This is a genomic window from Apibacter adventoris, from assembly GCF_002964965.1.
In the GTDB taxonomy this organism is placed as follows: domain Bacteria; phylum Bacteroidota; class Bacteroidia; order Flavobacteriales; family Weeksellaceae; genus Apibacter; species Apibacter adventoris.
In genome coordinates, this window is sequence record NZ_PSZN01000018.1 from 57,672 (window position 1) to 115,342 (window position 57,671).

The 57,671-nt window shown below is 29.1% G+C and carries 45 protein-coding genes (2 of these 45 cut by a window edge); 23 read left to right on the forward strand and 22 right to left on the reverse strand.

Going from position 1 to position 57,671, the window contains the following annotated elements; genetic code table 11:
* The 4 genes from rpoC to C4S76_RS07185 form a co-directional block, all read left to right on the forward strand.
* Positions 1-1,834, forward strand: the end of a protein-coding gene (gene rpoC, locus C4S76_RS07170; RefSeq protein ID WP_105193790.1) for a DNA-directed RNA polymerase subunit beta'. 2,441 nt of this gene lie to the left of the window's left edge; only the last 1,834 of its 4,275 coding nucleotides appear in the window; the start codon falls outside the window, past its left edge; the stop codon is at positions 1,832-1,834.
* Positions 1,835-1,841: 7 nt separating this feature from the next.
* The gene (locus C4S76_RS07175; RefSeq protein ID WP_105193791.1) at positions 1,842-2,144 is read left to right on the forward strand and encodes a DUF3467 domain-containing protein; all 303 of its coding nucleotides are present in this window, start codon (positions 1,842-1,844) and stop codon (positions 2,142-2,144) included.
* 217 nt (positions 2,145-2,361) lie between these two features.
* Complete coding sequence (locus tag C4S76_RS07180) at positions 2,362-5,643, forward strand: SusC/RagA family TonB-linked outer membrane protein (protein ID WP_105193792.1); 3,282 nt, start codon at positions 2,362-2,364, stop codon at positions 5,641-5,643.
* Positions 5,644-5,655: 12 nt separating this feature from the next.
* Entirely contained in the window at positions 5,656-7,128 is a 1,473-nt protein-coding gene (locus tag C4S76_RS07185) for a SusD/RagB family nutrient-binding outer membrane lipoprotein (protein WP_105193793.1), read from the forward strand.
* Positions 7,129-7,438: 310 nt separating this feature from the next.
* Here the strand turns inward: C4S76_RS07185 and C4S76_RS07190 are convergent, their stop codons facing one another.
* Genes C4S76_RS07190 through C4S76_RS07210 form a run of 5 tightly spaced genes read right to left on the reverse strand, consistent with a single transcriptional unit; the run spans position 7,439 to position 11,239 of the window.
* Entirely contained in the window at positions 7,439-7,972 is a 534-nt protein-coding gene (locus C4S76_RS07190) for an adenine phosphoribosyltransferase (protein ID WP_105193794.1), read from the reverse strand.
* 30 nt (positions 7,973-8,002) lie between these two features.
* Positions 8,003-9,145, reverse strand: a complete 1,143-nt coding sequence (locus tag C4S76_RS07195; protein ID WP_105193795.1) for a hypothetical protein — start codon at positions 9,143-9,145, stop codon at positions 8,003-8,005.
* Positions 9,146-9,177: 32 nt separating this feature from the next.
* Positions 9,178-9,996 (reverse strand): 3'(2'),5'-bisphosphate nucleotidase CysQ family protein, encoded by an 819-nt coding sequence (locus C4S76_RS07200; RefSeq protein ID WP_105193796.1) that lies wholly within the window; start codon positions 9,994-9,996, stop codon positions 9,178-9,180.
* Entirely contained in the window at positions 9,996-10,742 is a 747-nt protein-coding gene (deoC, locus tag C4S76_RS07205) for a deoxyribose-phosphate aldolase (protein WP_105193890.1), read from the reverse strand. Before deoC ends, C4S76_RS07200 begins: the two co-directional genes overlap by 1 nt.
* 23 nt (positions 10,743-10,765) lie before the next feature.
* Positions 10,766-11,239: an Lrp/AsnC ligand binding domain-containing protein gene (locus C4S76_RS07210; protein WP_105193797.1), complete on the reverse strand. Its 474-nt coding sequence runs from the start codon at positions 11,237-11,239 to the stop codon at positions 10,766-10,768.
* Positions 11,240-11,425: 186 nt separating this feature from the next.
* Here C4S76_RS07210 and C4S76_RS07215 point away from each other — a divergent pair, with 186 nt between their 5' ends.
* Complete coding sequence (locus tag C4S76_RS07215; RefSeq protein WP_105193798.1) at positions 11,426-12,496, forward strand: TerC family protein; 1,071 nt, start codon at positions 11,426-11,428, stop codon at positions 12,494-12,496.
* Positions 12,497-12,517: 21 nt separating this feature from the next.
* Positions 12,518-13,489, forward strand: a complete 972-nt coding sequence (locus C4S76_RS07220; protein ID WP_105193799.1) for a deoxyhypusine synthase family protein — start codon at positions 12,518-12,520, stop codon at positions 13,487-13,489.
* A 143-nt stretch (positions 13,490-13,632) separates the two neighbouring features.
* On the opposite strand, the gene C4S76_RS07225 is transcribed toward C4S76_RS07220, so the two are convergent.
* From C4S76_RS07225 to C4S76_RS07240, 4 genes are all read right to left on the reverse strand, one after another.
* Positions 13,633-14,184, reverse strand: coding sequence for an RNA methyltransferase (locus tag C4S76_RS07225; RefSeq protein WP_105193800.1), 552 nt, complete (start codon positions 14,182-14,184; stop codon positions 13,633-13,635).
* A gap of 220 nt (positions 14,185-14,404) precedes the next feature.
* The gene (locus C4S76_RS07230) at positions 14,405-15,172 is read right to left on the reverse strand and encodes a class I SAM-dependent methyltransferase (protein WP_105193801.1); all 768 of its coding nucleotides are present in this window, start codon (positions 15,170-15,172) and stop codon (positions 14,405-14,407) included.
* Between the two features lie 13 nt (positions 15,173-15,185).
* Entirely contained in the window at positions 15,186-16,004 is an 819-nt protein-coding gene (map, locus tag C4S76_RS07235) for a type I methionyl aminopeptidase (protein ID WP_105193802.1), read from the reverse strand.
* Positions 16,001-16,444: a BT0820 family HAD-type phosphatase gene (locus C4S76_RS07240; protein ID WP_105193803.1), complete on the reverse strand. Its 444-nt coding sequence runs from the start codon at positions 16,442-16,444 to the stop codon at positions 16,001-16,003. Before C4S76_RS07240 ends, map begins: the two co-directional genes overlap by 4 nt.
* A 236-nt stretch (positions 16,445-16,680) precedes the next feature.
* Here C4S76_RS07240 and C4S76_RS07245 point away from each other — a divergent pair, with 236 nt between their 5' ends.
* Positions 16,681-17,232 carry a DUF4136 domain-containing protein gene (locus C4S76_RS07245; protein WP_105193804.1) on the forward strand — a complete coding sequence of 184 codons (552 nt, stop codon included), beginning with the start codon at positions 16,681-16,683 and terminating at the stop codon, positions 17,230-17,232.
* A 56-nt stretch (positions 17,233-17,288) separates the two neighbouring features.
* Here C4S76_RS07245 and C4S76_RS07250 read toward each other — a convergent pair whose 3' ends face one another.
* The 3 genes from C4S76_RS07250 to C4S76_RS07260 are packed head-to-tail and all read right to left on the reverse strand — an operon-like array spanning position 17,289 to position 21,881.
* On the reverse strand, positions 17,289-18,422 hold the full coding sequence (locus C4S76_RS07250; RefSeq protein ID WP_105193805.1) for a PepSY-associated TM helix domain-containing protein: 1,134 nt from the start codon (positions 18,420-18,422) through the stop codon (positions 17,289-17,291).
* A 23-nt stretch (positions 18,423-18,445) separates the two neighbouring features.
* The gene (locus C4S76_RS07255) at positions 18,446-19,522 is read right to left on the reverse strand and encodes an alpha/beta hydrolase (protein ID WP_105193806.1); all 1,077 of its coding nucleotides are present in this window, start codon (positions 19,520-19,522) and stop codon (positions 18,446-18,448) included.
* A 28-nt stretch (positions 19,523-19,550) separates the two neighbouring features.
* Complete coding sequence (locus tag C4S76_RS07260; RefSeq protein ID WP_105193807.1) at positions 19,551-21,881, reverse strand: TonB-dependent receptor; 2,331 nt, start codon at positions 21,879-21,881, stop codon at positions 19,551-19,553.
* A gap of 222 nt (positions 21,882-22,103) precedes the next feature.
* Here C4S76_RS07260 and C4S76_RS07265 point away from each other — a divergent pair, with 222 nt between their 5' ends.
* The 5 genes from C4S76_RS07265 to C4S76_RS07285 all read left to right on the forward strand — a co-directional run bounded on the left by C4S76_RS07265 (position 22,104) and on the right by C4S76_RS07285 (position 28,804).
* Positions 22,104-23,768, forward strand: coding sequence for an amino acid permease (locus tag C4S76_RS07265; RefSeq protein WP_105193808.1), 1,665 nt, complete (start codon positions 22,104-22,106; stop codon positions 23,766-23,768).
* A gap of 17 nt (positions 23,769-23,785) precedes the next feature.
* Positions 23,786-25,459, forward strand: a complete 1,674-nt coding sequence (locus tag C4S76_RS07270) for an amino acid permease (RefSeq protein WP_105193809.1) — start codon at positions 23,786-23,788, stop codon at positions 25,457-25,459.
* Between the two features lie 185 nt (positions 25,460-25,644).
* A complete protein-coding gene (locus C4S76_RS07275; RefSeq protein WP_105193810.1) occupies positions 25,645-27,240 on the forward strand; it encodes an aldehyde dehydrogenase family protein in 1,596 nt (531 codons plus the stop codon).
* A 345-nt stretch (positions 27,241-27,585) separates the two neighbouring features.
* Entirely contained in the window at positions 27,586-28,506 is a 921-nt protein-coding gene (locus tag C4S76_RS07280; RefSeq protein WP_105193811.1) for a DnaJ C-terminal domain-containing protein, read from the forward strand.
* A 10-nt stretch (positions 28,507-28,516) separates the two neighbouring features.
* Positions 28,517-28,804: a chaperone modulator CbpM gene (locus tag C4S76_RS07285; RefSeq protein WP_105193812.1), complete on the forward strand. Its 288-nt coding sequence runs from the start codon at positions 28,517-28,519 to the stop codon at positions 28,802-28,804.
* 72 nt (positions 28,805-28,876) lie between these two features.
* Here the strand turns inward: C4S76_RS07285 and C4S76_RS07290 are convergent, their stop codons facing one another.
* A complete protein-coding gene (locus tag C4S76_RS07290) occupies positions 28,877-31,219 on the reverse strand; it encodes a DUF5686 family protein (RefSeq protein WP_105193813.1) in 2,343 nt (780 codons plus the stop codon).
* Positions 31,220-31,428: 209 nt separating this feature from the next.
* Between C4S76_RS07290 and C4S76_RS07295 the strand changes: the two genes are divergently transcribed.
* On the forward strand, positions 31,429-31,953 hold the full coding sequence (locus C4S76_RS07295) for a GNAT family N-acetyltransferase (RefSeq protein WP_105193814.1): 525 nt from the start codon (positions 31,429-31,431) through the stop codon (positions 31,951-31,953).
* Positions 31,954-31,975: 22 nt separating this feature from the next.
* Here the strand turns inward: C4S76_RS07295 and C4S76_RS07300 are convergent, their stop codons facing one another.
* Positions 31,976-33,802 carry a TonB-dependent receptor plug domain-containing protein gene (locus C4S76_RS07300; protein ID WP_105193815.1) on the reverse strand — a complete coding sequence of 609 codons (1,827 nt, stop codon included), beginning with the start codon at positions 33,800-33,802 and terminating at the stop codon, positions 31,976-31,978.
* Between the two features lie 63 nt (positions 33,803-33,865).
* Here C4S76_RS07300 and C4S76_RS07305 point away from each other — a divergent pair, with 63 nt between their 5' ends.
* Positions 33,866-35,350, forward strand: a complete 1,485-nt coding sequence (locus C4S76_RS07305) for an aminotransferase-like domain-containing protein (protein WP_105193816.1) — start codon at positions 33,866-33,868, stop codon at positions 35,348-35,350.
* Positions 35,351-35,493: 143 nt separating this feature from the next.
* Here C4S76_RS07305 and araJ read toward each other — a convergent pair whose 3' ends face one another.
* Entirely contained in the window at positions 35,494-36,648 is a 1,155-nt protein-coding gene (gene araJ, locus C4S76_RS07310; protein WP_105193817.1) for an MFS transporter AraJ, read from the reverse strand.
* A gap of 109 nt (positions 36,649-36,757) precedes the next feature.
* Between araJ and C4S76_RS07315 the strand changes: the two genes are divergently transcribed.
* Both C4S76_RS07315 and C4S76_RS07320 read left to right on the forward strand, forming a co-directional pair.
* Positions 36,758-37,615 (forward strand): aldo/keto reductase, encoded by an 858-nt coding sequence (locus C4S76_RS07315; RefSeq protein ID WP_105193818.1) that lies wholly within the window; start codon positions 36,758-36,760, stop codon positions 37,613-37,615.
* A gap of 104 nt (positions 37,616-37,719) precedes the next feature.
* Positions 37,720-38,856 carry a glycosyltransferase family 4 protein gene (locus tag C4S76_RS07320; RefSeq protein WP_105193819.1) on the forward strand — a complete coding sequence of 379 codons (1,137 nt, stop codon included), beginning with the start codon at positions 37,720-37,722 and terminating at the stop codon, positions 38,854-38,856.
* Here the strand turns inward: C4S76_RS07320 and C4S76_RS07325 are convergent.
* From C4S76_RS07325 to C4S76_RS07355, 7 genes are all read right to left on the reverse strand, one after another.
* Complete coding sequence (locus C4S76_RS07325) at positions 38,853-39,881, reverse strand: FAD:protein FMN transferase (RefSeq protein WP_105193891.1); 1,029 nt, start codon at positions 39,879-39,881, stop codon at positions 38,853-38,855. The two genes, C4S76_RS07320 and C4S76_RS07325, sit on opposite strands and share 4 nt — an antisense overlap.
* 26 nt (positions 39,882-39,907) lie before the next feature.
* Entirely contained in the window at positions 39,908-42,106 is a 2,199-nt protein-coding gene (locus tag C4S76_RS07330; protein WP_105193820.1) for a PepSY domain-containing protein, read from the reverse strand.
* 4 nt (positions 42,107-42,110) lie between these two features.
* Positions 42,111-42,593, reverse strand: a complete 483-nt coding sequence (locus tag C4S76_RS07335; RefSeq protein WP_105193821.1) for a DUF2271 domain-containing protein — start codon at positions 42,591-42,593, stop codon at positions 42,111-42,113.
* A 6-nt stretch (positions 42,594-42,599) separates the two neighbouring features.
* Entirely contained in the window at positions 42,600-44,069 is a 1,470-nt protein-coding gene (locus tag C4S76_RS07340) for an ankyrin repeat domain-containing protein (protein ID WP_105193822.1), read from the reverse strand.
* Between the two features lie 139 nt (positions 44,070-44,208).
* A complete protein-coding gene (locus C4S76_RS07345) occupies positions 44,209-45,438 on the reverse strand; it encodes a DUF4374 domain-containing protein (protein ID WP_105193823.1) in 1,230 nt (409 codons plus the stop codon).
* A gap of 35 nt (positions 45,439-45,473) precedes the next feature.
* The gene (locus tag C4S76_RS07350; protein WP_105193824.1) at positions 45,474-46,700 is read right to left on the reverse strand and encodes a DUF4374 domain-containing protein; all 1,227 of its coding nucleotides are present in this window, start codon (positions 46,698-46,700) and stop codon (positions 45,474-45,476) included.
* A 10-nt stretch (positions 46,701-46,710) separates the two neighbouring features.
* Positions 46,711-49,095 carry a TonB-dependent receptor gene (locus tag C4S76_RS07355; RefSeq protein ID WP_105193825.1) on the reverse strand — a complete coding sequence of 795 codons (2,385 nt, stop codon included), beginning with the start codon at positions 49,093-49,095 and terminating at the stop codon, positions 46,711-46,713.
* A gap of 140 nt (positions 49,096-49,235) precedes the next feature.
* Between C4S76_RS07355 and C4S76_RS07360 the strand changes: the two genes are divergently transcribed.
* From C4S76_RS07360 to C4S76_RS07390, 7 genes are all read left to right on the forward strand, one after another.
* Entirely contained in the window at positions 49,236-50,225 is a 990-nt protein-coding gene (locus tag C4S76_RS07360) for a helix-turn-helix transcriptional regulator (protein WP_105193826.1), read from the forward strand.
* Positions 50,226-50,403: 178 nt separating this feature from the next.
* Positions 50,404-51,672 carry a serine--tRNA ligase gene (gene serS, locus C4S76_RS07365; protein WP_105193827.1) on the forward strand — a complete coding sequence of 423 codons (1,269 nt, stop codon included), beginning with the start codon at positions 50,404-50,406 and terminating at the stop codon, positions 51,670-51,672.
* A 14-nt stretch (positions 51,673-51,686) separates the two neighbouring features.
* Positions 51,687-52,106: a SufE family protein gene (locus C4S76_RS07370; protein WP_105193828.1), complete on the forward strand. Its 420-nt coding sequence runs from the start codon at positions 51,687-51,689 to the stop codon at positions 52,104-52,106.
* Positions 52,107-52,128: 22 nt separating this feature from the next.
* Positions 52,129-53,115 carry a glycosyltransferase family 9 protein gene (locus C4S76_RS07375; RefSeq protein ID WP_105193829.1) on the forward strand — a complete coding sequence of 329 codons (987 nt, stop codon included), beginning with the start codon at positions 52,129-52,131 and terminating at the stop codon, positions 53,113-53,115.
* Positions 53,116-53,380: 265 nt separating this feature from the next.
* On the forward strand, positions 53,381-54,361 hold the full coding sequence (locus tag C4S76_RS07380; RefSeq protein WP_105193830.1) for a pyruvate dehydrogenase complex E1 component subunit beta: 981 nt from the start codon (positions 53,381-53,383) through the stop codon (positions 54,359-54,361).
* Positions 54,362-54,479: 118 nt separating this feature from the next.
* Positions 54,480-55,661: an ATP-dependent Clp protease ATP-binding subunit ClpX gene (gene clpX / locus C4S76_RS07385; RefSeq protein WP_105193892.1), complete on the forward strand. Its 1,182-nt coding sequence runs from the start codon at positions 54,480-54,482 to the stop codon at positions 55,659-55,661.
* Positions 55,662-55,767: 106 nt separating this feature from the next.
* A protein-coding gene (locus tag C4S76_RS07390) for a T9SS type A sorting domain-containing protein (RefSeq protein ID WP_105193831.1) crosses the window boundary here: on the forward strand, positions 55,768-57,671 show its 5' portion. It continues 106 nt past the right edge of the window; only the first 1,904 of its 2,010 coding nucleotides appear in the window; the start codon lies at positions 55,768-55,770; the stop codon falls past the right edge of the window.

Here is a 57,671-nt window from a genome sequence, read left to right on the forward strand (position 1 = left end):
TGTAATTATAAATGAAGAAGATTGTGGGACATTAAGAGGTATTGAGATTACTCCTCTAAGAAAAAATGATGAAATTGTAGAACCTTTATCAGAAAGAATCTTAGGACGTGTTTCATTACATGATGTATACCATCCGGAAACTGATGAAATATTAATAGAAGCCAATCAACTGATAACTTCTGATTTAGCAGCCCTTATAGAACAATCGGGTATTGATTCAGTAGAAGTACGCTCTCCTTTAACTTGTGAATCTAAAAAAGGAATTTGTGCAAAATGTTATGGAGTAAATTTATCTACAAATAAACTAATAAACAAAGGGGAAGCTGTAGGTGTAATTGCAGCTCAATCTATTGGAGAACCAGGTACACAGCTTACTTTGAGAACTTTCCACGTAGGAGGAACCGCAGGAAATATTGCTGAAGTAAATAGTATTATTGCTAAAAGAGATGGAAAAGTTGAATTTGATGACCTTAGAACCGTAGAAACTGAAGATGAAAATGGAAATTCCATTGACACTGTAGTTTCTCGTTCTACTGAATTTAAATTATTAAATTCAGAAGGAAATATACAAATGATTAACAATATTCCTTATGGAGCCACCTTAATGGTAAAAACAGGACAGGATGTTAAAAAAGGAGATGTCATTTGTAAATGGGATCCTTATAATGCGATCATCCTTTCAGAAACTTCTGGAAAAATCGAATACGAACAAATAGAACAAGGATCTACCTATCAGCTTGAAATTGATGAACAAACAGGATTTGAGGAAAAAGTTATTTCTGAATCTAGAAATAAAAAATTAATTCCTACCTTAAGAATCTTAGATACTAAAGGTAATGAACTAAAATCCATAAACTTACCTGTTGGAGCCCACTTAATTGTAAATGATGGTGAAAAAATTAAAGCAGGTCGAATTTTAGTGAAAATACCAAGAAGATCAGCCAAAGCAGGTGATATTACAGGAGGACTTCCTAGAGTTACTGAATTATTTGAAGCAAGAAATCCTTCAAACCCTGCTGTAGTTACAGAAATTGATGGTGTAGTAAGTTACGGAAAAATTAAACGTGGAAATAGAGAAATTGTTGTTGAATCAAAAACTGGAGAAATAAAAAGATATTTAGTAAAATTATCCAATCAGATTATGGTTCAAGAAAATGATTTTGTTCATGCCGGAGATCCTTTATCAGACGGAGCTATTACACCTAACGACATCTTAAATATCAAAGGTCCTACTGCTGTACAAGAATATTTAGTAAATGAAATACAGGAAGTTTATCGTTTACAAGGGGTAAAAATTGATGATAAACATTTTGAAATTATAGTACGCCAAATGATGACTAAGGTAGAAATTATAGATGCAGGTGATACTAAATTCCTTGAAAATAATCTTGAGCATAAAATAGACTTTATTGAAGAAAATGACCGAATTTTTGGAATGAAAGTAATTGTAGACCCTGGAGATAGTGAAGAATATAAAGCTGGACAAATTATTACAGCCCGAGAATTACGGGATGAGAATTCCAAGCTCAAACGAGAAGATAAAAAACTTGTAGAAGCCCGAGAAGCTCTACCTGCAACCGCTAGCCCTGTATTACAGGGTATTACCCGAGCATCTTTACAAACTAAATCTTTCATTTCAGCAGCTTCTTTCCAAGAAACTACTAAGGTTTTAAATGAAGCAGCTGTATCTGGAAAAGTTGATTACTTAAATGGATTGAAAGAAAATGTAATTGTTGGGCATAGAATCCCTGCAGGTACAGGTTTAACTGAATATCAAAATGTAGTTGTAGGATCAAATAAGGAATTTGAAAGATTAATTACCGAAAAAATTTAATTGAATCATGGAAAATCAAGATCAAAACCCTCAAGATCTAAATATTGAATTAACGGATGATATAGCATCAGGAGTTTTTTCTAATTTAGCTTTAATTAATCATTCTTCTACAGAATTTGTATTAGATTTTATACAGATTATGCCTGGGATACCAAAAGCTAAAGTAAAATCAAGAATTATTTTAACTCCTGAACATGCTAAAAGATTGCTATCAGCTTTAACTGATAATATTCAAAAGTATGAACAGCAATTTGGGAATGTAAAAGACGAAACTTATCATTTAAATTTCGGAACTAAAGGACAAGCTTAATAAATCGTAATAACTATTAAATTAATATAAAAACCAGGTAATCACACCTGGTTTTTTATTTTATATATATTTATTGCCAAAATAATTATTAATTCGATTTTATCCTACCTTCTCATTATTAGATACAATATTTATCGATTATACATTTTATTCATTATTTTTATGGATTATTAAAAAAAATAACTTATATTTGAAGCGATAAATTAATGTATTAAATATGAGAATAAACAGAAATGTCTTAGGTTTTTCGTTTATCCTCTTGAGTACTATTTTATGTGCTCAAGTTAAAACGATTACCGGAAAAGTGACTAATAGTAATGGTAAACCTCTAAGTGATGTTTCCTTATCTATTGAGGGTGGTAAAACAGTCTATACCAATGAAGAAGGAGAATTTACTTTGAATGCCGAGACTGGTCAAACTGTGGAAGTTATTTCTTTAGACGATGAAACCACGAGTTTTGTTGTAGGTACTCAAGATTTTTATAATTTAACTCTTAAACCTGTAAATACCTCCACAAAAGAAACAGAAATAGAAGGAGTTGTAATTACTGCTCTAGGTATAAAAAGGGAAAAAAAAGCTCTGACATATTCGACTACAGAGGTAAAGGGTGAGGATATAAATACACTTCCTACAAATAATTTTGCAAATAATTTATCTGGTAAAGTAGCTGGGCTTCAAATCAAAAACTCAGGTAATTTTGGAGGATCCACAAATATTCAATTAAGAGGAACTAGAAGTATTATAGGAAACAATCAGGCTTTAATTGTAGTAGATGGAGTTCCTATTAGCAATGCCAATATTAATAACAGTAATCAAGCTCAAGGAGGGACAGGTTATGACTTTGGTAATGCTGCTTCTGATATTGATCCTAATGATATTGAATCTATAAATGTATTAAAAGGAGCTGCAGCTACAGCCTTATATGGTAGTTTAGCCTCTAATGGAGCCATCATGATTACTACTAAGAAGGGGAAAAAAAATCAGGGATTGGGGATTGAATTAAATACTACAGTATCAACTGGCTTTATAGATAAAAGCACTTTTATTAAATATCAAAAAAAGTATGGTCAAGGGTATGGCCCTTTTTATGGATCTAAATCTAACGAATATTTTAACAGTAATAATGGAAATCCTGAAATTCCTTTTACTGAAGATGCTTCTTATGGTGCTGCTTTTGATCCCAATTTAATGGTATATCATTGGGATTCATGGTTAGATAATCCTGATGGAGTTTTGAAACCCTGGACATCAGCAAAAAATGATCCTATCAAATTCTTCAATAATCCTGTATCTTTTGTGAATAGTATTTCTTTAACAGGAAGTACCGAAAATTCCACATATAAATTTTCTTACACAAATAATAATGAAACAGGTCTATTACCAAATAGTAGTTTAAATCGAAATACTCTAAATGGGAATTTTACTCATAACTTTGCAGATAATTTTGTTGCTACAGCTTTTATAACTTATTCACGTCAAAATACTAAAGGAAGAAATGTTACAGGTTATTCCGGAAATATTATTTCTGGATTCAGACAATGGTGGCCTGTCAATGTAGACATTAAACGTTTAGAATATGCTTACAACAAAACAGGAACTAATTATACTTGGAACTGGAGTGATGGCGTAAATTCCAATCCTGCTTATTGGGATAATCCATATTGGTCAAGATATAAAAATTATGAAACGGATACAAGAGATAGGTTACTAACCGGAATTAATTTATCTTATGATGTTACTAAAGATTTCAACATTTTGGGGAGAGTAGCTATAGATAAAACAAATGATAGAATTGAAGAAAGATTAGCTGAGGGATCAATTGCTACAAGTTTTGGTATAAAGCATAATAGAGAAAAATCTGGATATCAATTATACACCAGAGATTATATGCAACAAACTTATGATTTGATTGCTACTTTACAAAAAGACATATCTGAAAAAGTAAATATAAGAGTTTTAGGAGGTGGCTCATTTCTTCAATATGATACAAAATCATATCAAGGATCTACTTTAGGAGGATTATTAGTTCCAGGATTATATTCTCTCGGAAATAGTGTATCCTATATTGCACCAATAGAATCTGAACTGAAAAAACAAAAATCTGGACTTTATGGGCAAGCAACTATAACTTTATTAAATCAATTGTATTTAGATGGATCTTACAGATATGACCAATCCACAGCCTTGCCTAAACACAATAGAGGGTATGATTATTTTTCTGGAGGATTAAGTTGGACTTTTTCAAGCCTTTTAAAAAGTTCAGTTATAAATTTTGCTAAAATAAGAGGTAGTTACGCAGAAGTAGGTGCAGATCCTGAATCAACTGATGCTAGTCTAGGATATTACTATAATAATGGCAGTTTATATGGTGTGCCTTACTATGGAATTTCTGACAATACTTCTTCCAAACAAGTAGCTTTTAATTTTGATGATTTAAAACCCGAAAGAACCAAAAGTTGGGAAGGTGGATTGGAAATGCAATTTTTAAATAATAGAATCGGATTTGATATATCTCTTTATAAGACTACAACTAAAGACCAATTTAATTACCTTCAAATTCCTACAGCAACTTATTATTATAGAAAATTTATGAATATAGGAAAAGTTGAAAATAAAGGAATTGAATTGGCTTTAAATTTAACCCCTATAAAATTTTCAAATTTTAAATGGGATATTAATATTAACTGGGCCAATAACAAAAATAAACTAGTAGCTTTACAACCCGGAACCGATAAATTAGTTTTAGGTTCTTATCAAAGTGGTGTAACTATAGCTGCTGTTGTAGGAAAATCTTTAGGAGTAATTATTGGATCTGATTACGTATATGATAAAAATGGAAACCCGGTAATTGATAGTAGAGAAAATACCCCAGACGGAAATAAAAATCCAAATTATGGTTATTATTTAAAAAATGAATCACAAGTAATAGGTAATACACAACCCAAGTGGACGGGAGGAATTACGAATAGATTTACATACAAAAATTTTTCTTTAAGTATCTTAATAGATGTGAAACATGGAGGTAGTGTCTATTCCTTAGACCAAGCTTATGGTCAAGAAACCGGGTTAACCAAAAATACAGCTGGAATAAATGATCTTGGAAATCCCGTTAGAAATCCTATATCTGAAGGTGGAGGAATTATATTTGATGGAGTAAAACTTGATGGAACTCGTAATGATATTCGTTTAGATGCTAGCGAATCAGGTAAGGCTTTTGCTCATGATGTAAAACCAAATAAAGCTTATATATATAACGCAGGCTATATTAAATTAAGAGAAGTATCTTTGTCTTATGTAATGCCTAATAAAATATTTGACGGAACTTTTATTAAATCTATGACTTTTGGAATAATAGGGGGAAATTTATGGATCATTCAAAAAAATCTTCCTAATGCAGATCCTGAATCAGGTTTGGGCTCGGGTAATTTACAAGGTTTTCAATCGGGAGTAATGCCTACAACTCGTACAATTTCATTTAATGTTAAAGTTAAATTTTAAACTATAAAATTTATGAAAAAAATAATTCTAATACTATTTGCAATTTGCCTAACAAATAGTTGTGTTAATGATTCTGAAGATTATCATGAAGATCAAAAAAAACCTTATCAAATTCCTTCTCAGTACTTATTTTCTCAAGCTGAAAAAAGCTTAGTTGATAAATTAGTGACTCCTAATTTTAATCGAAATGTTTTCAGGTTTTTACAACAATATTGGACAGAAACAACTTATTATACTGAAGTGAAATATGATTTTGAGAATCGAAAAGTTACACAAAATTTCTGGAATGGTTTATATTTAGATGTATTAGGCAATTTGAATGATAGCAAAAAAATTATTGAAGCCGAGCAACCTAAAATTACTGCTACTGCAAATGAAATAACTTCATTTAATAAAATAAAAATTAATAAACTGGCTATAATAGAATTATTAAATGTTTATACCTATCAAATTTTAGTAGATACTTATGGTAATATCCCTTATAGCGATGCAGGATTTCCTTTTGAAAAAACTAATCCTAAATATGATGATGCTGAAACTATTTACAATGATTTAATAACAAGAACAGAAAAAGCTGTAGATAATTTGGACATCTCTGAAGCCAGTTTTGGAAAAGCTGATTTTCTTTATGGAGGTAATACTACTAAATGGAAAAAATTTGGCAATTCTCTTCTTATTAAATTAGGAATAGCTTTAGCTGACCAAAATCTTACTTTATCTACACAAGCTGTAAACAAAGGTTTTTTAGGAGGTGCAATATTAAATAATGATGATAACGCTCAATTTAAATATGATTCTAATTCTCCAAATTTTAATCCCTTATATGAAAATTTAGTTGCAAGTAATAGAAATGATTTTGTTGCAGCAGATACATTTGTTGATTATTTGAATAAATTAAATGACCCTAGAAGATATGTTTATTTCCAATTATATAATGAAAAAGATAAAAATGGAAATATTATTTCCAGCTACTATAAAGGAGGAAAATTTGGCTCACCTGGAAATACAATAAGAAATTCATCTAAAATTGGATTATTTGCCTATACTGCCACAACTCCGGGAATATTATTTGAAGCTAGTGAGATTAATTTTTATTTAGCTGAAGCTGCTGCTAGAAATAGTGGTTATATTGTAACCGGAGCAGAAAATTATTACAATAATGCTATTACAGCTTCTTTTGAATTTTGGAATGTACCTTTAGGTAATTATTTAAGTACAGTTCCTTACAATGCTTCAAATTGGAAAGAATCTATAGGAATGCAAGCTTGGATTGCCTTATATAACCGAATTGAATCTTGGAACACAAAAAGAAGACTGGATTATCCTATTTTACACGTATCCTCTTCTTCTGTTTTATCTGAGGTTCCAGTACGTTTTAGATATCCAATAGATGAAAGAACTGTTAATTCTGCTAATTATTCTCAAGCTGCAATTGCTATAGGAAAAGATGATTATGATACTAAAATATTTTGGGACAAATACTAAAAAACTATATACTTAGTTAATTTTATATAGAAAAAAGGAAGCTCTGTTATTTACAGAGCTTTCCTTATTATAAAAACAGTAATATCTTTTTTAAACATTTAAATTTGAATAAGTAAATTTTCTTAGTCTATCTAAATATTAAGTTATCTAAGCTTATCTCTATCTTAATTTGTTATTAAACCTTTATTAATTAAACACAGGAAACAGAAAATAATATTAATAATAAAAAACACATAAATAAACTTTTATCTGTACATATTTTTTATCTTTAAAAAATTTAAACAGATTCTGTTGCTTAAATAATATATTTTTATTTATATTCTAGCAAAATCTGAATTTCTTTAGTATATTTTTCTAATTTTTTCTTTCCATCCAAAGAATCTAAAGAAATTAAAAAGCTAAACTGACTTGCTTTTGCACCACAATTTTCTACTAATTGAGCACATGCAGCAGCAGTTCCTCCTGTAGCTAATATATCATCATGTATCAATACTCTTTGATTAGGTTTGATATGATTTTTTTTTATTTCTATTTCGGCTGATCCATACTCCAACTCATACTCTTGAGATATAACCGGAGGTGGTAATTTACCAGCTTTACGAATTAATACAAACGGAATGTTAAGCTCTTTTGCTATTTGGGTACCAAACAAAAAACCTCGACTTTCGATTCCACATACTACATCTATCTTACCTTTACTAAACTCTGCAAATGATTTTATAATTTTAGTACATAAATCAGGATTTAAAAATATGGGAGTTATATCTTTATAATGAATTCCTGCTTTAGGAAAATCCTGAATCTTATCTATACATGAGTCAATTTTCTTACTTAATTCTTTCATTAAACTATTTTTTTAATATATATTAAAAATCTATTTCCAAGTGTCTTCTTTGATTTCTTTAGTTTCAGTATCTGTAATAAACCAATTATCCTTGTCTTTTTTTAATATAAAATTTTGTTTTAATGTTTTAACTTTTCCATTTTGATCTTTAATTTGATACAACGCAAAAATTGTTATTTTATCTCTAGAAGTATTTATTACCTCTGTCGTAAGCAAATTGGTAGCTTCAACTGTTCCAAATCCATTAGAAGTAGAAGCAAATTTCTCTTCAGTATCCCACTTAGGATTTTTAGTTAAACTATAAGCTTTAGAATAATTTTTATTGCCAATATTTTGAATAAAACTTTTAACATTATCTACACTAACCTGATTGTTTATTTCATCTTCCACAGAGTTTGTTACTTCTTTGGTTTTACTTAAATCTATAGGTATAGCTTTCAATTTACCATACAGATACTTTTCTCCAGCATTTGCTTTTATCTCTACATCTACCCTAGCATCAGACACTTTATTTTTATCAAACATATTATAAGGAATTTTAATTCCTTTTTTTAATGAAGGATTTCCTGCTTCTGATGAGGTTATTGTTTTTTTGGTAACATAAACTACTGTCCCATTATTTATAAATGAAATAGATAGTGACAAAGGCAAGTTATCATAAGTTATTGAATTTCCTTCTTCATCTACTAATTCAGGATATAAATAAAAACCATCATTATTTTCCACATTATTACTTACAGGAGAAAAATGTAAATTTATTTTAGTAGCAGCTTCTATTTGTTTTAATTTTTCTTCCTCTAAAGTCATAGATTTAAGCTCTTCATCAAAAACAGAACTATCTAAGGTATTCATAGATGTACTAGACCAAGAAATTTTATTTTCTTTGGCAACCTCTTCTGCAATATCGAAAATCTGATCTGCATTTTTTCCATTTAATAGTTCATATAACTCTTCCCAACGTTTAGTTTCATCTGTTCCCTCTGTCCTGAACTTATAAATTAATTTTATTGCTTCTTGTATTTTATCTTGTTGTAATATTGTCAATTTGGATGAAATTGACTCTATACTTTTATTAAAATTATCTTTAGACGAACCATCTACTGTTGTATATTCTTTTTTACATGAAATAAAAAAGAAAAATAAAACTAATACTAATCCAAATCCTTTTTTCATAAATTATCAATTCTTTTTACTGTAAAAATACATTAAATATTTTTTATGATATATCCTGAAATTTTTAAAGTTTCTATATCATTATAAGTTACCTCCTTTTGAGAAGCAGTATCTATTATTTTTAACCCGGCATATTTAGCTATAGCATGCCCCCCAGCAATGTCCCAAAAATTAACAGGACTTAATCTGGCATATTCATTAGCTTTACCTTCGACAACCCACCCTATTTTTATAGCACTTCCCATTTGAATCATTTGTACTTCTTCATGTTCTCTCTCTAATTTTCGAAAATACTCTTGGTCTAAATTACTGAAATGTGAACGACTCGTTAAAAATATATAGGGATTTAACGCAGGTTTTACAGGCAACTGAATAGAATTTTTCATTATTTCTTCTACTATATTTTCGCTATCTAAAAGAGAATATAAATCTTCATATACTCCTTTCCATTTAAAACTTCCAATTCCTTCTGCAGCAAAATAAAATATATTCATAGAGGGAGCTGCTAATACTCCTAACAAAGATGTTTCCTTTGTTAATAAACCAATGGATATACAATATTCATCTGTTTTATTTACATATTCTTTGGTTCCGTCTATAGGATCTATACACCAATATCTTTTCCAATTTTTACGTTTTTCTAATGTATCTTTTTCACTCTCTTCACTTAAAATAGGAATATCTGTAGGTAAAATATAACTGGTAATAATTTCATTAGCTTTTAAATCCCCTGTAGTGACAGGAGATTCATCTTCTTTTAAAGATACTGTAAAACCTTGTTCATAAATTTTTAGTACTTCTCGTGATGATTCTATAGCTGCTTTTATTGCTATATTTAATAAATTAATCATTAGTAAGTAGAGTTAGTAGATTTATTTTCTGATAAAGCTTTTGCTGAGGAAGTTCCTATTCTTTTTACTCCCATTTCAATCATTTTTACTGCTTCATCATATGTACGAACTCCTCCTGCAGCTTTTACTTGTAAAGGTTTGGAATATTTTAGCATAATTTCTATAGCATGAAATGTAGCTCCGTTGGGTTTTCCATCTTCTGTCTTATAAAAACCTGTAGAAGATTTCACAAATATATTCTGAAAATCGATGGGTTTAAAGTTTTCCTGAGCCCAAGATGAAAAATAAGTACAAATTGTTTGTATTTGCTCATCTGAAAGGGCTGCTATTTCTATAATCCATTTAACAACTTTCCCTTTATTTAATCCTAAAGTAGTTCCTTCAATAAATTCTTTTTTCACTATTTCTATTTCACCTTTTTTAAAGACCTCATAATTAACAACATAATCCAATTCATCCACACCGTCTTCTATTGCTTTTTTAGCTTCAGTCAATTTGTCTTTTATAGAATAAGTTCCCTCATGAAATCCGATTACTGTACCTACTTTTACTTCTGAACCAAATTTTGTAATTATTTCTTTAATTCTTTTAACATAATTAGGACGAATCATTACTAAATAAAAATGATTATTGATGGCTTCTTCAGTAATTTTTCTGGCTTCCTCAAAATTTTGTTCTTCAGTTAAATTACTTTGAGATGGTAATTTAAGGTAAGTAGAATCTAAATATTTTTTAATATTCATAATCAATTATAATTTTATTATTTAATTTATGGCTTAATTTGTCGTGAAATACTTTGTTCTAATGAAATTATGGTTTCGGTCCTTTCAATTCCTTTAATTTCTTGAATACCATTTCTTAAAACGCTCATCAAGTGATCATTATCCTTACATAGTATTTTTATAAATATTGTGTAATTCCCGGTAGTAAAATAAGCTTCAATAATTTCAGGAATTTTTAGCATATCATTTATTGCATCTTTATAATAGACAGATTTTTCAAGGAAAACACCTACATAAGCAGTGGTTTTATATCCTAAAGCTTTATAATTTAATAATGTAACTGTATCTCCAATAATATTTGCATTTTCTAATTTTTTTATCCTTTGATGTATAGCTGTGGAAGAAACCCCTACTTGTTTGGCTATTTTTGAAATTGAAGTTTTTGAGTTTTCCATTAGAGCTTCTAAAATAATTTTATCAATTCCATCTAACTCTACGGTATGTAAATTTGATACTCTCACTTTTTTGTACAAAATTACAAATACTATTTTAATGTATGAACATTATAAAAATCATCTTTTACTCTTTATTTTTTTCAAAATATGAAGTAAAAAATCTTTTTTTTTTCGTTTAAGTAACAATATTTTAATTTTGACATCTTACTCAAATTAAGTACCTTTGGCTTCTTAAAAATCGAGATATATTCCATGCAGGACAATATGCTAAATCATCCTTTGTTAATTACTATTTTTGTAATTTCCATTCTTGTAATGTTAATTTTAGATTTAGGAGTTCTTAATAAAAAATCTCATATTATTTCTAATAAGGAGGCTGCAATTTGGTCTGTAGTATGGATTTCTTTATCAATGTTATTTAGCATTGTAATATATTTAGTATTTAAAAATTCTGACGGACAAAAGTTTGCTCTTGAAAAATTTTCTCAATTTCAGTCAGCATACTGGATAGAAAAAGCTTTATCTGTAGATAATTTATTTGTTTTTATTATGGTTTTTGGTTTTTTCAAAATACCTAAAGAATATCAACATAAAATTTTATTTTGGGGAATTTTAGGCGCTTTACTTTTTCGCGCTATCTTTATATTTTTAGGGGTAGGTTTAATTAATAAAACTTATCTTCCGCCTTTTTCAATCGGAGATTTTCATTTTGTTCTCAATCCTAAAAATGCAGAACATGCTAATTATAACGAATTTTTATTTTTTAGACCTAATATTATTTTAACATTATTTGGGTTTTTCTTGATTTATGCAGGAATTCATTCATGGTTTTCAAAAGATGATAAAGCCGATGATGAAAAAAAAGACTTAAACGAAAGTGTAGGGGCTCGTTTTGTAAAACGTTTTTTCAAAGTTACTCCAGAACTTGATGAAAGTAAGTTTTTTACAGTAAAAAACGGTTTAAAAATGGCTACTCCGTTATTTACATCTTTAGTTATTATAGAATTTACAGATCTAATATTTGCTGTTGATTCTATTCCTGCTATTTTTGCTGTAGCTCCTAATGATCCATTTATATTATATACTTCAAATATTTTTGCTATTTTAGGGTTACGTTCTCTTTATTTTTTACTGGCAAATTTCATGTATATGTTTAGTAAATTAAAGTATGGATTGGCCATTATCTTATCTTTTATTGGTATTAAAATGCTTATATCTCCGTTTTACCATATTTCATCTATAACCTCTTTAATTATTGTGGCCGGTGTATTGGTATTATCTGTAGTTGCATCATTAATATCTCCTAAAAAAAATAAAAATTAAATAAACTTTTAAATATTTATTATGAGTAAACCTATTTCGGAATTTATAGAAAAATATTTTTTACATTTCAATTCTGCTACTTTAGTAGACGCTGCCAAAGGATATGTAGCTCATCTTAAAGATGGAGGAAAAATGATGATTACTATGGGTGGCGCCATGAGTACAGCGGAGTTAGGAAAAATTTTAGCAGAAATGATTCGGCAGGATAAAGTGTCTATTATTTCATGTACCGGAGCTAATCTGGAAGAAGATATAATGAATTTGGTAGCTCATTCTCATTATAAAAGAATTCCTGAATATCGGGATTTAACTCCACAACAGGAATGGGATTTGCTAGAAAATCATTTAAATCGTGTTACTGACACCTGCATTCCTGAAGAGGAAGCTTTCCGACGTTTACAACAACATATTGAAAAAATATGGAAAGATGCTGATGAAAAAGGTGAAAGACATTTCCCTCACGAATATATGTACCAGATGTTGCTATCCGGGGTATTAGAACAATATTATGAAATTGACCCGAAAAATAGTTGGATGTTGGCTGCTGCCGAAAAAAATTTACCCATTGTGGTTCCCGGATGGGAAGATAGTACTATGGGTAATATTTTTGCTGCTAATGTAATTAAAGGCAATCTTAAGGCATCTACTATGAAATCCGGAATTGAATATATGATTTATCTTACTGAATGGTACAGAAATAATTCTGGAGGAAAAGGGGTGGGATTCTTTCAAATAGCAGGTGGTATATCCGGAGATTTTCCAATTTGCGTGGTTCCAATGATGTATCAAGATTTAGAATGGGAAGATGTACCATTCTGGAGTTACTTCTGTCAAATATCTGATTCTACCACTAGTTATGGTTCATATTCCGGTGCTGTACCTAATGAAAAGATTACTTGGGGTAAGTTGGATATAGATACTCCTAAGTTTATTATTGAAAGTGATGCTACTATTGTAGCTCCCTTGGTCTTTGCCTATATTTTAGAAATGTAATTTTATTTATTCTTTATATTAATTAAAAAAGCTGAGTATTAATACTCAGCTTTTTTTGACAAACTAGATTTTATTTATCTTAAATATAGAAATTGAGATTTTTTGCTTGAAAAATGGTTAAATATTTAGTTTCTAAAAAGTTTTTAAATTTTTATTAGTGCTCTATACCACTCCCATAGTACAATTCCTGCACATACGCTTACATTAAGTGAATGTTTGGTTCCTGATTGGGGAATTTCTATAAATAGATCAATCAATTCTAATATATTTTCACTAATTCCTTCCACTTCATTACCTAAGATCAAAGCATATTTTTTTCTTGTTTCAACTTTATATTCCTGAAGATAGACACTATCACTTACCTGCTCTACCCCTACAATAATATAACCTTCTTTCTTTAAAACACTTATAAGTTCTTCTATAGATTTTTTATGCTCCCAGTCTACACTTTCTGTAGCTCCTAAAGCTGTTTTTTGTATCTCTCGATGAGGTGGTTGAGGGGTAATCCCACATAGATAAATTTTATCTATAGAAAAAGCATCTGAAGTACGGAATACAGATCCTACATTATGCATGGAACGTACATTATTCAATAATACAACAACTGGTATTTTATCACTTTCTTTAAAAACTTTTATGGTTTTTCTATTTAATGCTTCTAATTTTAATTTTTCCGGCTTTCTTTCTATCTCCATTATTAAAATTTAATATTTATATTCCATTTATATATATCTCTAAAAAAACTACTCGATGTTAAATTTTCAACTCCAAACCTCTAAATCCTAGTGCTTTATATACCAAAATATTTAATTAAGCACTTTTACTCTTTTATGTTCTTAGATTTTATTCTTTCAACTCACTTTACAAAATATTTCAATTATTCTATTTTTAATTTTTCACCCAACTATTTATTTCTTAAATTTTTCTTACTACGGGAAGAATTTCATTTTTTGAAAGAGCATATCTTTCTATTTCATCTTTTGATAAGACATTATAATATTTTATTTGTTCTACCTTAAATCCTACTTTTTCTAATCTTTTAAAATAATCTAATCCATACCAACGGACATGATCGTATTGTCCAAAATGTTTTTTCCTTTCTTCTCTGTCTGTGATAGAAAAATCTTCATAGGTCTTTTCCAAATCATATTTCATTGGAACCTGAAATATTCCCCATCCGCCAGGTTTCATTACTCTATATAACTCAGACATAGCTTTTGCATCATTTTCAATATGTTCTAATACATGATTACAAAATACTACATCAAACTCATTATCATTAAAGGGAAGGTTTAATATATCTGCTTTTACATCTACAATAGGTGAGTATAAATCAGATGTGATATAATCCAAATTTTTAAGGGCTTTGAATCTTTTTAAAAAACATTGTTCAGGTGCTATACTTAAAACTTTTAATTTATCAGTAAAAAAAACTGTGTCCTTTTGCAGATATAGCCACATTAATCTATGCCTTTCTAAAGATAATGTTCCCGGGGCTAATGCATTTTCACGTGGTTTTCCATATCCATATGGAAGAAATTTCCTATAAGTTTTTCCATCGATAGGGTCTGTAAACTTATCTCCTTTATAAAACCATGAAAAAAATGGTGCAAAAAAATAACTGAATTTAATGAGTATAGGCCTTGGTATTAAATTCAAAAAAAATTTAAATATTTGCTTCATTTAAAAATTAAAACTAAGAATGTAGAGATTTATATAAAAATTCTTCTTCTTCATTTGAGGAAATTCCTAAGGCTTCATATATATATTTGTATGTAGATAAAAGCCTAGGTAAACCATCTACTACTGCCACATCATGTTCAAAATGACAGGATGGCTTATTATCTCTGGTTGTAACCGTCCAACCATCATTATGGAACTTTACTTTATAAGTTCCTTGATTAATCATAGGTTCTATAGCTATTACTAATCCTTCTTCTATTTTAGGGCCACTTCCTTTTCTGCCATAATTAGGAACCTGAGGATCTTCATGCATATCTTTTCCTAATCCATGTCCAACCAGTTCACGAACCACTCCATATCCAGCATTCTCACATATTAACTGAATGGCAAAACTGATATCTCCTATTCTATTCCCTGTCTTACATTTTTTTATTCCTGAATACAAGCTTTGCTTGGTTATTGTCATCATTTTTTCAATTTCAGGATTAATTTCACCTACTGAAAATGTGTAGGCTTGATCTCCATAAAATCCATTTTTTAATGCACCACAATCTATAGAAATAATATCTCCTTCTTCTAAAGGCTTATTATTTGGGATACCATGAACTACTTGATCGTTAGGGGACATACACAATGTATTGGGAAAATCATACATACCAAGAAATCCAGGAATTGCATCATGGTCTCTTATATATTCTTCTGCTAGTTTATCTAAATGCAAAGTAGTAACTCCTGGTTTTACTTCTTTAGCAAGCATACCTAAAGTTTTAGAAACAATTTGTGCACTTTCATACAACAAATCAATTTCTTCTTTTGTTTTTAATTTTATCATGATTTAAATATTCTTGAAAAAAATCCTTTATCTTTTTTACGTTTCCTTTTCGAATATGCTAAAATTTCTCTATCTTCTATTCCAAACTCTATTTTTTCAACTATAATCTGATATACTTCTCCCCAACCTGGAAAGCCCCCCAAATTCCTATCATCAATAAAATAATCGGCATTTATTTTCCTGCTTTGTTTATTTTCTTCAAAAACTTCTCCTTCAAAACTTGAATTTATTGCATAAAACTCTATACCTTTCTTTTTACAGAATTCAACAGCTTCTTGTAATTTTTCTCCATTCCTATAAGTCCATAAAATAAGTCTATAGCCTTTTTCTTGTAATTTTTTCATAGATTCGAAAGCAAAAGCCATAGGTTTTCCTATTTCAGGATATTTATCTTCAACTATAGTACCATCAAAATCAATTGCAATGATCTTATTATTCATAAACCAGAGAAATTAGTTATTCTTACAAAGTTACTATTTTTCACCTTTATCTCTTTCGAATTTAAGTATTTTATCACTATTAATAACTATCTAACAATACCTTTTTTCTACACAGTATTTTTATCCTGCTTATATTTATATTTTATCGTTTTAATATTTTTTGATCTTTATATAACTTTTGGTATAATATTCGATATTTGCCTAATTATATTAATCAAATTTAAAAATATTTAAATATGAAGTTTAATTTTAAACTCTTTACCTTATTGGGTATATTCTTAGTATATACCAACTGCTCTATCACTACTTCTTATGATTATGATAAATCTGTAGATTTTTCTCAATATAAAACTTTCAGTATTTATCAAAATGGTATAGACTCGTTAAAACTAAATGATTTGGATAAAAATAGAATTGTAAGGGCAATTGTCGGTCAACTTAAAAGTAAAGGACTTACTGAAGCTGAAAGGGGTGATTTAACTGTAAATGTTTTAGCATCTTCTAAAAAAGTGGTTAATATTGATAATGACCCTTATTGGGGGGCCCCCTGGGGATGGGGATACGGATGGGGTTATGGATGGAACGGTTCTAGCACTGTATATGAAACCCGTGAAGGTAAACTGACTGTACATTTAGTAGACACTAAAAAAAATGTCTTAGTTTGGGAAGGTATTGCTGATGGGCTTAATGTTAGCAATGTAGCTAACAAGGAAGAAGAAATAGGAAAAGCTATGCAAAAAATATTTACTTATTATCCACCTAAAGAAAAAAATAAATCCTATTATTAAACAAATAAAAAAATCTCAAAATATAAATTTTGAGATTTTTTATTTCATCTTTTGTTTTATTTAAATTTCCGTTTCTTAAATTTTTTCCCATACCATATTAAAAAACCTGTTAAAGGTAAACTAGAACCAATGATTCCTACTATAAATGTTAAAATTTTCCCTATTTTTCCCATCCAAGTTCCCATATGTAACATCATATTTAAATTTTCCACTTGTATTTGTTTTTGTATAGGCTTGGGAATTAATATTTCTTTGTCAGTATATTTATTATAAATTCTCGTCTTAGAGTTTGAAGTTGTTTTTAAATATATGTTTTTAGCTGATGTAAGCATAAAATAACCTATAGAATCAAAATTATAAACCTGTCCCTGTATAGCTTCAATCGTAGGATCAGAAATAAATATTTTATCTATAATTTTATTGAAACCTATAAATTTTTTAGTGAAATCCGATTTGGGAAGAGTAGTCATCCACTCATTTGTGGGATCTCCTCCAAATAGCTTTACAGTTACATTTGAAAGTGGTTTAAATGCTATAATTAAGCCTGTTATGACAAGAATAATTGAAAAGATAATAGTGTAAAACCCTAATACATTGTGCAGGTCTAAATTTAATCTTCTCCATTTTGCTTTCCATTTTATTTTAAAATTTTTATCACAATTAGCCTTCGTCCATTTTTTAGGCCACCAAAGTATAAGTCCTGTTATTAATTCTAAAAGAAAAATAATACTTGCTATATCTACAATCCATTCTCCTGTTTTCCCTAATAATAATGATGCGTGTAAATGTGCAGTAACGAAAAAAAACATTATGGTATTATCTTTACCGATAACTTTTCCTGTATATGGATCCATAAAAACATTAATCAGCCCTTCTTTAGGATTAAAAAGTAAAACTTTAACAGATCTTTTTTTATCTCTGTAGGTAATAAAATAAGATAACTTATAATCTGGAAATTCTATTTGTGCCTTTTGTAAAAGTTTTTCAATAGGTATTTTTTTTTCTTTTAGATTTTTTACATATAAATAGTGACGAGCATTAAAATCAATTACTTCATCGGATATAACTACTACTGTACCTGTAATACATACAAAAAAGAGAATAATTGCTGATATAATTCCAGGCCATAAGTGTAACCAGGAAATAGTTTTCTTAAATATTGTTTTTTTATTTTTAGCAATTTTCTTCAATTATAAAATATCTTTTATGTCTTTTATTGAGAATTTTCTTTTTGGCTTTGCTCTATTTTAGCACGAATTTTATCTGTAGCAATATTCCCAGGATAATTTTTAAGATTGTAATCAATAATTTTAGAGGCTGCTTCCATTTCTCCTATCGAAAGAGAATATTCTGCAAGATTATTTATTAAAGTTTCAGAAGGAAGAAATTCAAAATTTAACTGTTCTGATAACTGTTTATAATATTCTTCAATAAGATTAGGGTCTTGTGGTATTTTTTTTACAGGTAAGGTTATCCCTTTAAAAATAAATTTGAATGCATCATACATTCCTGGAATATTTACAGTCCCATGATCTTCTTCAGGATAATATTTCCATTTACTTCGTAAATTATTTCGTGTAGATGTATCTAATAGATCTGTACAAAAAAGCCTTATAGCATCAGAATGTTCATCATTGGCCTTAGTTTCTTTTTTAGCCATTGCTATAAATAAATTAAATCCTATTAAGTTTTTTTTTTCTAATAGCTCCTTGGCATCTTTATATATTTTTTTATTATCCCACCATATGCTGGGATCTATTGCTACGTATGATTTAAATGAACTTGAATGATGGACAAATGTATTCAACACAAACAATCCTCCGAATGAATGTCCTACTATAATATTATATCCATTGGTACGGTAGGTTTTCTCTATATTCTGTTTCAATTCTTCAATTAAAAAATTATAAAAATTCTCTGCTCCACCGCTATTTTCAAAAAATATTTTTCCATCTCTTTTTAGTGAAGATTGAGTCGGAGTAAGATCTCTTGTTCTATCCGTATTTATAATTCCTACAATAACAGATTCCGGCATGTAATTATACATTCCTTTAGTAAAAGCTTTTTGAATTGCTACCAAAGAATAAAAATTTGATTCTCCATCTAATAAATATATTACCGGATATTTTTCTTTTTGAGCCTCATATTCTGGGGGGAGATATACCCAATACTCCCTGTTTTCTTTTAATATTTGAGAATAAAAAGAATATTTTTCCCCAATCTTTATTTCTTCTTGAGCATATATTATAGAAAAAAAAATAATATTAAAAATTAATGCAATTTTTTTCATTAGTTAGCTAATTTTATACTGTATTTCATTATAGTTTATAAATCAATGAAGCTAAAAATTGTCTGGGTTTCTGTGGTTGCCCCCAATAATTGCTTGTCCAATAAGTTTGATTGGTCAGATTATTCATCTTTAATGAAATTTTATATTTTGAATTAGTATAAAAAATACTTGCATCAAGTGTTGTATATCCGGAAATAACGAATGTATTGGCATCATCCCAATAACTTTTGCCTATTGAGTTCCCTCCTATTCCTATTCCAAGACCTTTGAGTTTTGTTTTTGTTAATGTATAATCTGTCCAAAAATTAAATGAATTGTATGGGGTATTATATGGATGTTTACCTTCTACTGATGCATCAGCCTTTACATATCGACTATCATTATAACCATATCCTACAATTAAATTCCATCCTTCTAATGGTATTGCTTTAACTTCTATATCTACACCTTTGCTTTTTCTTGTTCCGTCCTGTACTGTATAAGTATCTATTCCATCTGAAACAGTTCTTAGAGAATTTTTAACCTTTATGTGGTAATAACTTAATGTGGAAACTATTCGATGTTCAAAAATATCTAATTTTATTCCTCCTTCCCACTGATTAGCATGCTCTGGTTTATAACTTTTTTTCTGCCCTACAGGTGAACCTGTATCAACGACATTAGTAAATCCGTCCATATAATTTCCAAATAAAGAAACTTTATCTTTAAGTATCTCATATACAATACCAAATTTAGGTGACCAAGAGGTCTGATCATCGTCATAATTATATGATTTCATATCTAAATAATCCCCTCCTTTTGCTTTATAATAATCCATTCTTAATGATAACAAAAAATTTAATCTATCTTGTATTTTTACTACATCAGAAACATAAACACCTAAAATATTATGTTTTCTAAAATATTCTGCAAATGGATTAACCGCTCCAATTAATGAATTGTATTTATCAACTGAAAGGGACAAATCGGGCTGATTTACATTTATTATATCATAAATTACCTGCGCCCTTTTATCTTCTGTTGTATAATATAAGTAGTCAATTCCTGAAAGGAATTCATTCTTCACTTCACCAAAATTAAATTTTCCAAGTACATTCTGTTGTACATTATATCGGGTAAATGTACTGGGAACTTTCATAATCCGTCTTTGTACATTCTCATTATCTGTGAAAGTAAGGAATAAATAATTGGCTTTATTTTCAGATTTGGAGAAAGAAAATAAACTTTGAGAGGTCCAAGAATCTGAAATCTTATATTTAGCCTCTATAAAGGCATTAAAAATATCTGCTTCGCTAACTAAATTCTTATTAGATAATGATTTTTTTGGATTATAAGGTAAATCTTTAAATGTATTTACTGTTACCCCGCTCCCTTTTGTGTAAAAATTTGTATTCCCTGAAGTATGATAAAGTTCAAAATCCAAATTAAAAGTTAAGCGGTCATCTACTTTATAGGTAAAACTAGGGTCTATACTCCAGGTTTTCCTCCCTGAATAATCCTGAAAAAAATCTTCTGTATGATATACGGCATTAATTCTAAATAAAACTGTGGAATCTTTTACAGGAGTATTAACATCAGCAGTAAAACGGGATAATCCCCATGAACCGGTGGTATAATCTATACTCCCACCAAAATTTTGATAGGGTTTCTTTGTTATTTTATTTATCATTCCCCCATAAGAGATCACGGAACCGAATAAAGTGCCTGAAGGACCTTTGACTACTTCTAATCTTTCAACATTTACCATATCCGTTAGAGTAGCTGAATTTGTAGAAAGTCCGTTTCGTAGTCCTATATCAGTACTGAATCCTCTCATCATAAGATAAAGCCCAACTCCTCCTGATCCTGGTCCTTGTACTGCATTACTTCCTCCCGGAACATTTTTTAATGCTTCTTCTGAAGTAGTTACAATTTGATTGCTCATAATTTCTTTAGAAATAACTGTATAAACTTGAGGATTTTCTATATTTTTTAAGGGCATTTTTGCTACATATTCACTATTGCTTTTAATCTTATCCCCTTCAACTATAACTTCTTCAATCTCCTTTACCGTAGATTTTTCTTCCGTATAAATTAAATTATAAACTTTAGCATTTTCTAATTTAATTTTCCCATCATATATTATTTTATCTTTATATGAAACTTTTATATTATATTCTCCTAAATTTAAATTAGCTATTTTAAATTCACCTTCTTTATTACTATAAACAATAATAGTAACATCTCCTTCGAGCTTTATCTCACTTCCTTGCACAGGCAGATTATTAGATGTTAAAACCCGACCTTCTATTGATGCCAATTCCTGGCAGTTTACCCATAAAAATAAAAATGAACAAATGAGGCATAAAAAAACTTTCATAAAATATCTCTTTTAATTTGTTAATAACAAACTTATAAATTTATTTAGAATAATTATAAATAAATATGAGATAAATTTATCACCAAACATGATTAATATCATATTAATGAAAGTAAAAATAAAAATCTAAAACAACATAAGATTTTAATGAAGTAATGAAAAGATATTTTTACTTTTGCATTCGATATTATATACTTACATATAAAATATAAAAAACCCGGAATGAATTTTAACTCTCTTTTTCGAAAAAAAAACATTTCTGATTTACAAGATATTACTCAAAATTCTCAGCTAAATAAGGTATTATCTGTTAAGGATTTAACTTTTTTTGGAATTGCTGCTATTATAGGTGCCGGTATTTTTAGTACTATTGGTAGAGCTTCTTATGAAGGAGGGCCTGCTATTTCTTTATTATTTATTCTTGTGGCAGTTGCCTGCATTTTTACCGCATTATGCTATGCCCAATTTGCTTCAATGATCCCAGTAAGCGGTAGTGCTTATACATACGCTTATGTTTCATTAGGTGAAATTTTTGCCTGGACCATTGGTTGGGCTTTAATCTTAGAGTATGCTGTATCTAATATAGTTATCGCTATTTCTTGGTCTGGTTATTTTATATCGATGTTACAGGGTTTTGGCATTCATTGGCCTGATTGGTTATCAATAGATTATTGGAATGCTCACAGAGCATTCATTGAAAGTCAGACACATCCATTAACCGTTTCTGCTAATGATCTAAAACTTTCGCAAATATATCAGTCAGCACCTGAAATTTCAGGAATAAAAATTATTTTTAATCTTCCTGCTGGTTTAATAACTCTCTTAGTTACTGCACTTGCTTACGTGGGTATAAAAGAATCTACACGAATAAGCAATATTTTAGTTTGGATAAAACTAACAGTTATTATCGGAATTATTCTCATCGGTGTTTTTTATATAAAACCCGAAAATTGGTCCCCATTTTTACCTAATGGATTGGGAGGAGTTATGGGAGGAGTAGCTGCTGTGTTTTTTTCATTTATTGGTTTTGATTCCATCTCCACGACAGCTGAAGAAGCCAAAAATCCTCAAAAAGATTTACCCAGAGCCATGCTTTACTGCATTATTATATGTACCGTTTTATATGCAGGTATAGCTTTAGTTTTGACAGGAATGGTTAATTATAAAGAACTAAGGGTAGATGACCCTTTAGCTTATGTTTTTGGAAAGATCGGAATGAATTTTATTGCCGGAATTATCTCCGTAAGTGCTGTTATTGCCATGACAGGGGCTATTCTGGTTTATCAAATTGGACAACCCAGAATATGGATGACAATGAGTCGTGATGGTTTACTCTGGAAACCTTTTGGAAAAATCCATAAAAAATATCACACTCCCGGTTTTGCAACTATTATTGCGGGTTTTTTCGTTGGTATTCCAGCTATGTTTCTGGATATGCAAATTGTAGTAGACCTGACAAGTGTAGGTACTTTTTTTGCTTTTATCTTAGTTTGTTCCGGAGTTTTATATTTAGATCATAAGAAGCTTTCAAAACAAGCAAAATTTAAATTACCTTATATTAACGGCAAAATTTTAATTCTTTTATTTTTTTGTATTGGCTTTACTTTATTTTTGACTCAAACTGATTTTCATAAAATTATAAAAGAAAAACCTTTATTATCTATATTTTGGATTGTATGGTTGGGCTTATCTATTGCTTCTTTAAAATATAAATTCTCATTAATACCTATTTTAGGCATTTTATTCAATTTATACTTAATGACTGAACTTGAATGGTCAAATTGGGGAATGTTTGTTATCTGGCTTTTCTTAGGTCTTAGTATTTATTTTTTATATGGAAGAAAAAACAGCAAATTATCAAGACTAATACAAACTGCTAAAAAATAATTATATCCTTAATTTCAATGAATTTACAATCATTATTCAGGCGTAAAAAATTATCTGACATAGAAACTGAAAATTCAAAAAATTCTCAATTACATAAAGTTTTAGGGATAAGAGACCTTACATTTTTAGGTGTAGCTGCAATAGTGGGTGCCGGAATATTCAGTACTATTGGCCGTGCTGCATATGAAGGAGGCCCTGCCGTTTCTCTTTTATTTATACTTGTAGCTACTGCCTGTATCTTTACAGCCTTGTGTTATGCACAATTTGCTTCAATGATCCCTATAAGTGGAAGTGCGTACACTTACACTTACATATCTCTTGGTGAAATATTTGCCTGGGTAATAGGCTGGGCTCTTCTTTTAGAATATGCGGTATCTAATATGGTAGTAGCAATAGCTTGGTCTGAATATTTTACTACTATGCTTTCCGGATTTGGTATTCATTGGCCTGATTGGCTGGGAATTGATTATAGTTCTGCAAAAGAAGCATATAATCAAATACAATCAGGTACATTTAAAAATTCAATTCCCGATACCGTAGCTAAAGCTGCATACACTTATAGTAATGCCCCTCAAATCGGGGGAATAAAAATATTATTTGATTTACCTGCCGGACTTATTACCTTGTTTATCACTTTTATTGTTTATATTGGAATCAAAGAATCTAAAAACTTAGGAAACTGGTTGGTAATATTAAAATTAGGAGTTATCATTCTTGTTATTATAGCCGGATCATTTTTTATTAAACCAGAAAATTGGTCTCCTTTTTTACCAAATGGTTTAGGTGGTGTAATGGGGGGAGTTGCTGCCGTATTTTTTGCTTTTATCGGCTTTGATTCTATTTCCACAACTGCAGAAGAAGCCAAAAATCCTCAAAGAGATTTGCCCAAAGCTATGATATTTTGCCTTATTATCTGTGCTCTTTTATATGTTATACTTTCTCTAGTTTTAACAGGAATGGTTAATTATAAAGAATTGAGAGTAGATGATCCTTTGGCTTATGTATTTGGAAAAGTAGGAATGGACTTTATTGCCGGTATTATTTCTATAAGTGCAGTAATTTCGATAACCAGTACACTATTGGTATACCAAATTGGACAACCCAGAATATGGATGTCTATGAGTAGAGATGGACTATTGGGTAATAAATTTAGTTCTATTAATAAAAAATATAAAACTCCGGGGTTTGCTACAATTCTTACGGGAATTTTGGTCGGAATTCCTTCTATGTTTTTAGATATGCAATTTGTAGTAGATCTCACGAGTGTGGGAACTTTTTTTGCTTTTATTTTGGTTTGTTCCGGTACATTATACCTGGAAAACAAAGGAGAAACAAATAAAGCTAGATTTAAAATACCTTATATTAACAGCCAATATATAACCGGAATTTGTTTTATTATTTGTATAACTCTTTTTATTACCCAAACTGAATATATGAAAATAATATATGAAAAACCTTTATTATTCATATTTGCATTAGTGTGGTTTGGATTATCTATTGCTTCTTTAAAGTATAAATTTTCATTAATTCCCATTCTTGGTATTTTATTTAATTTATATCTAATGACTGAACTGGGATGGTCAAATTGGATCATGTTTATTATTTGGCTACTTATGGGATTAATAATATATTTTATTTATGGATACAATAAAAGTAAATTAAACCCTAAAAACCAAATCAAAACACACTAATAACATAAATTAACTAATAAATCAATATTTTCACTAAAAAACTTTCGTTTTCTTTCCTTATTAATTAAAAGTATTTTTTATTTATAAATAATAATATTATACACAAATAAAACGAAACTATTGTTATATTTGTACAAACTAATAATTTTAAATATAAACCATTTAAATAAAGATACATATAAAAAATGACTTCAAATAACACTTCATTATTTCCGAAGATAAATGAAATACCTGAAAAATTTCGATTAGATAAAACCGTAAATCAAACAAAAATATTAATAAATGGTGAGTTTATTGAATGGAAAGGACCTTTTCAAGATGTTTTTTCACCGATTTATATACAGTCCGAATCTTCTAATTCTTTAGAAAAATTTAAAATAGGCAGCTATCCAATTGCTACCAATAAGGAATCAATCAGGGCTTTAGATGCTGCAACAAAAGCATTTAACGGAGGAAAAGGTGAATGGCCTTCCATGTCTGTAAATGATCGAATAATGGCAATGGAAAATTTCATTCATAAAATGGAAAGCCAACGTGAGCCTATTGTAAAAATGATTATTTGGGAAATTTGCAAAAGTGTAAAAGATGCGGAAAAAGAATTCGATCGCACTGTAGAGTATATAAAAGATACCATTATTGCTCTAAAAAAAATTGATAAAGAATCCTCTCAAATAAAAACTGTAAGCGGAGTATTGGCTCAGGTAAAAAAATTACCTTATGGAGTGGTACTATGTATGGGACCTTATAACTATCCTTTAAATGAAACTTTTGCTACTTTAATACCGGCATTATTAATGGGCAATACGATATTATTTAAACCACCAAGACAAGGAATTTTATTGTTTAGTTATTTATTGGATGCTTTCAAAGAATGTTTTCCTCAAGGTGTAATCAATACTTTATATGGTAGAGGACGAGATGTCACTCCTGTTTTAATGCAATCAGGAAAAATTGATGTATTAGCATTTATAGGCTCTAGTAAAGTTGCAAATGGTATGATTAAAGAATCTCCATTTGCTAATAGTTTACATGCTGTATTAGGATTAGATGCAAAAAATGCAGGAATTATTGATGAAACTGCAAATATTGATTGGGCTGTAAATGAAGTTATACAAGGGGCTTTTTCTTTTAATGGACAACGTTGTACAGCTTTAAAGATTATTTTTGTACATAGTTCTATCGCTGATAACTTCAACAAAAAACTTTGTGAAGAAATATCAAAACTTTCTGTAGGGATGCCTTGGGATAACAATGTTTTTATAACCCCGGTAGCTGAACCTGAAAAACCTGAATATATACAAAAATGCATTGATGAGGCAATTGCTAATGGAGGGGAGATTATTAATAAAGAATCCGGAGGAGGAATAATTAACTATTCATTAGTTAACCCGGCAATTATATATCCGGTTAATGAAAAAATGAATTTATTATATAATAAGGAACAATTTGGTCCTATTTTGCCCATTGTTCCTTATTACTATCCTGAGGAACCCATAGATTATATAATTAAATCTAATACAGGACAACAAGTTTCTATTTTCTCAAACAATACAGAAAACATATCAAACTTCATTAAATCTTTACGTTGCCAAGTTGGTAGAATCAATATTAATTCTCAATGTCAAAGAGGACCTGATGTGTTCCCTTTCAATGGACGTAAAAATTCAGCAAAAGGTACACTTTCCATTACAGAAGCACTATATGCTCTTTCGATAGATTCTGTAATAGCTACAAAAGATAATGATTTTAATGATAAGTTAATCAGCTCGATTCTTAAGTAAAATCATTCATTTTTAAATTCAACTTTATCTAATGGGAGTAGTTTTTGCTACTCCTTTATTTTTTTTCATTTATTATAATTCTTATCCTTAAATCTATACAACAGAAATAACACAAATTATTTTGTACAAATAAACTTGTTGATTGAAAAGGTTTATAAAAATTATATGGTATCTTATCTAGTAAAAATAAGAACTTTTTTCATATAATTAAGTTGCTCTTCTTTTATATATTTTTTACTTTTATTATATCAAGTTTTATATGACAAAATGATAATTTTTTCATATTTTGCATTAAAATTGATATACTAAAAATATCGTAACCCAATTAAAAGAATTAATTAATATATGGCATTTATCGACTATTATAAAGTATTAGGATTAGATAAAACTGCTTCTCAGGATGAAATTAAAAAAGCCTTTAGGAAACTGGCACGAAAATATCATCCTGACCTTAATCCCAATGATAAGGAAGCTAATATGAAATTTCAACAGATTAATGAAGCGAATGAGGTTCTGAGTGATCCCGATAAAAGAAAGAAATATGACCAATATGGCGAAAACTGGAAACATGCTGAACAATTTGAACAAGCACGTCAACAACAAGGAAATGCCGGTGGAGGTCAATATTATTACGATAACTCAGGACATCCTTTCGAAGGATTTTCTCAGGGTTTTGGTACAGAAGATTTTTCTGATTTCTTCAGTGAATTATTCGGCAGCCAGGGAAGAAAAAGAGGAGGCAACCGAAGAAGTTCCCAATATAAAGGTCAGGACTATACTACCGAGCTACATCTTTCTTTACGTGATGCTGCTTCAACTCATAAACAAACTCTGAATGTAAATGGAAAACAAATTCGTATTACTATTCCGGCAGGTATTGCAAACGGGCAACAAATTAAATTAAGTAAACAAGGGGGACCAGGTGTAAATGGAGGTCCTAATGGCGATTTATATATTACTTTTGTAATTAGTGAAGATCCTAATTTCAAAAGATTAAACAATGATTTAACCACAATAATATCTTTAGATCTCTATACAGCTGTATTAGGTGGAGAAACTACTATTAACACCTTAGATGGTAAGGTAAAATTAAAAATAACTCCCGGAACTCAAAATGGTGCTAAAGTGCGCCTAAAAGGAAAAGGATTTCCTATTTACAAAAAAGACGGTGAATTTGGAGATTTAATAGTAACATATCAAGTTAAAATTCCTACCCATTTATCGGATAAACAAAAAGAATTATTCAAACAATTAGCTGAATCTTAAAAAAACTATCATGGCAAACAATGTAATTACTATAAAAGAATATTGTACGTATTATGAAGTAGAACCGAATTTTTTAGAAGAATTGTCAGAAATGGGGCTGCTTACTATTGTAAAAGAAAAGGAAGAAAGTTATATTCCTATTGAGGAAATTCCTCAATTAGAATCTTATAGTCGTATGTTTTATGATTTGGATATTAACATGGCAGGGATAGATGCTATACATAATTTAATCAGTCGAATCAAAGTTTTGCAAAAAGAATTAACAGATCTTCAAAACAGAATTAATTTTTATGAATAAAATTTAAAGTATATTTTTATTTTTTAAAATGGATATTTGAAAACATATACTTTTATACTTCAACATTATAAATTATTTAAATAGAGTATAAGTTAGTTTTAAGTACAGATTATTATCAAAATTTCCTGTATGATATGTGCCTAATCTGTAATATGCTCCAATTCCAAAAATACTAATCAGCTTATTAAATTCAATTCCGACTTCCTGATAATATTTTTCCGGTACTGAAAATTTATGTTCTGAATGTAATTCCCGGTGTTCTAAATTTCCTATCATTCCATTATAAACTATAGTTATATACAAATATTTATGTCCAAATACTCTTAAATCTTTAAAAGTATGTGAAAGGAAAAAAGCAGTATATTGGCTGGCAAAAAAGCTTCCTGGATGTATTGTTTCAAAAGTGTTATATCCTTTTAATTCAAACCGCCCCCATACAGTGGAGCCATTTTTTACTACTCCAAAACCTTCATACAGATTTAATAAAGTAGTTTTACCTGAAATATATCCTGCGTTTGCTGTAATTTTAGTATTTCCTAGTGAATTTTCCCATTTTAAAAAAGAAGTTAAATCAATTTTATTATATTCAAAATCTGAAGAAAATGCATTCCAACTTCTAGTATAATTAAAGAAAAAGTATGGCAAATTATCTTCAATAGCAATTTTATCTATAGGGGTTTTCATATATTTTACAAATGGAGTAAACTTAATTCTTAATGAGGTCGCAAACTGATCGTATTTTGTATAAGTAGGATTCCCTTTGTACGAATAATTAAAAACTGGTTTTTGTTTTTGATAGTCAGTAACTATGGCTGCTGTAAAAATATCAAAAAAATCCTGTTGGTATTCCAAAGTCCCTTTTTCATGTCTATAGTAAATATTATTGGATAAATTATTAGTTTGATCTCTTATATTTTCAATAGCACCATACTCCCTAAAACGATTTTTTCCTGCAGCATTAACATCTGATTCTGCAAATAAACAAAGTTTCCCATTATTAATTTTATTTACAAAAAAATCTATTCCTCCTCCAAATTTCATTTGTTGGTCTTTTGTTGCCCAGGCAGCAAAACTTCTTACTGAAAAATCTTTGCTGAAATCATAATTAGTTCTTCCTCCAAATTGAAACCTTAATCCTTCAAAATCGTTAAAACGTACACTATTGAACAAATCAAAATTAATTTTCCCTACTTTTACCTCTCCATTAAGTATAGGAGAAAAAAATTGTATTTTTTTTATTAATTTATATTTTTGTGATAAACTGTCTATTGTCGGGTATGTATTTAACTCACGTCTTGTTAAAATAGGATTCCTATAAAGAGATATTTTTTTATCATTGTCCCAAAAATCTTTTTCTGTTTCATAATTGTAACCGAAAAATTCTTTTTTTGTAAATGATACCATGGTCTTAAATTTTGAATATACAGTGCTTATTGTTGCCCAAGAATGAGCTCCGGGATTATTTTTATTTAATATACGGGTTATGGGAAAAAATATTTTAGTGTATTCACTACGTGTAAACCAGATTCCATAGTGTGGTTCTCTTTCTATTTTATAAAAATACGTTAAGTTATCTTTTATAGTTCCTATGTAACGCACCAAAGCATAACTTTCTGCATCTACAAATAAAGTTCCGTTAGATGCTGCTATAGAATTATATTGTTTTTTAAGATAAAAAACTACTTTATACGTTTTCCTATGATTTATTTCTAAACTATCTACTTTTTTAAACCTGTAAAATTTAAGATTTTTTTCTTCTAAAAAATCGGGTAATTCATTCATCATTAAGGCTTTTGCTAATGCTTCATAAATCGGTTTTTTTAATCCAGACACATTATTGGCTTCTATAATATTTTTCTCTCCTAATTTTTTATCATATTTATGAATCATAGCTCTTTCGGCTATAAAAAACATAGAATAGGGTAAAATTGTTTTTATCTGATTATTAATTATTTCCCTCTTTTTTTTAGGTGTTTCAATATAATGAAAAGATGAACTATCTGCATCTATTTCAAATTTGGTATATGAAGTATATTGATAATTTTCTAAAGCATGTGGATTATTAATTTTTTCTTTTTTTATCATTTGAAAAATTATACTTTCTGCATCAGAGGATTTTTTTTTATACTGTTCCTTAGATTCTAAATAAATAGTATAATAATCTTCATTTATAATCTCATATTTAGGCATATACTTTGCTGCTTCTACAAAAACAGTTTCATTTTCCATTTTTTCGGTTTCGAGTAATATAGTTCCTTTAGCATCGGATATTCCTAATAATAAATTATTCGTGTGTAAATATATCTTTGCTCCAGATATAGGTAAATTAGTATCAAAATCTATTACATTAATAGTAATTTGCGAAAAACAAAAAAAGGAGAAAACAAAAAAAACACTAAAAAGTATATATTTCATATTAATAATATGGACCTTCAATATATAACGTTATTTTTTTTATAAAATTATAACACCTAGATATATTTTATAACATTATTTATATACTATAAATTAAATTTAAACAATATCAAAATTGGAAGATTATTACATATATTACCATGATATATTTTATCATTTCATATATTTACAAGTAGCTATAAAATATCAAAAGTATTTATGTAAGTTTTATGAAGTCCTTTATAATCCAAAAAATTTCTGCAAATGATCTTTATGAATTGCAAAAAATATCTAAACAAACTTTCTATGAGACATTTTCTCAAAAAAACAGTGAAGATAACATGCAAAAATATTTAGATAAAAACTTTAGTATATCTAAATTAACAGATGAAATACTTGGAAATTCAAAATTTTACTTTGCTATTATAAATGGTACTATTGCAGGCTATCTTAAAATAAATTTTGAAAATTCCCAAACTGAATTAAAATATAAAAACTCTGTAGAAATTGAACGTATATATGTTTTAAAAAAATTTCAGAAAAATAAAATAGGCCAGTCATTAATAGATTTGGCCATAAAACTTGGTAAAAGAGAAAATGCTGAATTTTTGTGGCTTGGTGTATGGGAAGACAACCTAAATGCTATAAATTTTTATAAAAAAAACGGTTTTGCTGAGTTTGATAAACATATTTTTTTATTAGGTGAAGAAAAACAAACAGATATAATGATGAAACTAAATTTAAAATCTTTGTGAATATTTGGTTGAATTCTATATGTTAAAATATATTTTTAAAACTTATTCCCATCAGTATCCACCTACCTTGCATAGGTACTAAGTTTGTTTCTGTATATTGCGTATTTAAAATATTATTTACCAGAACAAAAGCTGTAATTTTATTTAATTGATACATTAGTTTATCATCCAATAAATGATAAACTTCTAATGAAACCCTATCATTATAACGATAGACAATTTGATTACTAAAATTTTTCATCAATTTATGTTCTATTTTTATTACTAACTGATGACGTAAATTATCGAGTGAATATTTGGAAAAATGGGCTTTTATATTTTTGAGTTCATTATCTAAATAGGTATATCCGATAGAATAGGACTTTATAAATGCGGTAAGAAAATGTTGTGTAAAATCTACTTCCACTCCATTTGTATTAACTTTAGCTATATTAATCGGCTTCCATTTATCATTTTCTTTATCTTTGGTCCAATCTATTAAATCTTTAGATTCCCTTCTGAAAAAACTTATAGACCCTCTTAGCGTTTTACTAGATAATCTATACCCTAATTCATAAGACAAAGCATTTTCGGGTTTTAATTCTGAATTACCATCGTTAACCGGATCAGAGTAATATAAATCTGAATATGAAGGAATTCTATAGGTTTTTCCAAAATTAGCAAATATCTTATTTTTTTCATCAATTCTGTACCCTATATCTATTCCGGGATACCAATAATTTCCCATATCTGAATAATGAGCAAAACTAATACCTGGAGTAATATCTAAATGATTGTTCAAAAATAAAAAATGATGATCTAAAAAAATATAACTTACTTCTCTTTCCCTTTTCCCTAAATTATTAGAACTTAAAAATTCTTTACGAAAATCTCCTCCTATACCGGTAGTACCTAAGGTAGATAAATATGTCCCCACTACTTCTATTCCTATATTATTCCCAATATGTAGATTCCTATATGCCATAGGATTATTACGATTGTACAAATATTCATCTTGAGACCTCCTCCAATAAGCATTGGTACTTACTTTAAAATTACCTAAAAATTGGTTCCAGCCTAAACTTACCAGTGATGTCTGAATTTGTTCATATTGATCTTGGGCCTTGGGTGAAGAATAAAACCCATTAGCTCCAAATTTTTTTTCAATAATTCCTGTCTGAAATTGTATTTCTCCTTTATTTAATTTATATTTATTTTGATACCATACATTTTTTATAAGATAATCAGTATTAAAGCGATATCCATCAGATTGTGAAGTTTCAACCTGAAAAAATTGAGATAACTTTTTTCCTGATAAATTTAGTGCTGAACTTAATGAATAGGTACCAAAATCTCCACCCGAACCTGTAACTGTTATATCATTTTTTCCTGACGGACGAGTTACTATATTAATAGCTCCGGCATAGGCATTTTGCCCGAAACGACGAGCAGCCGGACCTTTTATTACCTCAATACGTTCTATAGTTGCCATATCAAAAGGAATATTAAGAGTATTATGTCCTGTTTGGCTATCATTCATGTGTACTCCGTTTACTAACACTAAAACTTGTTCAAAAGAACCTCCCCGTATACTAATATCTGCCTGTACACCATGCGCACCTCTTTGGCGCACATCTATTCCAGAAAAATATGAAAGTAATTCCTCAATAGAGGCAGCAGGAATTTCCTCAATTTGCTTACGGGTTATTATCTGTATATTTTGGGAGGTTTGGGAAAATGGAAGAGAATTTGTTTTCCCTTCAATAATTACATGTTCTAATTCCTTACCTTCCTGTGCGTAAAAAATTTCAGAATAAAAAACTAATAACAAAAACAAATATTTTTTTATTATTCTCTCTTTTTTAATCATTGCTTTTATTTTTCACAAATTTATTACCTTGCCGGAGGATCTATATATACCAGTTTTATAATTATGAATAGACCGGCTACCATACCTTTCAGTAATTTTATAATAATTGACAGAAAATCTCCCCAATCTGTATACCTGCAAATTGTAATACAAATAATTAATGCAATTCAAAGAGGATTTCTTTTTCCCGGTACTAAAATACCCGGAACCCGTATATTAAGCAAAATACTTAAGGTTAACCGCAATACAATGATAAAAGTATATGATGAATTAGAAGCTATGGGCTGGATTGAAATACTCCCTAACAAAGGAACATTTATTGTAAACAAGCCTGAGAAAAAGATTGAAAAAATACAAACTTTATATAAAAACTATTCTTATAGCTATCCTTCTAAAACAGGATTTACCTTTAAACAATCTCAAATCTTAGATAATCCATTTGAAATTTTTTCTACTTCAATATGTTTAAATGATGGAATTCCTGACATACGACTGCTTAATACCCTTCAATTATCTCAACTATATTCATCAAGTTTAAAAAGAAAAAAAAATCAAAAAAATTTAGAATATCCTTTACATAAGAGCAAATATTTTTTTAAAGAAAAGCTTTCCAATTTTCTAAATCTTACTCGAGGGCTTCATATTTCTCCTAAAAACCTTATAAGTACTCGAAGTATGGAAATGAGTATTTATATTACTTCTCAATTATTAATATCTCCCGGAGATAAAGTTATCGTAGGAAAACTCAGCTACTTTATTCCCAATATGATTTTTCAAAAATCCGGGGCTCATCTTTATACAGTTCCTGTAGATAAGGATGGTATAGATACATTAGAAATAAAAAAACTATGTGAAAAAACAAAAATCCGTATGTTATATATAACTTCCCACCACCACTACCCCACTACGGTAACACTTAGTGCTCAAAGAAGGCTTGAATTACTTGAACTTTCTCAAAAATACGGTTTTATTATACTGGAAGACGATTATGATTATGATTTCCATTATGGTAATAGCCAAGTTTTACCGCTTGCTAGCTCTGATTCAAAAGGAATGGTGGTTTATATAGGTTCTTTCGGAAGATCTTTGACCTCTGGTTTTCGAACTGGATTTGTTGTTGCTCCTGAAAATTTGATTTTGGAAATACAAAAGTTTTTAGGAATACTTGACCGACAAGGCGACATTTTTATGGAGTATGCTTTGGGTGAGCTTATAGAAGAAGGTGAAATACACCGACATTTAAAAAAAACCTCTGCTACTTATAAAGAAAGGAGAGATTATTTGGCTGTTTTGTTACAAAATCATTTAGCAGAACATGTAAATTTTAGGCTTCCTTCGGGTGGATTAGCTATATGGACAGAATGGGAATCTTCTATCAATTTGTTGAGATTAAGAGAAAACTGTAAAAAACAAGGTGTTTTTATCCCTAAATCTTTACTTTATCAAACTCAAGATATTTCTGCCATTCGAATGGGATTCGGAAGTTTTAACGTAGAAGAATTGGAAGAGATTGTAAGGTCAATTAAAATGAGTTTAATGTTAGAATAATTCATTTATATATAAATTATGTATTCTTTATTATACTCAAACTAAAATTTAATTAAATGTGTATATATTTTACTAAAAATCATTTTTTTTAACTCAGAAAAAAGAAAGGAAATAAACCAAAAGCTAAAAAAATTTGTCAATAGTTAGAATTTAAGTTTTGATCTACATATCGTGTAATATAAAAAAATTAGAAATCCTATAAGAGTTAAAACTACACCAGGTAATGCACAATATTCATAAGGGTAATTTTTACTAATAGGAATTCCTCCTAAAAGAGCTCCCAAAGCATTACCTATATTAAAAGCTACTTGTGCCAATGCAGCCCCTAACATCTCTCCTCCTTTTGAATTTTTTAATAAGAGGATCTGCTGAGGGGCCGATACTGCAAACAAACAGCCGGTACAGATAAACATAAGGAGTAAGGAAGCAGACCGGGAATGAACTAAAAAAAAGAAAGATAACAAGGTAACCATTGCTAATCCTTGAGTAACTGTGGCCACTTTCTGAGGAGTATATTTATCTGATAATTCCCCGCTTATTATATTTCCAAGTACCATACCTAACCCTGCAAACATCATAACTCCTGTCATAGCTTCTTCTGAAAAGCCTACCGATTTAGTCATAATGGGATTTATATAGCTATACCAGCAAAAAATACCTCCATTTCCTAATATCGTTGTAAATATGATAAGCCAAGGATTTATATTTCTTAGGAAATGAAATTGATTTTTAAATCCTGTATAAGGCAAAGGTTTAAGCTCTGGCACAAATTTTTTTATTGACAAGAAAATTAATATACCAAGGAGTGCAATTACAAAGTAAGTAATTGACCATGAATACTGATTACTAATAAAAGTACCAAGAGGAACCCCTAAAAGATTTGCAATGGTCATTCCTGAAATCATTCCTGCAACGGCAGAAGTTCCTTTTCCCTTTTGTGCAAGTTTATTGGCAACAATAGAACCTACACCAAAATAAGCCCCATGAGGAAGCCCTGAAATAAACCTGAATACAAGGTTTAGTTCATAATAAGAGCACAATGAAAAAGATAAATTGCCAACAATATAGATAAGCATTAGCATTAATAAAATCCTTTTTAAAGGGAGCTTTCCTGAAATCAATACCAGTAAAGGGGCTCCTACCGCTACTCCCAATGCATATGCTGAGATAAAATGACCAGCTTTAGGGATGCTTATAGATAAATCACGTGCTATATCTGGTAATATTCCCATCATTCCAAATTCAGACATTCCTAGCCCTAAAGTACCTAAGGCTAAAGCTATGATTGATTTTTTCATAAATCTATATTATTGAAACATACAAAATTATGGTAAATAAATTTTTAGCTCAAATTTCTCTATAAAAAATTTTTTATTGTACATTTGAAACCAATAAAAAAAAGAAATAATGAATATTACAGATCTTTCTGGAACTACTACTTTATTAAATGGGGTAAAGATGCCTTATCTTGGATTAGGAGTATATAAGGCAGAAGGGGGAAAAGAAGTGGTTGATGCTATCCATTATGCTTTAGATGCAGGTTACAGGCATATAGACACCGCAGCCTATTATTATAATGAAGAAGGCGTAGGAAAAGCGATTAAAACAACAAATGTTCCTCGTGAAGAAATTTTTGTAACCACTAAGGTTTGGTTTAACCAACAAAAGTATGAAGATACGTTTAAAGCTTTTGATGAATCAATGAAAAAGTTGGGACTAGATTATTTGGATTTATATTTGATTCATTGGCCACATCCTGATTTTTATCTGGAAGCATGGAAAGCCATGGAAGAATTATACAAAGCCGGAAGAATACGAGCTATTGGTTTATGTAATTCTTTACAACATCATATTCAAGGTATTTTAAACCTTGGAGGAACAGTGCCTATGGTAAATCAAATGGAATTTCATCCTAATCTTGTACAACAGGATTTACTGGACTTTTGTAAACAAAAAAATATTCAGTATGAAGCATGGTCTCCTTTAAAACGTGGAGCTTTGTTTGATAATCCGGTATTGAAAAAATTGGCTGAAAAATATAATAAAAATATTGCTCAAATTATTATACGTTGGGATTTGCAAAAAGGAGTAGTTACTATTCCTAAAAGTACTAAGAAAGAAAGAATTATTTCTAATGCAGACGTATTTGATTTCCATTTATCTGAAGATGATATGAAAAAAATAGATTCTTTAGATAATAATGATAGAACTGGTGCTCATCCAGATCATTTTTTAGAGTATTTTGCTAAAAAAGGGATCAAATAAAAAATCAATAAAAGTTTTTCATCATTCTAATGTAAATATATTAAACAACTCTTGTTATAGTGTTTGGGTATTTTTTATTCTAAAAAAACTAACTGCTACTTTTAATGAAAATAATCTATTGTATTGGTAACATTCATAACTCTGGGGGGATTGAACGAATTATTTCCACTAAAGCTAATTATTTAGTTAATAAAGGTTATGAAATACATATTGTTGTAATATATCCTGCTCCTAAAACTCCTTTTTTCAACTTCGATTCACGTATAAAATTCCATTATTTAAATCTGGATTTTGAAAAAGAAAAAGGATTAAAAAAGAAATTCCACTTTCGCAGGAATAAGAAGGTATTCCTTCAAACTATTTCTGTTTTATTTCATAAAATAAAACCGGATATTGCAATTTCTACTTTTTGTAAATATTCAAAATATATATATGAATTAAATGATGGAAGCAAAAAAATAATTGAACGTCATTTCGCTAAATATAAACGAGCTCAATATTATTCTAAACTGGATAAATACTATTTAGGTAGGATAATAACATACTTGTATCGTTTAAATGATTACAATATTTGTAAACATTTTGACCGTTTTATTGTATTAACTCATGAGGATCAAAAATCTTGGGGACAAAATCTTTTAAACATAGAAGTAATTGAAAATCCTATAACTATAATACCCCAACACTATGCATGCCTTGAAAATAAAAAAGTAATTTCTTTAGGCAGGTTAAATCAACAAAAACAGTTCCATCATCTTATTAAAATATGGAAAATAATATCTCAAAAATACCCTGATTGGAAATTATCTATTTATGGAAATGGAGAACAAGAAAAAAAACTAAAAAAACTGATTTCAAAATTAAACTTGAACTCATCAATTGAAATAAATTCTGCTACTTCTGATGTGAGTTCTGTTTTATTAGAAAGTTCTATTTATGCCATGACATCTAAATATGAAGGATTTTGTTTAACATTAACTGAAGCTATGGCTCATGGAGTACCTCCTGTTTCATATGACTGCAAATCTAGCCCGGCAGAGATTATCAAAAATGGAGTAGATGGATTACTGGTACCTTTAAACAATAAGAAAATTTTCATACAAAAACTATCTTTTTTAATTGAAAATGAAAAATTAAGAAAACAAATGGGAAAGACTGCTTCTTTAAATATATTGCGCTATTCACTAGATAATATTATGCAAAAATGGATAGATTTATTCGAACGTTTAATTTCTTCTTAAAATTTAGATTTAGAGGATAGTTGTTTTTCATAAATTTCTAATTCAACATTAAAATTTTTAGATTTCCTTATATTGCCATCAGTTGTAATAATCAAACAGCTATATTCCGGAAAACGATCTATTAGTTTGAATCCTTTTTTTTCACCTAATACCATAAGAGAAGTACTGAATCCATTAGCCATTTCTGCATTAGGACCAATAACGGTTACACTCTCAATTCCTCTAACAGGATATCCTGTTTGGGGATTAATTATATGAGAATATTTTTCACCTTTAATTTCAGCATATTTTTCATAAGAGCCTGAAGTTGTCACGCTTTTATCATGAATTGTAAATGCTCCCATAATGTCAGCAGGATTAAAAGGATTTACTATTCCTATCTTCCATTCTTTACCATTAATTTGTTTTCCCCAAGCACTTATATCACCAGAAGCATTAATAATTCCTGCTTTAACATTTTTATTTAACATTAATTCTTTAGCCTTATCTGCAGCATAACCTTTGCCTATGGAACCAAATCCTATTTTCATACCGGGATTTTTTAAAAAAATTGTAGAATTCAGGCTATCTAAAATAATATTTTTATACCCAATATTTTTTATTGATTCTTTAATTTGTTCCGAAGAAGGAATTTGTACCATAGAACCATCAAACTTCCAAATTTTATCAATTGCAGCAAAACTTATATCAAAGGCTCCATCTGTAATTTTTGAAATATACATGGCTCTACGAGTAAGTTGCCAAACATCCGGATCTACTTTTACCGGGCATATACCCGCATTTTGATTTACTTTCGATATTTGAGAGTCTGGTTTCCAATCAGAAATTAAATTTTCTATACGAAGTATTTCATTTATGACGCTATCTATATGTTTTTCAGCTGTTAAAGAATCCTCTGCAATTATAGTAAAATCAAATCTGCATCCCATAAGTGTAGTGGTGCGGTTTCTTTGTACTTGTGCATTAATTGATATAAAAAATAAAGCAACCAATCCATAAAAAATTTTTAATATCTGAGAATTCATTTTCATGAGTGTTTACCATTATTTCTTTAATAACAATCGGTCAATATTTGTCCTTGATTTTTGTATTCTATTATTTTTTTCTGATATTTTTCAAAAACAATTTCATCTAAAATTTCCTCAACATTAATCTGCATTTGTAATGATCCGCAAATCATTATTACTCCATTATTTTTAAGCATATCTGCAAAAAAATCTTTGTCTTTTTTTACTAAATCCATTACATATCGTATTTCCCTCATTGAAGAAAAAGAAAAGTCGTATTGCAATAATTTTCCTTGATTAATTTGTTCTTCTAAAAATTGTTCATATTTTATAACTATCTCGTTTTCTTGTCTAAATCCGCAATAGAGTGAAGTTTTTGTTTTTTTTAGATTTTGTGCAATCATACCTAAAAAGGGGCCTATTCCGGTACCGTTTGCTATTAAAACTACTTGATTTGCTTGTTCTGGAAAATGAAAAGAAGTATTATTTATTACTCGGGCATAAATAGTATCTCCAGGATTACGACTGATTAAATATTCAGAAGCCAAACCTGAGGGATAATATTTTATAGATAATTGTATATTATTATTAATCTTTGCTATAGAATAATATCTTTCTTTTTCATTTTCTTTAGATGGATAAACTACTAAAATATCTCCTGAAGTAAATTTAATTTTTCCGGGCTTCAGTTTTATGAGAAATGTGTTTTTGGAATCATTAGGAATATATACTTCTTCCACCTTTATTTTTTTAAGTCCTTGAGGAGTATTTTTATAAAATTTAGTATCGGAATATAATTTTATAGGAGTTATTTTATTCCACTCTTTTACCCATTCTATAAATTCTACTGCAGATTTATCATTTATTTTATGTATTTTAATTAATTTCTTACTCCACAATTCTTTATTTAAAAGTTTATCAACCCACTCAGCAAAACCACAAAAATTATTATATAGCATAGACCCAAAGCCTATTACACAATAATTGACAGGATGATTTTGCGGATATTTTTTTAAAAGTATTTCAAATTTTTGAGCATTAGATGGAGCATCTCCTAAACCATAAGTAGAAGTAAAAATAAGCAAATACTCTGCTTGCGGAAAAGATTGATATTTATTTAATTCTGTTAAGTATGATTGTTGACCTTGTTCTAATAATTGTTTATAAACTGCTTTAGCAAATCTAAATGTAGTTCCATTTTCAGAACCTACTAAAAGGATAATCTTACTTTCTTCTTTTGTATACTTATTTTTAAATTTAGGAGATTTTCGTTTCCAGGTAATAGAAAAACCGGAATATATGAAAAATAAAATATATAAACTTGAAATAATTAGAATAAATGCCCAAACTATACTGTTTCTTCCAGTGTGCAAATCTAAACCAATATTTACAAATTTTTGCGAAATTGGAAAATCAATTTGTGATACAATAGAACCATTGAATTGATTTACTGTTATTTCTTTATCTTTTAATTTAATAATATAATAATCATCGGGTTCTTCTGAAAAAGGAAATTCTATTTTTTTTACTTCAGAAAGCTTGATTTGAGAAAACAAAAGTATATCCTTAAAATCTATTTTTGTAGTAGTTGGATCAGGTGATTGTTTTGAAGTAATTTTATGTTCTGTTTTAGGAAAAAGATTAAATTTTCCCATAGTAAGATAAGTACCAGTAACTGAAATAATGATAATCGGCAAAAGCATCAATCTTCCAAATAATGCATGATAATATTGTGGTGAAGAACTTTTTTTAATTCTTGAGAAAAAACGAGTAATTTTCTTTTGTCTTTTTATTATTAATATACTTCCGGATGTTGCTATTAAAAATAATAAAAATGAATTTATTCCTACAATAATCCTTCCCGTATCATGTAAAAATAATGACCTATGAAAAGACGTTATCCATTGTATAAATTTGCTATTTTTTTTAGGAACTCCAATTATATTCCCATTTTCAGGATTAATATAGCCTTCTATATCGTTCCCTTCCCCATCTAAACCCTGTATTTTCACATAAGAATTATCTGTAATTTCTAATTCCGTAATTTCCAGATATTTTTTTTGTAAAACAGGTAAAGTCTGAGCTAGGCTTATTTGTTTTAATTGATGTATATGATAAGGAGAAACATTATTTTCGATTGCATTAAAAGCAAGTATGGATCCCGTAATGGAAGCCATACTTAAAAATAGAAATGAAATTAATGCTAATGTTAAATGGGCATATCTCCAGATGGAAAGAGTCATTGAATTATTGAATCTTGCTTAGTCTCACATAATTAATATATCCGGTACCTGTAGACTTGCCTGAAAGTGCTTGTGTTGTAAGTGGTATTTCTAAATCTTTAGTGTAATATTTCTGATCTTCTACAGCTGTTTCAAAACGTAGTTTATATCCTTTATTTATTTTAGAATTTTCAATTTCTAAAGTGGTTATACTTCTATCTCCTCCAGTTACAGACGCTCCGGTTTTCGCATTTATATCTTTCTTTTTTGAATAATATTTGAACCATTCTTTTAAATTATTATACCATCTTTTATCATCTCCCATTATATATAAAGTTTTTTCATATTGACCTTGAGGCGAAATTAAAGAAACTACTATATAAGCTCCTTCACCCATATAATTATTCATTTGAAGTAAGCATTTATATTTAGAGGTCTGTGCATTTATTATAAAAGGCATTAACCCTAATAAAACACTATACAACACTTTTTTAAGATTTATTTTCATCATAATTTATTTTAGAAAATCTATAGACAATTTTTTCTGTTTTAAAACTTCATTTTCTTTTGCCAAATCATATGCTGTTTCTCCAAATTCCGTTTTTGCGTTTTTCTGAGCTCCTATTGATATTAAATACTTTAAAATACTAGTATCTTTTGCTATCATAGCTGCTCGTTGTAAAGGAGTAATTCCTTCATTATTAGGAGTATTCACATCTACATTAAGATCTGATAATTTTTTCATCAAATTTAAATCATTTTTTATAACTGCTAAATGATAAAGAGTATTGCCCTCTTGTTGTTTTGCTGAAAAATTTAATCCTTTTTCTTTTAACAAAGTTAGCTTTATATCGAAATCTTTATTTCTAGGATTATAAGATTGAATAAGATAGTAAACTGAGGTATTTCCATTGTTATCTGCTTGATTAATATCAGCTCCATTTTTAAGTAACAAGGCTACCATCTCTGAAGTACTGGATTTTACTGCTTGTATTAATGCACATTCTCCTTTATTATTGGTATCATTTATATTTTTAACCATAGATAAAAAGATTTCCGTATTTTGTGTATCTTTTCCACTAGCGCTGTACATAAATGCTGTATTTCCATATTTATCTACTTTTTCCGGATCTACTTCTTTATTTAAAAAGTAGGCTATAATTGGAACCTGATTAGGCTTTGTTACCAAGATATGTAGAACAGTTTGCTGGTCTTCATTGGTTAATAAAGGATTTATTTTTAAATCATCTACAAGGTATTGGAAAACATCTATAGTATTTGCTGTTCTTCGTGTAGCTTCAGCAGCCATAAATAGAGCATTATTTGTATGTTTTACCCCTTTTTCTTTAAGTTTTTTCAATAATTCTACATTTCCTTTTCTTGTTGCATAATCAAATGCTGTATTTCCTTTATCATCGGTATCGGAAAGAGAAAGTCCTTTAGATATTAAATAATCTGTAAGGTGAAGATCTGAATCATATGGAATTTCTAAAAGTAATATATTGGTTCCGTCTTTATATTTTTTTTTAGGGTCTATTCCGGCATTAAAAAAAAGTTTATACAATTCAATATCTGTTTCTCCTGCATTAGCCGCAAATACTAAAGGAGTCAATCCATGAGAGTCTTCAAGGTTTACATCACTTTTTTTCTCAATCAGGTACTTAATTAATTCTATATTTCCCTTGTATGCTGCCCAATGTAGATAAATCCGATTATCATGTGTTAATTTATTAACGTCATTGCCTTTTTGTTTTAATAAATACTTAACGGTTTCTATTGGTGCATCATTTAATATAGCTACCGTAACAGCATCAAACTTATTCTCATTAAATTCTATCGGATTATTACCTTTTTTAATTTCATTTTCCACTGAATGTATATTAGGTTTATTTTTCCAAAAGTCATTATCCAGCAGTATATTATTTTTTTGTGCATTCATCCAAAGAGATGCAATACATAGTAAGGTTATTAATTTTTTTTTCATTTTTTTTATTTTATTAAGTAAAAGTAAATGTATAAAATTTTTATAATATTTTTTATATAGACTAAATAAAAATACTAAATAAAAAAGCAGCTGATGCTATCAGCTGCTTTATATAACACTCCTATTTAAGCAAAATTACTTAATTTTTAAAGTAAGATACAGCTCTGATCTGCTCTTTATCATTATTAACTTCGAATCCTTTAGTTGCATTTCCTGAAGCTGGATCAATAACATATACAGCTGAATTTCCGCTAACCGGATTTAATGGTAAATACATTTTTCCTTTATAAGCTAGTGGCCATCCATTGCTAGATATTTGAGAATAGTCAGGAATACCTTGTACCCATTTAAAGTCTTTAGTTCCCATTTTAATAACTGCATAACGGGTTGCACTAGATGTATTTCCAGAATTTGTCAAATCATTATAAAACTCAAGTAAATAATAATCTTCTGTAATTGGAAAAACTTTTCGGAATTTATATCCTCCAGATGCTGTTTCTATATCGAAATAATATTTATTATCAAATTCACTAGTTCCTTTATTTATTCTTAAAGCACCTGCTTTTTTCTGCGTACTATTTCCTGAACCTGCACCTGAGAATACATACACATTTCCTGAGTTATCTGTTGAAATCTGTGAATAAACTGCTCCTCTCCATTGTCCTCCTGAAAAACTTATACGTGAATCTTGTATAACTGATTTTATGTTTAAGTCATAATCCATTATAGCAACTGCAACATTATCTAATGAAGCATATTTAAACGCTGCTATAATTTCATTATTCCCTCTATCGGCAATTCCTGTTATAGTTGCTTTTTTGTCATTTATCATATGTGAAGCAAAATCTATTGGTTTGTCAACCATATTAATATTATCTCCACTTTTTTCAAAAAGATAGCTATTATCTTTATTGGACATTGCGAAAATATAGTTACCAAAATTTCCGGTTACAGAAAATCTTCCGGTAATAAAAGGACTTCCTTGTAACTCTTGCATTTTATTATCGTCTCCAAATTTAAAAGCTCTGGCTCCAGATTTTCCTTGCCCTAAATCGGATCCGTTAGGATAGATAAATCCCATTAAAGTTTTAGAATTATTTACAACTATTTGAGTAAAAGAGCTGGTTGTTTTTACTGCATTTGCATTATCTACTATGCCATCAGTCCCGGAATCTAATTGATCAACCGTCAAAAAATAGGTACCTACCCCTAATTTTCCTGTTCCCGGAGCTGCGGATATTACAAATTTGCCTTTTTCTACTACAGGCGGTTCTACGGGATCATCATTATCATCACTACTACAAGAGATTGCCATATAACTCACCAGAACGCTTAGTATAACTTTTTGAATAATGTTTGTTTTTCTCATAATATATTTAATTTATAATCTGTTTATTGAATTTATTATTTTTTTAATAGGGATATACCGGTAATCCCTTCTGCTTCAACTACTAATCCTGCCTTAGCTGTAACAGTCTTAGGGTCTATTTCATATACGGTAGGCTGATCATTAGATGTGGTTACCGGGTAATATATTTTTCCTTGATAACTTAAAGGCCAACCGGTTCCTGTTATTTGATCTTTAGATGGAAAACCTGTTTTTAACCATGTAAATTTTTTGGAGTTCATTTTCACAATAGCGTATTGTGAAGCAGGACTTATATTTTCATATTTCAATTCGTTATAAAATTCTAATAAAAAATAATCTTCAGTTATATGAAATACTTTACGAAATCGGTATCCACCTGAAGCTTCTTCAATATTAAAATAATAATCTTTATCGAATGATGTACTTCCTTTACTTATACGAAGCGCTCCTGCCGGTTTAGTGGTTGTACTTTCATAGGATCCAGAAAATACATATATATTTCCTGAATCGTCCATTCCTAATTGTGAGTACATTGCCGAACGCCATCTTCCGCATGAGTAACTGATTCTATTGTCTGTATAAATCCTTTTTACATTTAAATCTATATCCAAGGCTATGATATATACCTTGTCGGGATCATTGGGGTTAACTAAGGAGGTAAGGAATTCTCCATTTCCGATATCAAGAATCCCGCTTATTGTTGGATTTCCATTGCCCACTATATTATCTGTATGTAGTGTTTTTGTAGTGATAGAAAGATTGTTTCCATTTTGTTGTATAAAACTAAATATAGCTCCTGTAGTACCGTCCGCTAAAGGTTGGGTTCCTCTTGCTGCAACCATATAATCTCCAAAGGTTCCAACTGTATTAAAACTACTTACCTGAAATCCCATATCTCCCTCTCCTTTCAACTTTTGTAGCTTACCATTTTGTCCTAAAATGAAACAATACCCTACATAGGTTCCTCCTTGTCCATAAATAAGCCCTACCAAAGATTGATATTTATAATTTATAAAATGTGTAAATACCCTTCCTATTTCTATTCCTTTTCCCGATAAGCTGGAACTTCCTTGGTCCAGATTATTTGTAGTAAGCATATAACTTGAAGAACCTTTTGTAGCAGCTACCACAAATTTTTGTGAAAAATCATTAGATCCTTCATCTACTTCTTCATTAACACTATCATCACTTCCACAACTCGTTATAAATATTGTAGCTGTTAGAAGTAAAACTATTTTCTTTGTAAATAATGCTATTTTCATACTTTTTATATCATTTATTTTTATTTGTTTTAAAAAAGAAATATCGAAGCTTTATATAATAAGCTCTTCCTGGCTTTTGCAGGCTATAATTATCGTAAAGTAAAGTATTGGTGATATTTTTAAGTTCTAGAGAGGCATTAAACATGCCTTTATGGAAGCTATAATTTATCATTACATCATGAGATAATTGTTCGGGTAATGTATATTTTGAACTTTTATCTCCTAAGCTTTCCCAGTTTAAATAAAATTTCCCTATAAAATTAAATGTATATCCTAAACTTAAATTATTACCTTTTTGCCCTATATTATTTATATAGTAAGCAGCATCAAGGTTTCCGAAAAAATAGGGGACGTTTGGAATCCTATCATTATAAGTTGCATCTTTTCTAGTTCCACTTATTGATGAATAACGCTCTTTATTTCTTAAATCCTGATAGGTAATATTTCCTCCTATCATAAATCTATTTTTATAGTAAAATTTAACTTCTGCATCTACTCCCATATTTTTTACTTTCCCATGATTTACATAACTAGCGGTTCCATAATGTTGTTCAATAATTCTTCTTATGTAATCACGAGTATCTCTATAGTAAGCACTTACATCAAAATATATGGAATTTTTATTTTTGAATTCTTTGTTCAATGTAATTCCAACATTGTAATTCAACGAATTTTCAGCTTTTAATACAGAATTTCCCATTTCTAACACCTCATCTCCAAAAAGTTCATTATCTGTTGGTAGGCGATAGGCTTTTTCGAAAGATCCTTTTAACTGATAATCTTTCAAGAAATAAGTAAATGCTAAGCCATAACCTGTAGTATTATATTTTTCTGTAGTTTCTATATATTTTGTACTATTAGTGATTTTTGATATATTTTTGGGGCCCTTCACTTTTTGATAATAATATTTTCCAAAAATATCTGCATTCCATATATTCTTATAATTAAATTTATAAGAAACTCCTAATATATTTTTAAGATTAGTTCTTCGCATAGTATCTTTCACTGAGCCGATTTCTACAATAGAAACATGATCTGATTTTTTTCTTTCATATCCGCTTATAACATCGTTTATAGTGAAAGTATGCATATCATTCCATTTATAATTTAAGTTTGCAGTTGCTGAAGTGTTATTATTATGAAATCTTGAAAGTGAATATATACCTTCTCCTTTAGTTTTTTTAGGTACATAATCACCAAACCAATTATATTGACGTGCTGCCGTGTCAATATTTTTATTATAATTTTTATTATAGTTAGCAGTTAGTTTAAAGTTTAGTCTTTTGATAAAAAAATCATTTTTTTCATAAACTAAAGATGGCATAACCGTTGTAGCTTCTCTTTTTTTCTTACCATATACAATTTCCATCAAATTAGCATTTTGGATATCAGAAAATTCTTCACCTAAAGTAATTCCAATCAAAAATTTATCCGCCCAGCTTTTTTTTGTAAATCCTACTTTCAATATACCTGTTTCATTATGATATTTTCCATGAAACCTTTTTACCCAATATTTCTCTGATGAAAATACATTAGTATCTAAATCCAATACTGATGTTTTTACTTTATAATTATTATCTGAATAATTTTGAAAGGCATTTAACTGAACTGTAAATCCGGACTTTGTTGTATGACCAAAATTTAAATTGGTTTTATATGTGTTAAATGAACCTGATGAATATGATAAATCCAAATAAGTATTTGCACTTTGGGCTGTCACTATATTAATAACTCCTCCAATGGCATCAGCCCCAAATTCAACAGGAACTACTCCTTTGTAAATTTCAATACGATCAGCAATATTTACCGGAATATTATTCAATTGAAACGCCGAGCCAAATCCTTGCATAGGCACACCATCCATAAATAATTTAACATGCCGCCCTGTGAAGCCATTAAGAGAAATAGACATATCCGAACCTACTCCTCCAGATTCTCTAATTTTAACTCCGGGTGCCTTCTCCAACATATGAGCTAAATCTAACGAACTGTTATAAAACGACTTAGCATCTAAAACTGTAACATTGAAAGCAGTTTCTTTTGTTTTCTGCAATGCTGTTTTTCCCTTGATTATTACATCTTCAATTTCTTTATAAGGTAAAGGTTTTAATTCTACAGATATTTTTTTCTTTTCATTTTTAATTATATCAACCTCAATATGATAGTTTTCATAATCCTCATTCGAAAAAGAAAGTAAATAATGTCCTTGTGGTAAAACTAATTTGAAATATCCATTCTGATCGGTTTTTGTTGTATAAACAGTATTTTTTACCCCAACAAAAACCTCTGATATTGTTTTATTTTGAGATTTAACTATCCCCTCTATTATTCCGGTTTGCGAATATAGACCACTTGAAAATAAACCTAAAAAAAAGAAGTATAAATATATTTTCATTGAGTAGTAATTATTTTCTCACTAAATATTAATATTTTTTTTATTTTTGTTTAGACTAAATAAAAATTAAAGGCAAAGGTATAGGATTATAAATATATAATAATACCATATTTGGTATAAAAAATAACAGATATAGTATAATGATTATTTATTCAGAGATCAATAACAAACCAACATTGAAACTGGATATTCCAGATGAAATAAATATAAATTCTTCTATAATTAAAGAACAAAAATTTTTAAAGAATAATTTTGTCCAAGGAGAACAAGAGCTTATTTATACTAGTGGTTTATGTATACTTTCTCAAAAATTTACTGTTTTAGATGATTTTATTAATACATTTTCAGTTGAAAAAGAATATATTCAATTATCTTTATTATATAATGGTAATACCCAAATACTTAAACATGAAACTCAAACAATAAAAGATGTTAAACCGGGGATTCTTCAAATGGCTTATCAGAACAAAAATAAAATAAATGTAAAGATAATCCGCAGTAAGTCCCTAATGAATTATATTAGAATTTTTATTTCAAAACCATATTTTTTATCTATTCTAAAAAATGAAAAGTGGTTTCCTGACAGTGTATTAAATAAAAAAATACAAAATAACAAGTATATAAATTTTGGAGAAATAATCATTTCTGTAAATTTTAGTATTTTAAATATTTTTAATGATATAATTAATCATAATGAGATTGGAATTCTAGGTCATAGTTATTATCATGTGAAACTAAAAGAATTATTTTTGATTGTGTATAGAAATTTTTCTACAAAACAAAATCATTTATTAAATATAAAAATTACAGACTTAAATAAAATTGAAATGGCTAAAGCTTATTTAAATACCCATTATGAAAATCCTCCTACTATTAAACAACTTTCAAGAATTATTCATTTGAATGAATTAAAACTTAAAACCGGCTTTAAACTTTTATATAAAAATACTATTCATAATTATATATCCCAAGTTCGAATGAATTATGCACATCAAATGTTATTAAATAAATATCCAATAAATGAAATAGCTACAGCCATAGGATACAAAAGCCCTTCTCACTTTATCGCCTCTTTTAAAAAACAATATGGAAAAACCCCTAAACAATATGTCATTGAAAATATGCCTTAATTATAATATCCCATTAAAATTAACATTTATTAAAGTTATATTTCGCTATCCTTTTATTTACTAAGTGATTAATATTTTTTAACTATATTATTAAAAATAAAATACATTTGGACATTTATTAACTATATAAGATTTATTTTTTTACACTAAATTTGTCGTTTAAAGAATTACATAAACTATGTTACAAGTTGCATTTATCAGGGATAACAAAGATAAAGTTCTTACAGGATTAAAAAAGAGAAATTTCGCCAAATTGGAATTGGTTAATGAAATTATTGCTTTAGATGACGTTCGAAAAAAAACACAATTTGATCTGGATAACCAGCTCGGTGAGATGAATAAAATATCTAAAGAAATAGGACTTTTGATAAAAGCAGGAAAACAGGATGAAGCAGAATTATCTAAAGCTAAAACGGCATCTTTAAAAGAATCCACAAAAAAATTACAACAAGAGTTAAACGAAATTGAAATAAATTTAAAACGATACTTATACGAAATACCTAATATACCTAATGACTTAGTCCCGGCAGGAATTAATGAAGAAGATAATTTGGAAGTCTTTAAACATACCAGTGATTTAACCATAATAAACCATGCAAAACCTCATTGGGAACTTACTAAAGATTTCGATTTAATAGATTTTGAACTGGGTGTTAAAATAACCGGTGCAGGATTTCCTGTTTATAAAGGAAAAGGTGCTCGTTTGCAACGTTCATTAAGCCAATATTTCTTAGATAAAAATGCAGAAGCAGGATATACAGAAATTGTACCTCCATTTGTCGTAAATGAAGCATCCGGTTATGGTACAGGACAACTTCCTGATAAAGAAGGACAGATGTATTTTGTAAATGAAGATAATTTATATTTAATCCCTACTGCTGAAGTACCAGTAACCAATATTTATCGTGATGAATTATTAGATCCTGAACAACTACCTATAAAGCTCACTGCTTACTCTCCATGCTTCAGAAGAGAAGCTGGTTCTTATGGTAAAGATGTGCGTGGACTAAATCGTCTACATCAGTTTGAAAAAGTTGAAATAGTAAGAATAGAAAAACCTGAAAATTCTTATCAAGCGTTAGAAGAAATGGTTGATCATATAAAAGGTATTTTGGAGTCCTTACAGCTTACATATCGAATCTTACGTTTATGTGGAGGAGATTTAGGATTTACCTCTGCTATAACTTATGATTTTGAAGTATGGTCAGGAGCTCAAAAAAGATGGTTGGAAGTCAGCTCTGTCTCAAATTTTGAAACCTTCCAGGCAAATCGATTAAAATTACGTTATAAATCCGAAGGAAAAAATCAGCTATGCCATACTCTAAATGGATCATCTCTTGCTTTACCAAGAGTTTTAGCCGCTTTATTAGAAAATCACCAAACTGAAACAGGAATCCACATACCCGAAGTTTTAGTACCATATACCGGTTTTGATTTTATTAACTAACGTATTGTTTTATCATGACCATTTCAGAAATACAACAGGAATTAATAAATGAATTTAGTCTTTTTGATAACTGGGAACAAAGATATGAATATGTAATAGAATTAGGGAAATCTTTACCGATCATGCCAGATAAAGATAAAACAGAAGACAGGCTAATTAAAGGCTGTCAATCTCAAGTATGGTTTAAAGCTTATACCAAAGACGGAAAAATGTTTTTGGAAGCTGATTCTGATGCTATTTTACCCAGGGGAATTGTTGCTATGCTAATTCGAATATATTCTAATCAACCTATTTCGGATATTTTAAAATCAAATGAAGATTTTATAAAAGAAATCGGATTACAAGAATTTCTCTCTCCTACTCGTGCCAATGGACTTCTAGCTATGATTAAACAAATAAAATATTATGCTATTGCTTATTCCATAAAAAAATAATCAATTCTAACAAATGCAGTAAATGGGCAATTCTAAAGAAAAGATTTTGGTATTTCGTTTTTCAGCCATGGGAGATGTAGCTATGACCGTTCCGGTATTAAGAGAATTTACTGAACAAAACCCTGATATAGAATTACTTATTGTTTCTCGCTCTTTATTTAAACCTTTCTTTCAATCAATTTCAAATTCCACATTTATTGGAGTGAATCTAGAAGATTATAAAGGAATACGAGGATTAAAGAAACTCGCTGAGGAATTAAAAGTATATAAAGCCACTATGATTGCTGATCTGCATAATGTTTTGAGAACGAAATTTTTAAAGTTTTTTTTATCCTCATTCATTACAAAAAAAGCAACCTTAAATAAAAATCGAAAAGAAAGAAAATTATTAACAAGAAGAAAAAACAAAATATTACAACCTTTACGTCCGGTTTCTGAAAAATATGCGGATGTATTCCGAGATTTAGGATTTACAATAAAATTATCACACAAATTATATCCTATATCTGAAAAAAAAGAAAATTGTATTGGCATAGCACCTTTTGCTAATTATAAAGAAAAAATGTTCCCTTTAGATAAAATGCGAGAAATATGTATAGACTTGGCATCGAATAATTGCACCATATACTTATTTGGAGGAGGTAAAAAAGAATCCGATATTTTAGAATCTTGGGAGAAATTGCATCCAAATATTCATTCCTTATCTGGAAAAACTTCTTTACAGGAACAAATAAAATTTATATGTTCCCTTCCTCTTATGATAAGTATGGATTCTGCAAACATGCATATTGCTTCACTTGTAGGAACACGGGTAATCTCTTTATGGGGAGCTACCCACCCCTTTGCCGGTTTTCTTGGTTATGGACAAAATGAAAGTGATGTAATTCAAAAAACAGATTTGAATTGTAGACCTTGTTCTATTTTTGGCAATAAGCCTTGCTTTAGAAAAGATCGAGCTTGTATGAACGAAATAACAATCCCTGAAATAATTAAAAAAATTCAATTATAATCATTTCCCATTTAAAAAGGTTATTAACTTAACCTAAAAAAATTCTCATACACAAATCCCTTAGGGGGATATTATTTATAAGTAAAAGAGTCATTCATTAAATAATAACTTTACTTTATAAACTCTTAATAAAATTTATTTTAATATAATTATTTCTATGAATTTAACACTCTTTTTTTTACGTTAATTTTCTTTTTAATTCATTTAATAAAGAATTTCAGATAAATAAAATATTTGTATTTTTGTAATATTTAATTTTTAAAAAATGAAAGAAATTCAGTTTAGACAGGCAATCTGTGAAGCCATGAGTGAAGAGATGAGAAGAGATTCTTCAATCTATCTAATTGGTGAAGAAGTTGCTGAATATAATGGAGCGTATAAAGCATCAAAAGGGATGTTAGATGAATTTGGTCCTAAAAGAATTATAGATACCCCAATTGCTGAAAGTGGTTTTTCTGGAATTAGTGTTGGGGCCGCAATGAATGGATGTCGTCCTATAGTTGAGTTTATGACTTTCAATTTTTCATTAGTTGCCATAGACCAAATTATAAATAATGCTGCCAAACTGTATCAAATGAGTGGGGGACAATGGAATATTCCCATTGTATTCAGAGGACCTACAGGTTCTGCAGGTCAATTAGGAGCTACTCATTCACAAGCTTTTGAAAGTTGGTATGCAAACTGTCCTGGATTGAAAGTTATTATTCCTTCAAATCCTTATGATGCCAAAGGACTTTTAAAATCAGCAATAAGAGATAATGATCCCGTTATATTTATGGAATCTGAACAAATGTACGGAGATAAAATGGAAATTCCTGAAGATGAGTATCTAATACCCATAGGAGTTGCAGATGTAAAAAAAGAAGGAACTGATGTGACTATTGTTTCATTTGGCAAAATCGTAAAATTAGCTATGCAAGCCGCTACTGAATTAGAAAAAGAAGGTATTAATGCAGAAGTAATCGATTTAAGAACTGTCCGTCCCTTAGATTATGAAACTGTAATCAATTCAGTAAAAAAAACTAATCGTTTAATTTTATTAATTGAAGAATGGCCATTTGCTTCTATAGCCAGTGAAATTACTTATATGGTGCAACAAAAAGCTTTTGACTATTTAGATGCTCCCATAAAGAGAATTACTACCCCAGATACCTCAGCTCCTTATTCTTCAGCTTTGTTTAATAAATGGTTTCCTAACGTATCAGAAGTAATTAAGGCTGTAAAAAATTCTTTATATAAAAAATAGTCCCCTTTAACCAAAAATAAAATTCTTACTTCAGGTTTCAAATTAAAAAAAATTTATTAATTTGAAACCTGAAACGTTTAAAATAAAAAAACAAAATTATCTATCCAAATTTATATTTATGGAGGAAAAATGCACTTTTTGTGGTAGAAAAAAATCAGAAGTTAATTTACTTATTGCAGGACTTGATGGACATATTTGTAATGATTGTATAGAACAGGCCCACAATATTATAATACAAGAAAAAAAACATGAAGAAACTCATTTTGAGTTTCAAATTAAAAAACCTAAGGAAATCAAAAAATTTCTAGATGAATATGTAATCGGACAGGAAAATGCAAAAAAAACTTTATCCGTAGCTGTTTATAACCATTATAAGAGACTTACTCATTCTTTAGAGGTTAATAAAGAGGTTGAAATTGAAAAATCTAATATCTTAATGGTAGGAGAAACAGGTACAGGAAAAACTCTTATTGCAAAATCTATTGCAAAACTTTTGGACGTTCCTTTTACTATTGTAGATGCTACTGTTTTAACTGAAGCTGGTTATGTTGGTGAAGATGTGGAAAGTATCCTAACGCGTCTTCTTCAAGCTGCTGATTATGACGTAGAAAGAGCTGAACAAGGAATAGTATTTATTGATGAAATTGATAAAATCAGCCGTAAAAGTGATAACCCTAGCATTACCCGTGATGTTTCGGGTGAAGGAGTTCAACAAGCTTTATTAAAACTCTTAGAGGGAAGTATAATAAATGTTCCGCCACAAGGAGGCAGGAAACATCCCGACCAAAAATATATTCAAGTAAATACACAAAATATTTTATTTATTGCCGGAGGGGCTTTTTCCGGAATAGAAAGAATTATTTCCAATCGCTTAAACAAAAATGTCATTGGGTTTGCCAAAGAAAGTAAAGAAGATTTAGAAAAAGAACATGTTTTGTCTCAGGTAAATGCTTTAGATTTAAAAAATTTCGGTTTAATTCCTGAACTTCTAGGAAGATTTCCTGTTATTACAAACTTAGAACCTCTAGATGATAAAGCAATGTTACAAATTTTAACAGAGCCTAAAAATGCAATTATAAAACAGTATCAGGCCCTATTCAAGCTTGATAATATTGACTTAACAGTATCTGAAGATGTTTTAAAAGAAATGGTTAATAAAACAAGAATACTTGGCTTAGGTGCAAGAGGATTAAGAACTATAGCAGAAGAACTATTTTCCAAAATAAGTTATAATATTGAAGATTATCATGACAAAATATATATAACTATGGATACATATATTTTATTAACAAAAAAATAAATATTTTTATTCTTTAAAAATATTTATTTGATACTTAATTTTTTTATGTATATTTGTGTAGGATTATAGTACATTTTGTTTATAAAATCACTTAAATGCTTAATCAATGAAAATAAATTTTACGCCCTTACTTTTTGTATTAGGCTTTATTACAGCTCATTCTCAGATAACAACTAACGGACAAGCCCAGATGTTTGTAAGCTCTAAAACTCTTGTGTATAGTACCGGAGATATCACAATTAATGGTGATAAATCTAAAATTACAAATAGAGGTAACATAAGAATTAAAGATGGTACTTATAATAATAAAAGTACCGATGAAGATTCTGGCATCTTATTAACTTATACTGACGAACAAAATTATGGTCAACTAATTATCAATTCCAAAAACAAAGCTTCTGGAAAAATTAAAATGGAAAAAGAGCTTATGGGATATAATAAATATGCTTATTTTGGATCTCCTTTTTCAAATTATAAATTTGAAGATTTTGCTAAAGACGTTACGGGATCTGTAATCAATTTCGTACCACCATGTAAAACATCTAAAGGAAAAGAAGGTGTAGCTGAACCAGCTTCTGATTATTGTTCCGAGTGGGGTCAAGTTCCTATTTTCGTTTGGAACAATGAGCAATTTAGATATGATCCTGATGATGGAAAACAAACAAATAATGTTTTTACCCCAGGTTTGTTTTATGATATTAGAAAAAGTAAATATTCAGGTTTAGATTCTAAAGTAACTTTTACAGGTATACCTTATGTAGCAGATCAATCTACTCCTATAAAATTTCCTGAAAGAAATTTTAAAATTGCAAAATATGATAAAAATAAGGAAGCAGTGAATGTTTATAGTGTTAAATATTATACCTATATATCAGATGTTTTCGTTCCAGGTATTGAATCTTCATTTAATGAATCTACAGATAATTCAACTTTGAATGCACCAAATGCTAAATTTGCAGATAAAACTCTACAATTATTTAATCCATTTACTTCTAATTTGGATTTAAAAACCCTAACAAATAATTATACCGGACTTGTAGGAATTGGTTCATATGGAGGTGTTACCGTACCTGCAGAATCTAAAAAAAGATATTCTCAAAATGTTTCTGCTGTAACTATAGCTCCTTCAGGCGGTCTTGTTGGTCCTGTAAACCTCAGCATAATTCCACCTATGACTAATTTCTTTATCAAAGCTGCTCCAAATTCAGAAGGTGGGGCTACAACTTTAGATTTATATAATAGCAATAACCAAACTTTTGAAACTTCAGGCTATGCTTTTCCTACGTCAAATAGCGTTATAACAAAGAAGTTAACATCTACCAGCGATAACATCTATCAAATTAATTTACGTTTATTTAATAAAAGTAAAGATATTTTTTATAATGAAACTTATATAGCTTCCGGATCTGAATTTGAAACAGCAGTTATACATAAAAATGAAGTTTATTCTTCTAATTCAAGTAATGAAAAAACTAGTATTTACACTCTACCTGAAGCTAAAACAGGAGGAATTGATCCTAATTTAGCAGATGTTAAGCTATATATAAATGTAATGAATTCTAGTTCTGAAAAAATTGCTATACCTGTAGGTATTGAGATTAATAAAGCTGATGGTTCTACATTTGTTATTACATCAGAATTAGCAGAAAATGGTAAGCTTTTATCAAAAGGTATAAATAAATTTAATGATTCCAATGCTGATTTTTATTTTCATGATAAAAAATTAGGGAAAAGTATCTTGATAGATGCTAATTTTAATTATGAATTTACTCAAAACGAATCCACTAATGACCGATTTGAAATATATTGGGGGAAAAATAAAATTAATGGGGGGATAGGTGAAGAAATTATTAATGGTCCAGATGAAGCGGTAGCTCTAGATGGTTTAACTATTATATATAAATCTGAGGATGAATATAAAGTACATTTTAATAAAAATTGGAAAAAAGCAGACGTTAAAGTATTTAGTATTTTAGGGCAATTAATTTCTTCTGCAAAAAATATAAATAC

Excerpts from the sequence above, each read along its gene's own strand:
- clpX (WP_105193892.1), top strand. The coding sequence starts at position 54,480 with ATGGAGGAAAAATGCACTTTTTGTGGTAGAAAAAAATCAGAAGTTAAT.
- C4S76_RS07200 (WP_105193796.1), bottom strand. The coding sequence starts at position 9,996 with ATGATTAATTTATTAAATATAGCAATAAAAGCAGCTATAGAATCATCA.
- C4S76_RS07290 (WP_105193813.1), bottom strand. The coding sequence starts at position 31,219 with ATGAAATATATACTTTTTAGTGTTTTTTTTGTTTTCTCCTTTTTTTGT.
- C4S76_RS07215 (WP_105193798.1), top strand. The coding sequence starts at position 11,426 with ATGCAGGACAATATGCTAAATCATCCTTTGTTAATTACTATTTTTGTA.
- C4S76_RS07285 (WP_105193812.1), top strand. The coding sequence starts at position 28,517 with ATGGCAAACAATGTAATTACTATAAAAGAATATTGTACGTATTATGAA.
- C4S76_RS07175 (WP_105193791.1), top strand. The coding sequence starts at position 1,842 with ATGGAAAATCAAGATCAAAACCCTCAAGATCTAAATATTGAATTAACG.
- C4S76_RS07295 (WP_105193814.1), top strand. The coding sequence starts at position 31,429 with ATGAAGTCCTTTATAATCCAAAAAATTTCTGCAAATGATCTTTATGAA.
- C4S76_RS07375 (WP_105193829.1), top strand. The coding sequence starts at position 52,129 with ATGGGCAATTCTAAAGAAAAGATTTTGGTATTTCGTTTTTCAGCCATG.
- C4S76_RS07350 (WP_105193824.1), bottom strand. The coding sequence starts at position 46,700 with ATGAAAATAGCATTATTTACAAAGAAAATAGTTTTACTTCTAACAGCT.
- C4S76_RS07320 (WP_105193819.1), top strand. The coding sequence starts at position 37,720 with ATGAAAATAATCTATTGTATTGGTAACATTCATAACTCTGGGGGGATT.
- C4S76_RS07240 (WP_105193803.1), bottom strand. The coding sequence starts at position 16,444 with ATGAATAATAAGATCATTGCAATTGATTTTGATGGTACTATAGTTGAA.
- C4S76_RS07345 (WP_105193823.1), bottom strand. The coding sequence starts at position 45,438 with ATGAGAAAAACAAACATTATTCAAAAAGTTATACTAAGCGTTCTGGTG.
- C4S76_RS07255 (WP_105193806.1), bottom strand. The coding sequence starts at position 19,522 with ATGAAAAAAATTGCATTAATTTTTAATATTATTTTTTTTTCTATAATA.
- C4S76_RS07260 (WP_105193807.1), bottom strand. The coding sequence starts at position 21,881 with ATGAAAGTTTTTTTATGCCTCATTTGTTCATTTTTATTTTTATGGGTA.
- C4S76_RS07180 (WP_105193792.1), top strand. The coding sequence starts at position 2,362 with ATGAGAATAAACAGAAATGTCTTAGGTTTTTCGTTTATCCTCTTGAGT.
- C4S76_RS07270 (WP_105193809.1), top strand. The coding sequence starts at position 23,786 with ATGAATTTACAATCATTATTCAGGCGTAAAAAATTATCTGACATAGAA.
- C4S76_RS07335 (WP_105193821.1), bottom strand. The coding sequence starts at position 42,593 with ATGAAAATAAATCTTAAAAAAGTGTTGTATAGTGTTTTATTAGGGTTA.
- C4S76_RS07355 (WP_105193825.1), bottom strand. The coding sequence starts at position 49,095 with ATGAAAATATATTTATACTTCTTTTTTTTAGGTTTATTTTCAAGTGGT.
- C4S76_RS07245 (WP_105193804.1), top strand. The coding sequence starts at position 16,681 with ATGAAGTTTAATTTTAAACTCTTTACCTTATTGGGTATATTCTTAGTA.
- map (WP_105193802.1), bottom strand. The coding sequence starts at position 16,004 with ATGATAAAATTAAAAACAAAAGAAGAAATTGATTTGTTGTATGAAAGT.
- C4S76_RS07190 (WP_105193794.1), bottom strand. The coding sequence starts at position 7,972 with ATGAAAGAATTAAGTAAGAAAATTGACTCATGTATAGATAAGATTCAG.
- C4S76_RS07370 (WP_105193828.1), top strand. The coding sequence starts at position 51,687 with ATGACCATTTCAGAAATACAACAGGAATTAATAAATGAATTTAGTCTT.
- C4S76_RS07330 (WP_105193820.1), bottom strand. The coding sequence starts at position 42,106 with ATGACTCTTTCCATCTGGAGATATGCCCATTTAACATTAGCATTAATT.
- C4S76_RS07325 (WP_105193891.1), bottom strand. The coding sequence starts at position 39,881 with ATGAATTCTCAGATATTAAAAATTTTTTATGGATTGGTTGCTTTATTT.
- C4S76_RS07230 (WP_105193801.1), bottom strand. The coding sequence starts at position 15,172 with ATGAAGCAAATATTTAAATTTTTTTTGAATTTAATACCAAGGCCTATA.
- C4S76_RS07380 (WP_105193830.1), top strand. The coding sequence starts at position 53,381 with ATGAAAGAAATTCAGTTTAGACAGGCAATCTGTGAAGCCATGAGTGAA.
- C4S76_RS07300 (WP_105193815.1), bottom strand. The coding sequence starts at position 33,802 with ATGATTAAAAAAGAGAGAATAATAAAAAAATATTTGTTTTTGTTATTA.
- C4S76_RS07220 (WP_105193799.1), top strand. The coding sequence starts at position 12,518 with ATGAGTAAACCTATTTCGGAATTTATAGAAAAATATTTTTTACATTTC.
- C4S76_RS07225 (WP_105193800.1), bottom strand. The coding sequence starts at position 14,184 with ATGGAGATAGAAAGAAAGCCGGAAAAATTAAAATTAGAAGCATTAAAT.
- C4S76_RS07195 (WP_105193795.1), bottom strand. The coding sequence starts at position 9,145 with ATGAAAAAAGGATTTGGATTAGTATTAGTTTTATTTTTCTTTTTTATT.
- C4S76_RS07360 (WP_105193826.1), top strand. The coding sequence starts at position 49,236 with ATGATTATTTATTCAGAGATCAATAACAAACCAACATTGAAACTGGAT.
- C4S76_RS07185 (WP_105193793.1), top strand. The coding sequence starts at position 5,656 with ATGAAAAAAATAATTCTAATACTATTTGCAATTTGCCTAACAAATAGT.
- serS (WP_105193827.1), top strand. The coding sequence starts at position 50,404 with ATGTTACAAGTTGCATTTATCAGGGATAACAAAGATAAAGTTCTTACA.
- C4S76_RS07265 (WP_105193808.1), top strand. The coding sequence starts at position 22,104 with ATGAATTTTAACTCTCTTTTTCGAAAAAAAAACATTTCTGATTTACAA.
- C4S76_RS07315 (WP_105193818.1), top strand. The coding sequence starts at position 36,758 with ATGAATATTACAGATCTTTCTGGAACTACTACTTTATTAAATGGGGTA.
- C4S76_RS07340 (WP_105193822.1), bottom strand. The coding sequence starts at position 44,069 with ATGAAAAAAAAATTAATAACCTTACTATGTATTGCATCTCTTTGGATG.
- C4S76_RS07305 (WP_105193816.1), top strand. The coding sequence starts at position 33,866 with ATGAATAGACCGGCTACCATACCTTTCAGTAATTTTATAATAATTGAC.
- C4S76_RS07275 (WP_105193810.1), top strand. The coding sequence starts at position 25,645 with ATGACTTCAAATAACACTTCATTATTTCCGAAGATAAATGAAATACCT.
- C4S76_RS07280 (WP_105193811.1), top strand. The coding sequence starts at position 27,586 with ATGGCATTTATCGACTATTATAAAGTATTAGGATTAGATAAAACTGCT.
- araJ (WP_105193817.1), bottom strand. The coding sequence starts at position 36,648 with ATGAAAAAATCAATCATAGCTTTAGCCTTAGGTACTTTAGGGCTAGGA.